General features: G+C 40.9%; 50 protein-coding genes (2 of these 50 running past the window's edge). 21 read left to right on the top strand and 29 right to left on the bottom strand.

The annotated features are described in order from the left end of the window. The 4 genes from sufD to IPP86_02075 form a co-directional block, all read right to left on the bottom strand. Window positions 1-679, bottom strand: partial view of a Fe-S cluster assembly protein SufD gene (gene sufD / locus IPP86_02090; GenBank protein MBL0137305.1) — the 5' portion only. The gene continues 635 nt to the left of window position 1, outside the view; 679 of the gene's 1,314 nt are visible here — the first part of the coding sequence; the start codon lies at window positions 677-679; the stop codon falls past the left edge of the window. A 15-nt stretch (window positions 680-694) separates the two neighbouring features. Next, complete coding sequence (sufC, locus tag IPP86_02085; protein MBL0137304.1) at window positions 695-1,453, bottom strand: Fe-S cluster assembly ATPase SufC; 759 nt, start codon at window positions 1,451-1,453, stop codon at window positions 695-697. Window positions 1,454-1,467: 14 nt separating this feature from the next. Further along, window positions 1,468-2,913 (bottom strand): Fe-S cluster assembly protein SufB, encoded by a 1,446-nt coding sequence (gene sufB, locus IPP86_02080; protein MBL0137303.1) that lies wholly within the window; start codon window positions 2,911-2,913, stop codon window positions 1,468-1,470. A gap of 85 nt (window positions 2,914-2,998) precedes the next feature. Beyond that, complete coding sequence (locus tag IPP86_02075) at window positions 2,999-3,325, bottom strand: iron-sulfur cluster assembly accessory protein (protein ID MBL0137302.1); 327 nt, start codon at window positions 3,323-3,325, stop codon at window positions 2,999-3,001. A gap of 541 nt (window positions 3,326-3,866) precedes the next feature. Here IPP86_02075 and IPP86_02070 point away from each other — a divergent pair. The 5 genes from IPP86_02070 to IPP86_02050 all read left to right on the top strand — a co-directional run bounded on the left by IPP86_02070 (window position 3,867) and on the right by IPP86_02050 (window position 8,306). After that, entirely contained in the window at window positions 3,867-4,547 is a 681-nt protein-coding gene (locus IPP86_02070) for a transposase (GenBank protein ID MBL0137301.1), read from the top strand. A 22-nt stretch (window positions 4,548-4,569) separates the two neighbouring features. After that, complete coding sequence (locus IPP86_02065) at window positions 4,570-4,908, top strand: transposase (GenBank protein MBL0137300.1); 339 nt, start codon at window positions 4,570-4,572, stop codon at window positions 4,906-4,908. A gap of 309 nt (window positions 4,909-5,217) precedes the next feature. Next, the gene (locus tag IPP86_02060; GenBank protein MBL0137299.1) at window positions 5,218-6,396 is read left to right on the top strand and encodes an ImmA/IrrE family metallo-endopeptidase; all 1,179 of its coding nucleotides are present in this window, start codon (window positions 5,218-5,220) and stop codon (window positions 6,394-6,396) included. A gap of 114 nt (window positions 6,397-6,510) precedes the next feature. Beyond that, complete coding sequence (thiL, locus tag IPP86_02055) at window positions 6,511-7,560, top strand: thiamine-phosphate kinase (protein MBL0137298.1); 1,050 nt, start codon at window positions 6,511-6,513, stop codon at window positions 7,558-7,560. Window positions 7,561-7,640: 80 nt separating this feature from the next. Further along, the gene (locus IPP86_02050) at window positions 7,641-8,306 is read left to right on the top strand and encodes a GNAT family N-acetyltransferase (protein ID MBL0137297.1); all 666 of its coding nucleotides are present in this window, start codon (window positions 7,641-7,643) and stop codon (window positions 8,304-8,306) included. 54 nt (window positions 8,307-8,360) lie between these two features. On the opposite strand, the gene IPP86_02045 is transcribed toward IPP86_02050, so the two are convergent. The 9 genes from IPP86_02045 to IPP86_02005 form a co-directional block, all read right to left on the bottom strand. Then, entirely contained in the window at window positions 8,361-8,852 is a 492-nt protein-coding gene (locus IPP86_02045; protein MBL0137296.1) for a DinB family protein, read from the bottom strand. A gap of 30 nt (window positions 8,853-8,882) precedes the next feature. Next, entirely contained in the window at window positions 8,883-9,458 is a 576-nt protein-coding gene (locus tag IPP86_02040) for a TetR/AcrR family transcriptional regulator (GenBank protein ID MBL0137295.1), read from the bottom strand. Window positions 9,459-9,723: 265 nt separating this feature from the next. Continuing rightward, window positions 9,724-11,031 (bottom strand): aminopeptidase P N-terminal domain-containing protein, encoded by a 1,308-nt coding sequence (locus IPP86_02035; GenBank protein MBL0137294.1) that lies wholly within the window; start codon window positions 11,029-11,031, stop codon window positions 9,724-9,726. Between the two features lie 132 nt (window positions 11,032-11,163). After that, entirely contained in the window at window positions 11,164-15,069 is a 3,906-nt protein-coding gene (locus tag IPP86_02030; protein ID MBL0137293.1) for a lamin tail domain-containing protein, read from the bottom strand. 128 nt (window positions 15,070-15,197) lie between these two features. Continuing rightward, entirely contained in the window at window positions 15,198-15,854 is a 657-nt protein-coding gene (locus IPP86_02025; GenBank protein ID MBL0137292.1) for a hypothetical protein, read from the bottom strand. A gap of 7 nt (window positions 15,855-15,861) precedes the next feature. Continuing rightward, window positions 15,862-16,926 carry a T9SS type A sorting domain-containing protein gene (locus IPP86_02020; GenBank protein ID MBL0137291.1) on the bottom strand — a complete coding sequence of 355 codons (1,065 nt, stop codon included), beginning with the start codon at window positions 16,924-16,926 and terminating at the stop codon, window positions 15,862-15,864. Between the two features lie 139 nt (window positions 16,927-17,065). Further along, window positions 17,066-17,479: a YeeE/YedE family protein gene (locus IPP86_02015; GenBank protein MBL0137290.1), complete on the bottom strand. Its 414-nt coding sequence runs from the start codon at window positions 17,477-17,479 to the stop codon at window positions 17,066-17,068. Between the two features lie 12 nt (window positions 17,480-17,491). Next, on the bottom strand, window positions 17,492-18,097 hold the full coding sequence (locus IPP86_02010) for a YeeE/YedE family protein (protein MBL0137289.1): 606 nt from the start codon (window positions 18,095-18,097) through the stop codon (window positions 17,492-17,494). Window positions 18,098-18,324: 227 nt separating this feature from the next. Continuing rightward, window positions 18,325-19,590, bottom strand: a complete 1,266-nt coding sequence (locus IPP86_02005) for an NAD(P)/FAD-dependent oxidoreductase (GenBank protein MBL0137288.1) — start codon at window positions 19,588-19,590, stop codon at window positions 18,325-18,327. A gap of 206 nt (window positions 19,591-19,796) precedes the next feature. Here IPP86_02005 and IPP86_02000 point away from each other — a divergent pair, with 206 nt between their 5' ends. From IPP86_02000 to IPP86_01965, 8 genes are all read left to right on the top strand, one after another. After that, window positions 19,797-20,090: a helix-turn-helix transcriptional regulator gene (locus tag IPP86_02000; GenBank protein ID MBL0137287.1), complete on the top strand. Its 294-nt coding sequence runs from the start codon at window positions 19,797-19,799 to the stop codon at window positions 20,088-20,090. A 167-nt stretch (window positions 20,091-20,257) separates the two neighbouring features. After that, window positions 20,258-21,052 carry a sulfite exporter TauE/SafE family protein gene (locus tag IPP86_01995; GenBank protein ID MBL0137286.1) on the top strand — a complete coding sequence of 265 codons (795 nt, stop codon included), beginning with the start codon at window positions 20,258-20,260 and terminating at the stop codon, window positions 21,050-21,052. Window positions 21,053-21,200: 148 nt separating this feature from the next. After that, entirely contained in the window at window positions 21,201-22,592 is a 1,392-nt protein-coding gene (locus IPP86_01990) for an MBL fold metallo-hydrolase (protein MBL0137285.1), read from the top strand. A 163-nt stretch (window positions 22,593-22,755) separates the two neighbouring features. After that, window positions 22,756-23,163, top strand: coding sequence for a rhodanese-like domain-containing protein (locus tag IPP86_01985; protein ID MBL0137284.1), 408 nt, complete (start codon window positions 22,756-22,758; stop codon window positions 23,161-23,163). Then, window positions 23,160-23,363: a hypothetical protein gene (locus tag IPP86_01980; protein MBL0137283.1), complete on the top strand. Its 204-nt coding sequence runs from the start codon at window positions 23,160-23,162 to the stop codon at window positions 23,361-23,363. The genes IPP86_01985 and IPP86_01980 overlap by 4 nt, the downstream gene beginning before the upstream one ends. A 44-nt stretch (window positions 23,364-23,407) precedes the next feature. Beyond that, window positions 23,408-25,006, top strand: coding sequence for a T9SS type A sorting domain-containing protein (locus tag IPP86_01975; GenBank protein ID MBL0137282.1), 1,599 nt, complete (start codon window positions 23,408-23,410; stop codon window positions 25,004-25,006). Window positions 25,007-25,008: 2 nt separating this feature from the next. Then, window positions 25,009-25,305 (top strand): thioredoxin, encoded by a 297-nt coding sequence (trxA, locus tag IPP86_01970; protein ID MBL0137281.1) that lies wholly within the window; start codon window positions 25,009-25,011, stop codon window positions 25,303-25,305. Window positions 25,306-25,370: 65 nt separating this feature from the next. Continuing rightward, window positions 25,371-25,994, top strand: coding sequence for a peroxiredoxin (locus IPP86_01965; protein ID MBL0137280.1), 624 nt, complete (start codon window positions 25,371-25,373; stop codon window positions 25,992-25,994). Window positions 25,995-26,102: 108 nt separating this feature from the next. Here IPP86_01965 and IPP86_01960 read toward each other — a convergent pair whose 3' ends face one another. After that, window positions 26,103-26,312: a DUF2132 domain-containing protein gene (locus IPP86_01960; protein ID MBL0137279.1), complete on the bottom strand. Its 210-nt coding sequence runs from the start codon at window positions 26,310-26,312 to the stop codon at window positions 26,103-26,105. A 319-nt stretch (window positions 26,313-26,631) separates the two neighbouring features. Between IPP86_01960 and IPP86_01955 the strand changes: the two genes are divergently transcribed. From IPP86_01955 to IPP86_01945, 3 genes are all read left to right on the top strand, one after another. Further along, the gene (locus tag IPP86_01955) at window positions 26,632-27,015 is read left to right on the top strand and encodes a VOC family protein (GenBank protein MBL0137278.1); all 384 of its coding nucleotides are present in this window, start codon (window positions 26,632-26,634) and stop codon (window positions 27,013-27,015) included. Between the two features lie 133 nt (window positions 27,016-27,148). Then, window positions 27,149-27,505, top strand: a complete 357-nt coding sequence (locus tag IPP86_01950; GenBank protein ID MBL0137277.1) for a transcription initiation protein — start codon at window positions 27,149-27,151, stop codon at window positions 27,503-27,505. Window positions 27,506-27,546: 41 nt separating this feature from the next. After that, window positions 27,547-28,779: an RNA polymerase subunit sigma gene (locus IPP86_01945; GenBank protein ID MBL0137276.1), complete on the top strand. Its 1,233-nt coding sequence runs from the start codon at window positions 27,547-27,549 to the stop codon at window positions 28,777-28,779. Between the two features lie 10 nt (window positions 28,780-28,789). Here the strand turns inward: IPP86_01945 and IPP86_01940 are convergent, their stop codons facing one another. The 5 genes from IPP86_01940 to preA form a co-directional block, all read right to left on the bottom strand. Then, entirely contained in the window at window positions 28,790-31,114 is a 2,325-nt protein-coding gene (locus IPP86_01940; GenBank protein MBL0137275.1) for a T9SS type A sorting domain-containing protein, read from the bottom strand. A gap of 1,075 nt (window positions 31,115-32,189) precedes the next feature. Beyond that, entirely contained in the window at window positions 32,190-33,017 is an 828-nt protein-coding gene (locus IPP86_01935; protein ID MBL0137274.1) for a hypothetical protein, read from the bottom strand. Between the two features lie 153 nt (window positions 33,018-33,170). Beyond that, window positions 33,171-33,395: a hypothetical protein gene (locus tag IPP86_01930; GenBank protein ID MBL0137273.1), complete on the bottom strand. Its 225-nt coding sequence runs from the start codon at window positions 33,393-33,395 to the stop codon at window positions 33,171-33,173. Window positions 33,396-33,425: 30 nt separating this feature from the next. Then, window positions 33,426-33,914 (bottom strand): hypothetical protein, encoded by a 489-nt coding sequence (locus IPP86_01925; GenBank protein MBL0137272.1) that lies wholly within the window; start codon window positions 33,912-33,914, stop codon window positions 33,426-33,428. Window positions 33,915-34,425: 511 nt separating this feature from the next. Further along, entirely contained in the window at window positions 34,426-35,775 is a 1,350-nt protein-coding gene (gene preA, locus IPP86_01920; protein ID MBL0137271.1) for an NAD-dependent dihydropyrimidine dehydrogenase subunit PreA, read from the bottom strand. Window positions 35,776-35,974: 199 nt separating this feature from the next. Between preA and IPP86_01915 the strand changes: the two genes are divergently transcribed. Then, window positions 35,975-41,776, top strand: coding sequence for a T9SS type A sorting domain-containing protein (locus tag IPP86_01915; protein MBL0137270.1), 5,802 nt, complete (start codon window positions 35,975-35,977; stop codon window positions 41,774-41,776). A gap of 194 nt (window positions 41,777-41,970) precedes the next feature. Here IPP86_01915 and IPP86_01910 read toward each other — a convergent pair whose 3' ends face one another. From IPP86_01910 to IPP86_01865, 10 genes are all read right to left on the bottom strand, one after another. Continuing rightward, the gene (locus tag IPP86_01910) at window positions 41,971-43,296 is read right to left on the bottom strand and encodes an FAD-dependent oxidoreductase (GenBank protein MBL0137269.1); all 1,326 of its coding nucleotides are present in this window, start codon (window positions 43,294-43,296) and stop codon (window positions 41,971-41,973) included. 131 nt (window positions 43,297-43,427) lie between these two features. Next, window positions 43,428-44,294, bottom strand: coding sequence for an acyltransferase (locus IPP86_01905; GenBank protein MBL0137268.1), 867 nt, complete (start codon window positions 44,292-44,294; stop codon window positions 43,428-43,430). Between the two features lie 164 nt (window positions 44,295-44,458). Beyond that, the gene (locus tag IPP86_01900) at window positions 44,459-44,881 is read right to left on the bottom strand and encodes a four helix bundle protein (GenBank protein ID MBL0137267.1); all 423 of its coding nucleotides are present in this window, start codon (window positions 44,879-44,881) and stop codon (window positions 44,459-44,461) included. A gap of 66 nt (window positions 44,882-44,947) precedes the next feature. Next, window positions 44,948-46,330, bottom strand: coding sequence for a dihydropyrimidinase (gene hydA, locus IPP86_01895; GenBank protein ID MBL0137266.1), 1,383 nt, complete (start codon window positions 46,328-46,330; stop codon window positions 44,948-44,950). Between the two features lie 141 nt (window positions 46,331-46,471). After that, window positions 46,472-47,947 (bottom strand): NCS1 family nucleobase:cation symporter-1, encoded by a 1,476-nt coding sequence (locus tag IPP86_01890; GenBank protein MBL0137265.1) that lies wholly within the window; start codon window positions 47,945-47,947, stop codon window positions 46,472-46,474. A 43-nt stretch (window positions 47,948-47,990) separates the two neighbouring features. Next, window positions 47,991-49,340, bottom strand: a complete 1,350-nt coding sequence (locus tag IPP86_01885; protein MBL0137264.1) for an aminotransferase class III-fold pyridoxal phosphate-dependent enzyme — start codon at window positions 49,338-49,340, stop codon at window positions 47,991-47,993. A gap of 221 nt (window positions 49,341-49,561) precedes the next feature. After that, entirely contained in the window at window positions 49,562-49,984 is a 423-nt protein-coding gene (locus tag IPP86_01880) for a four helix bundle protein (protein MBL0137263.1), read from the bottom strand. 216 nt (window positions 49,985-50,200) lie between these two features. Next, on the bottom strand, window positions 50,201-51,670 hold the full coding sequence (locus tag IPP86_01875; protein MBL0137262.1) for a CoA-acylating methylmalonate-semialdehyde dehydrogenase: 1,470 nt from the start codon (window positions 51,668-51,670) through the stop codon (window positions 50,201-50,203). A 289-nt stretch (window positions 51,671-51,959) separates the two neighbouring features. Continuing rightward, a complete protein-coding gene (locus IPP86_01870) occupies window positions 51,960-52,397 on the bottom strand; it encodes a nucleoside deaminase (protein ID MBL0137261.1) in 438 nt (145 codons plus the stop codon). A gap of 308 nt (window positions 52,398-52,705) precedes the next feature. Then, a complete protein-coding gene (locus IPP86_01865) occupies window positions 52,706-54,532 on the bottom strand; it encodes an ABC transporter ATP-binding protein (GenBank protein ID MBL0137260.1) in 1,827 nt (608 codons plus the stop codon). A gap of 376 nt (window positions 54,533-54,908) precedes the next feature. Between IPP86_01865 and IPP86_01860 the strand changes: the two genes are divergently transcribed. The 4 genes from IPP86_01860 to IPP86_01845 form a co-directional block, all read left to right on the top strand. Continuing rightward, window positions 54,909-55,565: a transposase gene (locus IPP86_01860; GenBank protein MBL0137259.1), complete on the top strand. Its 657-nt coding sequence runs from the start codon at window positions 54,909-54,911 to the stop codon at window positions 55,563-55,565. A gap of 192 nt (window positions 55,566-55,757) precedes the next feature. After that, window positions 55,758-56,138, top strand: a complete 381-nt coding sequence (rbfA, locus tag IPP86_01855; protein MBL0137258.1) for a 30S ribosome-binding factor RbfA — start codon at window positions 55,758-55,760, stop codon at window positions 56,136-56,138. A gap of 46 nt (window positions 56,139-56,184) precedes the next feature. Then, on the top strand, window positions 56,185-56,991 hold the full coding sequence (locus tag IPP86_01850; GenBank protein ID MBL0137257.1) for a class I SAM-dependent methyltransferase: 807 nt from the start codon (window positions 56,185-56,187) through the stop codon (window positions 56,989-56,991). Between the two features lie 105 nt (window positions 56,992-57,096). Next, window positions 57,097-57,671: the 5' end (the start) of an ABC transporter permease gene (locus tag IPP86_01845; GenBank protein MBL0137256.1), read on the top strand. Its footprint extends 664 nt past the window's final position; 575 of the gene's 1,239 nt are visible here — the first part of the coding sequence; it begins with the start codon at window positions 57,097-57,099; the stop codon falls past the right edge of the window.

Below are 57,671 nucleotides of genomic sequence, written 5' to 3'. Positions count from 1 at the left end.
TTGCATTTGTTCCGGTAATAATTTCTGATACACTGTTCGTGAATGCCGCATTTACCGATCCCAAAGTATGGTAACTGGTTGCAATTTTTACTGACGAGCTTTTCTCTGCAATGATCAGGTTTCGGGGATACACAACGGTTGATTGAGCCCTGGAATCATTGATATACAACAGATGAATTGGTTTTTCTACTACTGTATCCGCAGGGACAAAAATAAATGCGCCATCCAGTACAAAAGCAGTATTCAGAGCCACAAAACTTTCCTGCTTCATGGGTGCATAGCGACCCAGATGTTTTTTTACCTGTTCATGATTTCTGTTTGCGGCCAGTGAGTCAATAATCACTCCCTGAGGAATTCCATCCAGTACGGAAAGTTCCTTGTTCAGATATCCATTTTCAAATACAACAACAAAAGAATCTTTTCCAGTCAGAAGGCATGCCTGGATATCCTCTTTCGTCAAACGAAAAACCGGCGATGAAAATGAAAATGTATTTTTCAGAATGGGAGCCACATTAGTGTATTTCCATTCTTCGTGTTTTGTTGTTGGAAATCCCAATTCTTTAAAACGACCCATGGCCATTTCATTAAGATCGGAATTACCCTTCCTATGTGCTATCGAAAATGCATCAAATGCTTCGATAAATTTTTCTGTCCCTGTATTTTGGTAGCCCGGATTCATCTTCGCGATTTCCTCTTAAATGTGAACATTGTTCTCTTCCTTGATCCAGTCGTATCCCTTTTCTTCGAGCTCGAAGGCAAGTTCTTTTGTGCCTGATTTCACAATACGTCCTTTGTACAATACGTGAACGAAATCAGGAACGATATAATCCAGCAAACGCTGATAGTGGGTGATCACAATAAACGAACGGTTTTCGTTACGCAGAGCATTAACTCCATTGGCGACAATTCGCAATGCATCGATATCCAGACCGGAATCCGTTTCATCCAACACGGCTAAACTCGGTTCCAGCATAGCCATCTGAAAAACTTCATTGCGTTTCTTCTCTCCTCCGCTGAATCCTTCATTGACTGAACGCTGCGTCATTGCTTTATCCATTTCAACGAGTTTCATCTTCTCCTTCATCACTTGCAAAAATTCTTTCGAATCCATTGCAGCAAGTCCGTTCGCTTTGCGGATTTCGTTGAGGGCGGTTTTCAGGAAATTCGCATTTGTCACGCCCGGAATTTCAACAGGATACTGAAATGCGAGAAATAATCCTTTGCGTGCTCGATCTTCAGGACTCATGTCCAGAAGATTTTCTCCACGGAACAGAACTTCTCCTCCTGTGACTTCATACTCATCACGACCGGCAAGTACGGATGCAAGTGTGCTTTTTCCGGAACCATTCGGTCCCATGATCGCATGAACTTCTCCTGGTTTGACGTTCAGATTAATTCCATTGAGAATTTGCTTCTCCTCTACTTTCGCCTGTAAATTCTTTATTTCTAACATTGCTTTTGCTTTGCTTATCCTACACTTCCTTCCAGCGAAATTGCGAGAAGTTTTTGGGCTTCTACCGCGAATTCCATCGGAAGTTGATTAAATACTTCTTTACAATATCCATTCACAATCAGTCCTACAGCATCTTCTGTTGAAATACCGCGCTGATTGCAATAAAAGATCTGATCTTCTCCTACTTTTGATGTCGTTGCTTCGTGTTCAACAATCGCGCTCTTGTTGTTGACTTCGAGGTATGGAAAAGTATGCGCACCACATTTATCGCCAAGCAGTAGTGAGTCGCACTGTGAAAAATTTCGTGCATTGTCTGCTTTTCTGCTGATACGGACCAGTCCGCGATAACTATTCTGACTTTTTCCTCCAGAAATTCCTTTTGAGATAATGGTACTCTTCGTATTTTTTCCCAGGTGGATCATCTTTGTTCCTGTATCCGCCTGTTGATAGTTATTGGTCACGGCAACACTGTAAAATTCACCGATAGAATGATCACCCTTGAGAATGACACTCGGATATTTCCAGGTAATTGCCGATCCTGTTTCAACCTGCGTCCATGAAATTCTGGAATGAGTTCCTGCACAAAGTCCGCGCTTGGTAACGAAATTATAAATGCCGCCCTTCCCCTCTTTATCACCCGGATACCAGTTTTGAACCGTTGAATATTTCACTTGCGCATCTTTGTGCGAATAGATTTCCACTACAGCGGCATGCAACTGATTTTCATCACGCATCGGAGCGGTACAACCTTCCAGATAACTGACATATGAACCTTCCTCCGCGACAATCAATGTTCGTTCAAACTGTCCTGTTCCTGCTGAATTGATTCGAAAGTAAGTAGACAGCTCCATCGGGCAACGCACGCCTTTCGGGATGTAACAAAATGAACCGTCACTGAAAACAGCGGAGTTCAGGGCCGCATAAAAATTATCCGTTGGCGGAACTACAGAACCCAGGTATTCTTTTATCAACTCAGGATAATCATGTACCGCTTCACTGAAAGAACAAAAAATAATTCCAAGCTCAGCAAGTGATTCGCGAAAAGTAGTTTTTACGGATACACTGTCAATCACTGCATCCACAGCGACACCTGAAAGTCGCTTTTGTTCTTCGAGTGAAATTCCAAGTTTATCAAATGTCGCTTTGATTTCCGGATCCAGTTCGTCCAGACTATTCAAAGACGGTTTTGGTTTGGGAGCTGAGTAATATATGATATCGTTAAAATCAATTTTGGGATAATGAACATTCGGCCACACAGGCTCCTCCATGGTCAGCCAATGACGGTAAGCTTTCAGCCTCCACTCAAGCAACCATGCCGGTTCTTTTTTCTTCAATGAAATAAACCGAACGACTTCTTCATTCAAACCTTTGGGTGCCTGATCTGATTCGATATCAGAAATGAATCCCCACTTGTAATCGCTTTCGGTTACTTCTGAAATTATTTTTTGATCTTCTGACATTATTGGGTTATTGAGTTATTGAGTAACAGGGATTAAAGAATGTAATTCAATATTCCTTTCTATTTACTCTTCACCATTCACTTAATTAAACTGAAAACGATTCCCCGCATCCACATGTTCTTGATGCATTGGGATTATGGAAAGCGAAACCTTTTCCATTCAGTCCATCACTGAAATCAAGTTCGGTTCCGATGAGATATAAAAAACTCTTTTTATCACATACGATTTTGATCCCTTTATCCTCGAAGACTTTATCATCAGGGCGGATTTGCGTATCAAATTCCAATTTGTAAGTAAGACCTGAACATCCCCCACCCTCAACTCCAACCCTGATAAAGGCCTCTCCTGGTTTATTTTCGGCTGTCATGAGCTCAATTGCCTTAGCCTTAGCCTTTTCTGTTACCGTTATCATGATGTTTTAGCTTAATAATCAGGTACAAAGGTACTATTTAGATAGGTTCTAAACAAGGCGAAAGCCGCCTTTTGAATGCCTGATTAACAATGAATTGGGACTTTTGTTCATTCCTTGATTTTAAGTTATTGGGTTATTAGGTTATTAGGTTATTAGGTTATTAGGTTATTAGGTTATTGGGTTATTTTGCAACTTGCTTGGTTATTTTTCAATAACTCAATAACTCAATAACTCAATAACTCAATAACTCAATAACTCAATAACTCAATAACTCAATAACTCAATAACTCAATAACTCAATAACTCAATAACTCAATAACTCAATAACTCAATAACTCAATAACTCAATAACTCAATAACTCAATAACTCAATAACTCAATAACTCAATAACCTAATAACCTAATAACCCAATAACTCAATAACCGGTGTAGTCCCAAAGTTAGTTGAAAAAAACTTAGCAGCTACCGAAGTCGCTGCTAAGTAAGTGGTTTGATAATGAGTATTTTTGATTTGCGACCTAAAATCTAAAATCAAACTACCATGAGCAAATCTACAAAAGTTCAACGAGAAAACATTGCTTGGTTTTACGACCAACCAGTCGACATTAAATTTGAAATGGTGATGAATCATTTTGAGATGTGTCGAATCATGATTAATCAGATTTTTGAAGAAATTATCAGAGAAAAGACAGGTGAACGTTATGAGCATTCACTTTCGGGCCCAAAAAAATTCTATCGCCACGGTTTCAATCCGGGGAGCATCAAAATGGGAGATCATCGATTGCCGGTGGAAATTCCAAGAATCAGGGAATCTTCAAGTGGAAAATGTGTACCGCTTCCAGGTCTGGAAAACTTAAGAAACCTAGCCGAGCCAACCGAAGAAGTTCTCAAAAAGGTTCTTCATGGAATCAGCACCCGTGATTATAAAAAAGTAACTAACCATTTAGCCGAAAGTTTCGGACTCAGTTCAAGTCAGGTCAGTCGTGAGTTTAAAGAACAAAGCGAAGAAGCATTCAAGCATTTTTGTGAACGAACCTATGAAGATCACAATTTTGTTGTACTGTTAATTGACGGAAAATATCTGGCCAGTGAACAGATGGTAGTCGCCTTGGGTGTGACGGATAAAGGGATCAAAATTCCGGTAGGTTTTATTCAAACATCAAATGAAAATAGCCAGGCCATAAGCCAGTTGCTTAAACAAATACTCGCAAAGAAAATTTAGTTTTACTGACGGCTTACTTGTCGTGATCGATGGTAGCAAGGGGGCTTCACAAGGCGGTGGTCGATGTGTTTGGAAAAAAGCAATTATTCAGCGTTGTCAGTGGCACAAACGTGAAAATGTACTGAGCTATTTAAGTGATCGGGACAAATCGAATTTTAAAACAAAAATACAGAATGCATACCGGGAACCTGATTACAATAAAGCTAAACTGGTATTGCTAAACATCCACAAAGAGCTCTTAAAAAATCAATCAAAATGCAGCGAACTCTCTACTGGAAGGCTTGGAAGAAACGCTTACACTCCACAAATTGAAAGTTGCGCAAATATTTTCCAGAAGTTTGGCTACGACAAATTGTATTGAAAACCTGAACTCCCAAATGGCGAAATATGTACGAAATGTTAAGCATTGGACCAACAGTAATCAACGACAAAGATGGGTTGCTGCAGCCTTATTGGAATTAGAAAATAATTTGAATAAAATTCATAACTTTAAACATCTAAATAAATTACAGGAAGCAATCAAAAATCACGTCATCAGGAAACCACGATGCAATTTTTCAACTAAGAATTAGACATCACCCAATAACCCAATAAACAATAACCCAATAAACAATAACTCAATAAACAATAACTCAATAAACAATAACTCAATAAACAATAACTCAATAAATTGAAATCAAAAGCCAACATCAATCGGGAAGTTCTGAAGTGGGCCAGGAAAACTGCGAAGATTTCATTGGAAAAAGCGGCAGCGACCATTTCAAAAACATGCAAGGTGGATCGAATCAAGGATTGGGAATCGCCGGAAGGAACTGATTTGCCAAGTGTGAAGCAGATGGAAAAACTTGCCCGCTTGTACAGAAGGCCTGTGGATGTTTTTTATCTGAAATATATTCCAAAAGATTTTCCTGCTTTAAAGGATTTCCGGAGTAACAAGGATGTGGAACTCAGCACAGCTGTCATTTTCATGATGCGAGAAGTCCAGGAAAAACAGGAATGGTTGAGTAAATTTCTTGCCGGCAGAAGAGAGAAAAAAATTGAGTTCATTGGAAAATATACGATCAAAAGCCCGGTTGAAACTGTTGCCCGGGACATTCGCAAAACACTTAACATCCAACCGGGAAAAGCAGACCTGAAACCACTGAAACACTGGATAGAACAGGCAGAAAACAAAAGAATTTTTGTCACGCTTAGTAGCAATTTTCACACCCGCCTAAAACTGGATAGTGATAACTTTAAAGCCTTTGCGATTGCAGACAAATTCGCCCCGTTTATTTTTATCAATGCCGATGACTGGGAGCACGGACAATTATTTTCCCTGGTGCATGAACTGGCACATCTTTGGATCGGTGTATCAGGCATATCAAGTGATACCGGTATCGGTCTGACTGATCCGCAAGGCATGCATGTAGTAGAAAAATTTTGCAGGGCAGTCGCTGAAGAAGCCCTTCTGCCGCAATCTGAGATCCAATCCTTCCTCGAAGTCAAGGGCCCTCTTACGCTTAGACATGTTGCCAAAGGTGCCCGAAGAATGGGAATCAGCAATCAGGCATTTTTATTACGCGTAAAAAAATTGAACTTAATAAGTGAAGAAATATTCAGGAATCTTACAAAAGAGGCTGATCAAGTCTGGAAAGAATTTTTGATTAAAGAAGCCAGTAAACCCAAATCCTCCGGAGGACCCAATTACTATGTGATGCAAATGAGGCGAGGAAGTAAGACATTTTCTACGCTGGTCATGGATGTTTACAAGAGCGGTAAATTGAGTGGGGATATGGCTAGCCGATTACTTAGTGTCAGGGAAGGAAACTTTATGAAGTACGAGAAATACCTGTACAAGAAAGCCTGAAGAATTTTTATCGTACAGCTCCTGCTGAAATTTATTTCTCTTAAAATAATTTGCTTCAATCCGATGGAAGGAATTTATCATGATTCCTGTACCTTCGCGAATCAATTGAAACTTATGTTCGAAAATTCAGCAAAAAGGACGGAATTAGGAGAATTGGGCGAATTTGGCCTCATTGAAATGATTCAGAAAAGTATTCACCTGCGAAACCCTGAATCATTGAAAGGGATTGGTGATGACGCCGCGGTTATCGATTCCCAAGGACTCACAACTGTTGTCACCTGCGATATGCTGGTTGAAGGAGTTCATTTTGACCTGATGTTTCATCCTTTAAAACATCTTGGTTACAAAGCTGTGGTTGTTAACCTGAGCGATGTTTACGCGATGAATGCAACGCCAAAGCAAATCCTTGTAAGTATTGCCATTTCCAACCGGTTCTCACTCGAAGCAGTGGAAGAACTTTACCAGGGTATGGAACTGGCATGTGAAAACTACAAAGTTGATCTTGTTGGTGGAGATACTACAACTTCTACATCCGGACTCATCCTTTCGATCACTGCTATTGGTACTGTTGAAAAAGATCAAATCGTTTATCGAAACGGAGCCAAAGAGCACGACCTGCTTTGTGTGTCCGGGGACCTGGGTGGAGCATACATGGGTTTACAGATCCTCGAACGTGAAAAGAAAATTTTCCTGGAAAACCCGAAAATACAACCCGATCTGAGTGGTAATGATTACATACTTGAACGTCAGCTCAAGCCTGAAGCAAGAAGAGAAATCACAGAAAAACTCCGGGAGTTAGGTGTGAAACCTACGTCTATGATCGATATCTCAGACGGACTTTCCTCTGAGGTTTTGCACTTGTGCCGACAGTCAAATGTGGGCTGCGCGATTTACGAAGACAAAATTCCAATCGATCCGCAAACATATGATCGTGCCCGCGAATTCGGACTTGATCCTACTGTTTGCGCACTTAGTGGTGGTGAGGATTATGAATTATTATTCACTATTCGTCAGGAAGACTACGAAAAGCTTCGTATGCACATGGACATTTCCATCATCGGTCATATCACCGATGCGGCAAGTGGCGCTCACCTTGTGGATAAATCCGGAAACCAGGTTGCATTAACTGCACAGGGCTGGGACGCTTTACTAAAGCGAAATTGATTTCTTCCTTCATGCTCTTATTTGTCTTCTTCATTTGCTGAACCGAGCTGAATCAAATTCAGGATCAAAATATTTCTCTCATGGAACAAAACCCATTAGTATTCCGACAGGCTGAAGAGAAAGATATTCCTTTCTTAATTGAAACAATTGTCGCGGCGGAGAAAAGCGGAACGGATGTATTCAGTTACAGCCGGATTTTTGAACTTCCGGAATCAGAGATCAGAAAAATCCTGGCAAACATTTTAGCTGAAGATGCAACCGGACAGGAGCTTTGTTTTTCCGATTACCTGATGGCGGAATATGAAGGTAAAGTTGCAGGAGCGGTTGCAGGTTGGATTGAAGGCGAAAGCGGGCAACCCGGAACAATCATTAAGGGAACACTTTTCAAATATTTCATTCCTGAAAAAAATCTTGAATTAGCAGCGGCAAAAATGTCCTATATCAATGAAGTTCATCATCATTGGAAACAAGATGCTTTGATTATTGATATTGGCCTCACTCTTCCAGAATTCCGGGGAAAAGGAATCCTTGCAGCATTGATGAAAGAAAAAGAACGTCAGTTGCGCGAACGTCGTCCGGATATTAAATATTCCCAGATCCATGTATTGAAATCAAATGCTGTCGCTTTTAAAATTTACAGCGGATTGGGATATAAAGTACTCATGGAAAAAGCGAGTACTCATCCTGAAATTGTATTGCAATGGTTGCCTTGCGATAAAAATATCGTGATGGAAAAATTTTTCTAATTATTATTGCCACGAATGCACGAATGTTATTCGTGCATTCGCGGCAATAATTCATCAAAGCCTGCAATACGCAATAAAGTCAGTTGCCGGCAACTTAGTGGCTCCCACCTGCCGTAACAAGGTCACCAATTGCCCCCGATGAAATGTGCTGTGGTTCATACAATGCTGAATGGCTTCCATCCTTCCACTTGAGTAAGAAGTACCATCCAGAGTTTTAAAATCAAAATTGTCTTCAAAATACTTTTCGTCTTTCGCTTCCACAAAATCTATCCAAGCCTGATCATTTTCCAGAATGACCGAACGCAATTCTGCTTGTGTACCCTGAAAATCCATCCAGGTCCAGATTGTAGGAGATGTTCCGTTCAAACGTATCAACCAAATGGATTCTGCACCCCAAATATGAAGCAGGGTTTTTCTGATCGTTGGAAAACTGCTCGTGATTTCCTGGTTTAATTGCTCATCTGTACAAAACTCCTGAATAAAATCCAGCATGCGCTGATTGGCCCACAGGTTATATTTTACATACTTAAGCAGTAAGTTTTTCATAGATTAATACACTTTTAAAAATAGGATTGATTACCGCTTGATACCTTCCCAGATCTGATCAAATGTCGTATCAATTACAGCGGGAGAAATTTTCAAAGACCCAGTCTGCTGCATACGAACCATTTCATGAACAGGCCCCACCAACATCGCCAGAATAATTTGCTTTTCCATCTTGATCAGCTTTTTCTCATCCTGTCCGCGTTCCAGCAAACTCAAGAAAGGCTGAAAAAAGGTGTTGCCTTCTTTTTTCGAATTACTTTTCAAAAAAGGAGATCGGAAATATTGTTCAAGAAACGCAACTTCAGCACTGCGTTCCAGATTGTAATTAAAAAATTGCTTCCACAAACGACGCAGTGATTTCTTGAATGAATCTTCATCATCTAAACCGCCGGAATAAGCATCCACACCTTTTTGCTTGAGGTATGCATAGAGCTGGTTGATTAATTCATCTTTATCCTTGAAATAAATATAGACAGTCCCTGTTGCCAATCCGGCCTGAGCAGCGACATCCGCCATTTTCAAACCACTAAACCCTTGTTTTAAAACCAGCTCCAGTGTAGCTTGATAAATCTGCTCTGTTTTTTGAGCGTCTCGTATTCTTGCCATAGCGGTAAAGATAATGAATATTTATTCATTCATCGCTGGCAGCGTCAATATTAGGGGTGGTTAGGGATTAGTGCTTAGTGCTTGGTGCTCGGTGCATGGAAACCACTCAGGTTAATCAATTGCCCAATTATGAATATGGCATGATTATAGAAGCGTTTTAAAACAACTTCAAATCACAAAAAGACTCTATGCTATCGCTTAAAATCCTCTAAGCACTAAGCACCATGCACCAAGCACCAAGCACCAAGCACTAAGCACCAAAAAACTACCCAACAACAACCCGTTGCTTTGCCATCAGATCTTCAATTTCGTCAGCTTCGATAGGGATATTGGCCATGAGATCAACCGGACCATTGGCTGTAAGAAGGATATCATTTTCAATACGGATACCGAGGTTTTCTTCAGGAATGTAGATCCCGGGTTCACAGGTAAACACCATACCGGCCTGCATTGGTTCATAACGGTTGCCTATATCGTGAACGTCCAGACCAAGAAAATGGCTGGTCCCGTGCATAAAATATTTCTTGTACAAAGGTTGTTTTGGATCTTGTTTCTTCACGTCTTCCGCTTTCAACAATCCCAATCCAATCAGTTCCTGCTCCATCAATTTACCAACTTCTTCGTGGTACTTCGGGATAACATTTCCAACAACAAGCATCTGAGTTGCCGCACGCATGACACGTAAGACTGCATTGTAAACATCTTTCTGACGTTTAGTAAATTTTCCACTCACTGGAATACAGCGTGTGAGGTCGGCAGCGTAATTCGCGTATTCAGCACCGAAATCCATCAGGATCACATCTCCCTCTTTACACTCGCGGTTATTCTCTGTATAGTGTAAAACACAAGCACTTGCTCCGCTGGCAATGATTGGAGAATAAGCATGACCGGTGGCTCTGTTCCATAAAAATTCATGGGTGATTTCCGCTTCAATCTGGTATTCCATAACACCGGGGCGAACAAAACCCAGGACACGGCGGAAAGCTTTTTCAGTAATATCCGCAGCGATTTGCATTTGTTTCACTTCCGGATCCGATTTAATGGCGCGCAATTTTGCCATGATCGGGCCGGAACGTTCATATTGATGATTTGGATATTTACTTCTCAGTTCACGTGAGAATCTTTCATCACGATAAACAACCTCGGTAACAAAACGATCATTCTCATTCAGGTTGACATATACATTCTTTGAATGATGCATCATCACCGGCAACATTGCCTGAAAATCTTCTGTCCAGAAAATATGCTGAATTCCGGAAGCTTCACGTGCTTCTTCTTTGGTGTATTTATGTCCTTCCCAGACAGCAATATGTTCATTCGTTTTTCTCAGAAAAAGTACTTCCCGGTATTCCGGCAAAGGATGCTCAGGCGAAAGAACAAGAATCGTTTGCTCCTGATCAATTCCGCTCAACCAAAATAAATCAGACTGCTGACGAAAAGGAAAAGCTCCGTCACCATTTCTTGGCATTTCATCATTGCTGTGAAAAACAGCAATGGATTTAGGCTGAAGTTGCGCGATGAATTTTTTTCTGTTTTCGATAAACAGGTTTTTCTCGATGGCAGTATATTTCATAGGATCAAATTTGTGAAGTAAAAATAGAAGTTTGGGGTGATTTATGGAAATAATTAACAGGCTTTCACATTCCGGTTTCCCGGAGTAAATAAATGCTGTTTAAGGTACCTTTTTAAGGAAAATTTCAGCTTTTTATTGTACGATCAATTTAAGATGCTTCCTGTCGTCTGTATTTAATATATAAACACCTGAAGCAAATCCACTGATATCAAAGCGATCTTCATTCATTAACCTGTGCATTTCACGACCCTGAGAATCAGTTAGAACTCCATTGATAGCATGATTCAAATAGACCTTCCCACTTTTGGCAGGATTTGGAAACAAAAACAAGGTATCAGAATTGAGATTTATATCAAAGCCAGTAAACAAATCCACATTATTCGAATCCGGTGTCGGGATTACAAAATTCATCCAGCTTGCATTTCCATCATTGATTCTTCCATAAGAATAGTCAGCAGGAATATTTGCATAACAAACGGAATCAGAGAGGGAAGAATTGGGTTTTGAAAGTATCACACATTCACCACTGTTGATCAGTTGAAAATTCAAATGACGAATTCCCTGTTGTGATTGTCCATCGCCCCAAAGCAGCATAAATCCATGTGGTGAAATTTTTGTCGAATCATTATCATAGGGGAAACGGAAATAATTTACATCTCCCGGATCATTGCTCATGTACCAACCTTCCAGGTTCAAGGTATCGGAGTTTGGATTATAAAGTTCAATCCAGGGAGCGAACTCTCCATAATTGTCTTGTTGTGTGGAGATATTGATTGTCTGCACTTCATTGATCAGCACAAACTCAGCCGGAGAAGTTTGATTTGTCGCGTTTGGTGTTGACACAAAGAAATCGATCCAGGTTGGTGATGCATCGTATTTTCTGCCTCGCGAAACATTCTGGGACAAACTGCCAATGCATACAAAATCCGACAGGCTTGTATCATTCGGTTTGTATAACAATACACAATCTCCCTGATTGGTCAGTCTGAAATTCAGATGTAAAGCTCCCTGTTCTGTTGTTGCATCCGCCCAGAGTAATTTGAAACCATAGGGTGGAATTTTCGTGGAGTCGTTATTAAAAGCAAATCTGAACTTCTGCGGTATTCCTCCGTCATTGGTCATGTACCAGCCTGCAAGATCCAGCGTATCTGAATTGGGATTATATATTTCAATCCATGGATCAAACTGACCATGATTATCAGCAATCACCGATGTGTTCAGTGGCATTAATTCGTTGATCACAAGATTTTGAGCGGGAGTGTTCACATTTGTTGCTCCGGGAGTAGGGACGGAAAAATTGATCCAGTCCGGAGATGCGTCATATGCCCGGCCGTAGGAAACATCTGTGTTCAGTGTTCCGAAAGAAATAGAGTCGAGAAGACTTTCTCCATCGGGAGCGTATAAATAGACATGATCCCCGGTACTGTTGAATTTAAAATTAGTATGCAATAAACCTTGCTCCATATCATCATCCGCCCAGATCAATAAAAAACCATAGGGTGGGATCTTTGTAGAATCTGTTCCTGATAAAATTTTAAACCGCGTTGGCAGGATCAAATTATCACTTAGATAATAGTCGCCGATATCGATTGTATCCGGATTTGGATTATAGATTTCCAGCCAGTCATCATATTCACCATAATTATCCGCGACGGCGGAAAGATTGGAAGACATTACTTCATTAATTACCGGCTGCATCTGAGGAACATATGTAGTATCTACATCAAACATGGCGGTGAAAACTGTGTCGTTCAACAAACTAATTCGTATCGTTGAACTGGTATCATTTGTTTCCAGCCATCGGATAAACTTATAACCGGGTCTTGCAATTGCTGTAACAGGAACCGGTACATCCTGAAAATAAACACCAGTCCAGGGGAAGGTATGAGCACTTGCTCTCGCGGTATTTTCATCGAGCAGTACTGTGCTGACTTGAATTTTCCCTTTAATTGTATCAGAAATATTCAGGTGTAAAGCATAATAATTTGGCAAGGTGAATGTGGAAAGTATTTGAGACTTGCAAAATTGTGATCTTAAACTCACCCACCATTTCATGCTGTCAGTCTGTGCCTGGAAATTATAATTTGTTTGCCAGCGATTCTGATATTCTGTCATATAGGGCAATAACTCATTGCGCATCACATTTACCTTATTTTGCATAAGAGAAGACAGAAACTCCGTATTCATAAAATCCGCGAAAAGATTCACCCAATCATTTCGAAATTCTGTATTGGTAAGAAAGGAATTGAGCAGATCAGAAGGTCCATATCCTCTGCTGCCAATAATTGCCTGTGTAAACATGTCGTACCATGGATTCAGATAATAGGCCACAGTAGCATCCATGTCCCACATGATCCATTTCCATTTTCCATCCGGTGCTCTGGATCTCCACTTCGCTTCATTCTGATCCGGCCAGTCGGAACGCGACATATAGATGCTGAACAAATAATGCAGCATGAAACTCCTGATGTCCACCTGTGTTTTTACATATGCATAATTCGCGGAATCAGAAAGCGGATGTGTATTGATAAAATCCATCAGGTTAGTCCAGTTGACGGAATCTCCTTCCAGTACATTCGCTCCCGCTCCTTCCAAAATGTCCACTCCCGGATTTTTACCATCGATCAAATAATGGGCAGTATAATAGGTATGGTCACGATCACGTTCTCTTAATTCCTGTAAGCCCCAGTATTCTCCATCGATAAAAACCACAACCGGACGGTAGGCTTCATAATCAAGATTTGTCCGGTGCATAAATTGTGTACTGAAAGCATCACGAAAAAGTGCCTTGTCACGATCGCTTCCCCATGCACGCAATTTTATTTTGTCAAACTTATCGATAAGTCTTGCAGGACCGACGGTATTGGCAAACAAAGGGTAATTAATTTTACTGTCGCCATAATCACTGGTGGCATTTACATTCAATCCCTTCTGTGGACTTGAAGGAGAGCTTTGTCCGTTTACATTGATCCTGAAATTACTATTGAATGCAGAGCTTCCATCCGGCATATACATTTCAATATTTGCCGGTCTGTCCCAGGGTAAATAATAATTCGCGTTGAATGTACTCGGCTGGTAATTGATTCCCGGAACATAGATACCAGTCGTATCATTAAACAAATTCCGCGGATCAGAAACAACAGAAACGATGGGTAAATTTCCATATCGTCCAAAAATGCTGTCGTCTACAAAATAAGTATACGTTTGAATCGGACCGGGTAAATATCCGTTTCTGAAAAGCCTTGCTCTCACAACTGTCGCCTTAAAAACATTTCCAAGAGGCGGATGCCAGTCGGGAAGCCAGAAGTGTACATTGTAACAGGTACGGATCATCGAATAAAAATTCGTATCGGCATCTCTGTTTTTAATGAGCAATGGTGCTGAAAACACGGATGAGGAATTCGACGGATCAGAACCATCAAGAGTATAACGGACTTCCAGATTTACATCAGGTGAAGTAAGTGTGAGATATAACGAATCTGCAAACAATCCTCCGGGTTGGCTAAACAAAGGCTTTTGTGTAATTACTCCCTGCAGTGTAGTTACAGTATTGTTACTTGCAGCAGGAGTAGGACCACTCAGATAAGCAAGCGTAGCAGAGCCATTGGGAAAACGTCCGTATGTCTTGTCAGCAGGAAGAAAAACACCCGGGACATTATCCAAAACCGTTCCTGCCGGATCACTCAGGTAAATATTCTCTCCCTGTGAACTCAATGAAAAATTTGTTTGTGCTGCGACTCCTGTTATGGATACATTTTTACCGGAACACCAAACCCTCAGAAAACCGCCTGCAGCAATGGTTTTGGAAGGGAAGACATATTTGAGCAAACTATCCGGATTATCGGATAAGCCATATCCTTGCAGGTTTACGGCACTGGCACCGGCATTGTAGAGTTCTATCCAATCAGAATAATCTCCATCATTGTCCTGGATGGTATTCTGGTTATTACTCATGATTTCGTTGATGAAAAGCTGCGCATCCGCTCTGAAGGCGGCCGACAGAAGTACAAACCACAGAATAACTTTTTTATTAAGCATCTTTAAATTATAAAACCGGTAGACTACGAAGGTCGGGTTTATTAGCTGACTGGCAATGAAGTCGAAATTAAATACGGATCAAGGGGCTGATGAGATTCAACAAAAGTTAAAATTTATTAGCCCGTTCATCAATTATCCTTCTTAAGAACCCTATTAGAAGTAACCAGGCATCGTGATTTACACCAATTCTCCATCCTGATTTGATCATCTGATAAAATTCCATCGCAATCAAGGAATTTTCCCTCTTTATTTTTCCAAAGAATACTCAGTTTCCCTTCCAGAATTGCATTTATGATCATTGTTTTCAATGTGTCCCCGTCAATTTTACCGTATTGTCTGCTAATTTGAATGCCATAGGAATTATTCGTCAAATCCATCACAGAAGCCATGGAATCAGGTAATGCCTTATCTTCCAGTTTGTGCTTTTTCCAGTTTATGTAATTGCCCTTTTCATGAGCAATACCCAGACTTCTGGCTTTACGCCAGCACATGTGCTGGGACAGTAGCGCCATCCAGTAAGCGTGTCGGAATGCATCCACCTGCCCGCCATTATCATCCCCATCCAGTCCAGGGTCAGACATGAGAGTTTTACTTTCGGCTCGTGCCAGCTCGGAAAGTTTCAGTGCTTTCTTTGCCACAAAAGGATGAAGTAGAACCCAGGTTTTTTCGGGAGAACTAAGTGCCTTGAATTTTTGTCTTGCTGTATGTTGGGCTAAAGCCGGGGTTGCTGAAAAAAGAACAACAGCCAGCAAAATTAATTTACTAACATGTTTTCTGTTTGCCATTGAATTTTTAATCAATCATCACCACTTTAACATTTTGCATATTTTCTGAAATCATCCTGAGAAAATACAATCCGGGTTTTAGTCCTGTTGTTTCTAACTTGAAAAGTTTACTCAAAGAGAAATCATGGGATACATGTGAAACAACAATTTGTCCCTGGTTGTTAAGAAGCTCCATTCTGACCAGCTTACTATTCTTCATCGCGATATTTAACGAAGCTCCTGCTTTTAACGGATTTGGATAAAGATCAATGTTTGAATTCAGATCTTGTTCATGAACATCTACTGTAGAGGGAAAATAAACAAATGTTACTGTATTATTGCCGGAATTAGGAATAGCAAGGGTATCACCCATTACATTATAATAAATATCAGCAGGACTGCTAAGGTTCGTTGCCACAGTGGTGGGAGGCCCTGCAAAAGAGCTGTCGAATCGAACAACACTTTGTGTTCCCCATGTACTTACATAATATCTGCCGGACCCATCGCGTGTCACGCCGTCGCAACTGCTCAATGTTGTGGGTGTAAGTGTGGTGATGGCATTTGTGATCATGTCAATTGCGCAAATTGGTGCATTGCTTCCCCAATTCACATAAACACAGCGGTTATTCAGGGAATCAAAAACAATTCCATTGGGAGTGGTTGTCAATACACCGGTAATCGCGGAAAAAGTCTGAGCGGCAATATTTATTTTGAAAATTTTCTTTGATGAAAAATCAGTTGCAATCAGATTTCCTGAATTGTCGTGTGTCATCCCGTTTAGAAAGGACGCTCCTAAATTCAGATTAAATACGGAAGCTCCGGTTGAAAGTAAGTATCCTTTAATGCTTCCTCCGGAGCAACAAAAAAGTGTATCTCCTACAATTTCGATTCCATACGGACCGCTTCCGAGTCCGGATACAAAAATACTCAGTGTTCCGCTACTATCTCTTGACAAAACCTGGTGACTGCTTGTATTCGCGATCAACCATCTTCTTGCGGCATAATCGTACTCTACGCTTTCGGGGCCACTGTACGTTTGTGCATGGGTAAAAACAGATGATAACAATAAAACAAATACCAGGATTGATTTCATAGCAGGGGATTATAGAATGGCGAAGATATTATTTCTATCCAGATAATTGAATAAATCCATTTAAGTGAAATCAAAAAAGAAAGCCGTAAATCCTGTCAGATTTACGGCCCACACAATTATTCATTATGAAAAAAGCAAACTAATGCGGCAAACGTTTGCGAAGCATTCCGTAAACAAATGTGCCGGTCATTGCAGCAAGAAGATAAACGACAAAAACAGTATATCCGGCACCCAGAAGGATGAACATCGGTGCAGGGCAAGCTCCTGCAATTGCCCAACCCAATCCGAAGATAAAACCTCCGATGAGATAGCGTGGTATAGTTTTGTTTTTATCGCGAATGACTATTTTATTTCCTTCAACAGTTTTCATTTCCATCATCTTGATCATTTGAACAAGAAGAATTCCAACAGCGATAGCCGAACCGATGATTCCGAACATGTGGAAATTCTGGAAGTGAAACATTTCATAAATGCGGAACCAGGAAACTGCTTCACTCTTGTATAAAGTGAAACCGAGCAGCATTCCAATAAATATATAACGGGACATTTTCATATGCAGAGAGGTTTAGTGTATCCAGGGAAAAATAAGAGGGAAGATCAGCCAGGTCATTACAAGTCCGCCCATGAAGAAGCCGACTACAGCAATGAGAGATGGTAATTGAAGAGCGGACAAACCACTGATTGCGTGGCCGGAAGTACATCCACCTGCGTAACGTGCACCAAAGCCGACAAGGAATCCGCCACCGGCGATGATGAGCAGTCCGCGCCAGGTGAACAGGTATTGCCAGTCATAGAAGTAAGGAACCAATGGAACTTTTCCATTTTCGACATTAAAACCCATTTCGTTGAGGCTGTTTACTGTTGCCTGGGAAACGTGCGCTATATTTCCGCCAACGGGAACAAAATAATGTGCCGCCAGGTAACCGCCAAAGACGGCACCAAGAGCTACCATCAGGTTCCATCCACCGGAGACCCAATCGAATTTAAAAAACTCATTGATTTCTCCCGCGCCATCTGCGGCACACATAATGCGGAAGTTTTCAGATATCCCAAACTCGTGTCCGAGGTATAGTAAGAGGAACATGAGTATCGCCAGTAAAGGACCAGAAACATACCAGGGCCATGGCTGGGAGATGATTTCTTTTAGATGAAGGAGGAATTCGGGGACCATATGATTGGTGATTGTTGATTGTTGATTGTTGATTGGTGATTGGTGATTGCAGATTGGTGATTGTAGATTGGTGATTGTAGATTGGTGATTGTAGATTGGTGATTGCAGATTGGTGATCTACTATTTAACTGAATTAATTATTAACTTGTTTCGTCTTAAAATTATTAAGAATTAAGAATTAAGAACTAGGAACTCATAATTCTTAATTCATAACTCATAATTCAATCTCACATCCTCCCTTTCATCATCATATTCCAGTACAGCCAGGGGAGGCCGTATTTTTTAAGTATCCACATACTCCATTTTGATTTTGTGGTATCCACAAATCGTTTGAGTAATGGATCGCTGTCGCGGATGTTATCGTATTTGAATTCGCACAATAGCATTTCTCCATAGCCTGTGACAATCGGGCAGGAAGAGTAGCCGCTGTATTGATGTTCGCCAAATGATTGATTGTTCATCAGGCGTAGGATATTTTCAACGACAACAGGGGCTTGCTTGCGGATAGCTGCACCGGTTTTGGCAGTAGGCAATGCAGCAGAATCACCGATACCAAATACGTTCTTATACTTCGGATGTTGCAAAGTATGAATGTCCACTTCGAGCCAGCCTTTATTCACTCCATCAGCATAAGCAAAAGGAGATTGTTTGATAAAGTCCGGAGCGGATTGTGGGGGTGCGAGGTGCAACATTTCGTAAGGAATCGTAATCAGATCCGGAGCTGTGGCCACTTCAGAAATTTTTGCATTCATTTCAATCGCTGTTGGGCCCGGATTAGGATTCACATAACGAAAAGTGATTTCTTTTTTCTTTGAGTCAATAAGTACAGGTGCATAGAACGGTTTGAAAACGATCTGACGCTTTTTGATAATTTCAGTAAGTGTATCAGCGAATACTTTAACGCCGAAAATTACTGAGCCCGGTGTAGCGAAGATGACATTGGATTTATCGCGCAGGTGATGCTTCCGCAAATAATCTTCTGTCAGATACATGATTTTCTGAGGGGCACCTCCGCAGCGGATTGGAGTAGTCGGTTGTGTAAAGACAGCATTTCCGCCTTTGAAGTTTTTAAGAACGCGAAATGTTTTTTCAGGATCAAGATAATTGCTACAGACAAAATCTGTTTCCAAAGCTTCCTTTAGTCCTGGCAATGCTTCTAAATCATTTTGTATTCCCGGGCTCAACACGAGATAATCGTACCCGATTTGTCCGCTCGCTTTAGTATTGACAATATTTTTTTCCGGTTCAAAAGTGGTAGCGAAATCGCGGATCCATTCAACTCCGGGGGGGATCAGTTTTGCTTCATCTCGACGGGTAGATCGGAAATTAAAAGTACCCGCTCCAACCAATGTCCATGCGGGCTGATACCAATGGTCTGTTCTTGGTTCCAGAATTGCAATGGACAATTTGTTGTTTTTTCTTTTGAGTTGAGCTGCTGTCATAATTCCACCGGTTCCGCCGCCGATGATCACTACGTTGAATTGCTTTTTCATAATGTTGAATTTACGCTTCAAAAGTACTCCGGCCAGAAAAGAAGCACTGTGACTGCAGTCATGTGTTGCACTGCATTTACTCAGTATTCAAAGATATAAATATAAATTTCATTACTTTATATTATTGAATTACAGCTATTTACATAGCATTTGATTAAGATCATATTGACATATGAAAATATGTTCATATATTTGCATTGTCAATTATGAAACTCACAAAAAATAAATTGGAAAAGGCTGCCTACATCCTTAAAACCATTGCCCACCCGACACGTTTATCGATTATTCATTTATTGGAAGAAAATGATCGTTTGTCGGTGAATGAGCTGTGTTCAGTATTAGGCTGTGAACAATCGCTTGTTTCGCATCATTTATCCAATATGCGTATCAAGGGTCTGCTAAAATCCGAAAGAGAAGGAATTAATATTTATTATTCCCTGAAAGAAAAGGAGCTGGCAAAGATTGTTTCAGTGATTGAACATTGTCATTGCAATATGTAAGAAGGGACAGGGGACGAGGGACGTTGGCATATACATCGGTCTAATATATGAATATATGTTCATGTGCTTGTATGATAAAGGGGGCGACGGGGATCGGGACGAGGGACGCAACGGAGTAAGTAAATAAATAACGAATAACGAACAACCAAAAACGAACAACGAATAGCATGCTTGTAATCCTTGGATACATCCTTGCAGTACTGATCGGACTCAGTCTTGGCCTTATTGGCGGGGGTGGTTCTATCCTTACCGTACCGGTTCTGGTGTATTGCACGGGGATTGCAGCTGTGCCGGCTACCTCCTATTCTCTTTTCGTTGTAGGAGTGACCAGTGCTGTAGGTGCCGCGAATTATGCGCGTAAAGATTTGATACATATCCGTACTGCCTTGTTATTTGGGATCCCTTCCATCATTGTCGTGTACATCATGCGGCATTTTATAGTTCCGCTATTACCGGAAACGTTTTTTACTCTGGGTAACTGGATCTTTACCAAGAATATTTTCATCCTGATATTGTTTGCTATCCTGATGATTGTTGCCTCCATTTCAATGATCAGAAAAAAGGTCATTCATGAACAGGAAAACACAACACATACTTCGAAAGATTCCTTTCGGATCTTTCTTCAGGGAATTGGAGTTGGAATTATCACAGGACTTGTGGGAGCAGGAGGAGGTTTTCTGATTGTTCCTGCGCTGGTATTTCTGGCACGTTTACCGATAAAAATTGCGATTGGCACTTCCCTGCTGATCATTGCATCCAATGCTCTGATTGGCTTTATCGGGGATTACGGTCATCAGATCATCGACTGGCGTTTTCTTGCAATTTTCTCCGGGCTTGCCATCGCGGGAATGTTCATTGGCACGTCTCTTTCCAGAAAAATTGATAATCGTCTGTTAAGGCCGCTTTTCGGGTGGTTTGTACTGGCAATGGGAATTTACATTTTAATCAGAGAAACACTCTAAAAATCGATCATTTCAACTCAAATAATTTAAGTATCGGAATGCCAGATTCATTCAAATTAGCAGATTTAAAACTGATAAATGTCATCGGTAAAATCATCAGAATTCTCTACTATTATTCGTTAAATCTAACCTTAAAAATCATATGACCATGTACGTACAACAATTGTATACAAGTTGTCTCGCTGAGGCAGCATATTACATTGAATCCAATGGCGAAGCGGCAATCATTGATCCTTTGCGTGAAACTGAACCGTATATTAAGTTAGCAAAGGAACGTGGCGCAACCATTAAATATGTTTTTGAAACACACTTTCACGCTGACTTTGTATCCGGGCATATTGACCTGGCAAAAAAGACAGGAGCGAAAATTGTTTATGGTCCTTCGGCAAAAGCTGAATATGATATCACTGTCGCCACAGACGGACAATTTTTCCCATTGGGGGATATAAAAATTGAAGTCTTGCATACTCCCGGACACACACTGGAATCTTCCTGTTTCCTGATGTATGATGATCACAATGTTCCATATGCTTGTTTCACCGGTGATACTTTGTTTGTGGGAGAAGTAGGTCGTCCTGATCTTGCCGTAAAGAGTGATTTATCAAGAGAGGATCTGGCAGGGTTGCTGTTTGAATCCATTCAGAAGAAAATAAACACACTTCCTGATGATGTGATCGTATATCCCGGACATGGTGCGGGATCAGCCTGTGGTAAAAACATCGGCACAGAAACCTGGAGTACAATCGGAATGCAGAAGAAATTAAACTACGCAATGCAACCAATGAGTAAGCAGGAATTCATTCATGTAGTAACCGATGGTTTGACAGAGCCTCCAAAGTATTTCTTTGTTGATGCTGCGATTAATAAAAAAGGATATGAGCCTATTGACGAAGTAATGAAAAGAAATGTCCATAAGCTTTCTCTCGAGGAATTTGAAACTGTAGTGAGCACCGGGGTTACTATCCTGGATGCAAGGGAAGCGGATGTATTTGAAAAAGGGTTTATTCCTGATTCTATTAACATAGGATTAAATGGACAATATGCAGTTTGGGTAGGCTCCCTCATTGATTCTAAGGATCCACTGGTACTTGTTACAGATGAAGGAAAAGAGGAAGAAGCGGTGCTTCGTCTAGCACGTGTTGGTTATGAAAATGTAAAAGGATATCTGAAAGGCGGATTTAAAGCCTGGAAAGATTCCGGAAGAAAAGTTGATCATATTGAAGTAATGCATCCGATCACTTTTGAAAAGCAATATTCGCCGGAAGAGCATGTTATTGATGTTCGTAATGAAGGTGAATGGGCCGGTGGTGTGATCGAAGGAGCACAACTCATTCCATTGACACGATTGACTAAAGAATTTGGTATTCTGGATAAGAACAAGAAATATTATGTGCATTGTGCCGGGGGTTACCGTAGTATGATGGCTTGTTCTATCCTGAGAAAAAACGGATACAGGAACGTCGTGAATATCACCGGTGGAATTAACCTGATGAAGGAGACAAATTACAAGCTGGTCATTCCTCCAAACGTATTTGCTTAAGAAGTCAAAATGAACATGCTGCGAATGTTCGCATTCCACGGGGGTAACAGGTTCAATTATATACAACTTTCATTGTACTTTTGAACCTGTTCTTTCCCGGACTATCAATGACAAAATAATTTCTCCATAATATTCAATCATCATTTTTATTTACCCTCTCAAAATGAAAAAAATAAAATTGTTATCCCTCTTCCTTGTATTGAGTTTAGCCGGTGGAACAATCGCCTGTCAGCAAGGAACTAAATCAAACAATGAAATTAATACTGTATCAGCAACAGATTTTAAAAGTCTCGTTGATCAGCAAAGCGGCATTATCCTCGATGTTCGAACACCTGAAGAATTTGCTGAAGGTCATATACCCGGCGCAATTAACATGGATGTAAATGGACCAAATTTTAAAGACGAAGTTGGAAAACTCGATAAAGGGAAAGCTTATGAAGTTTATTGCCGCTCTGGTAAACGAAGCCTCAAAGCATCTGAGATGATGCAGTCCGAAGGATTTACAAAAGTAACCAATCTGGACGGCGGAATTATGGGCTGGCAGGAGAAAGGATACCCGGTAGAGAAATGACTTTGTTTCTAAAATACAAATGGACACTGGCAGGTGTACTCCTCGGATCAATAGCAGGTTATCTTTACTGGAATTATGTCGGTTGCGCCAATGGCACCTGCATGATCACTTCAGTATGGTACAGAAGCACTTTGTATGGTGCATTATTAGGCGGTTTATTCGCAAATACCTTTTCTACTCCGAAGGAAACTAAAAGTTGAAACTACTACAGTTAACAATATTTTCTTCTTCAATTTAATACGAAATGAAAAATTTCCTTTTGGCAATTTTCATTATGCTTCAGACCGTTGGAATTTTTGCCACCGCACCGGAAATCTTCCGAATAGAACTTGAAGAAGATACAATACCGGGGATGCCCGGACTGCAGTCCTTTGTGCATGCACAATTTGATGGCAAGTGGTTATTCATTGGTGGCCGGACAGACGGTTTACATCGAAGACAACCTTTTGCTTCATTTGATCCCGTTGCAAACAATACAAATATTTATGTAATTGATCCTGTTCAAAAACAAGTTTGGTCAACAACACTTGCAGGATTATCCGATGGACTGATTGAACAATTACAAAGTACGAACATGGAGTTCATCCAGCATGATGATAATTTGTATGTCATAGGGGGATATGGTTATAGTACAATTTCTGCTGATCATATTACTTTTCCGAATCTGACTATCATCGATGTACCCAATACTATTGATGCAATTATTAATGGGAATACAATCGTACCCTATTTTCGTCAGATAACGGACCAGAGGATGGCCGTTACCGGAGGATATCTGGGCAGATTAGATACAGTGATGTACCTTGTTTGTGGACAGCGTTTTGACGGCCGGTACAATCCAATGGGTATGGCAACCTATACACAGGTTTACACGAGTGAAATCCGTAAATTCACAATTAGTGAAATTGGAGGTAACTTGTCTGTTCAAAATTATACAGCTATTCAGGATACAGCGAATCTGCATCGCCGGGATTATAACATGCTGCCTCAGGTATTTCCAAATGGAGAAAAAGGATTTACCATTTTCAGCGGGGTGTTTCAGCCCAATCAGGATTTACCCTGGTTAAATACAATAGACCTTACCGCAAATGGATACAATGTACGTCCGGATTTCAATCAATATCTGAATCAATACCACACTGCAAAAGCCGCACTTTGGGATTCCGCCGCCAATACAATGCATTCCATTTTCTTTGGTGGAATGAGCCGATATACATTAGACACAACAACAAACACACTGGTTGATGATATCAATGTCCCGTTTGTGAAAACAATTAGTTTGATTACGCGATTCGAAAATGATTCTGCAGTTGAATACAAATTGCCCGTGGAGATGCCTGCATTGCTTGGAAGCAGCGCAGAATTCATCCCGGTAATTCAAACAGATGATGAAATCATCCGTCTGAACTCTCTACCCTTCTCAAGAATTCAAATAGGAACAATCGCCGGAGGCATCGAAAGTTCTCTGCCCAATATTTTCTTCATTAATACCGGAGCAGAAAGTGTCGCTTCTTCAAGAGTTTTTAAAGTTTTCTTAATCAAGGAGAGTACTACAGGATCAGGAAGCATTGCAACTCCTGAAGATGCATTTCAGGTACAGATTTTTCCGAACCCTTCAGAATCAGACGTAACAATCGCCATTAATACAAGGATCAGGGGTAATTTATCTGTATTGATTTATAATGAAAACGGGAAGTTACTCGAAACCCTGCAGAATGGATTGGTACAACCCGGACAATTACGTTATACATGGAAATCTCTCGACTATCCAACAGGGAAGTATTTATGTAAGATCCGGTCAGGATTGATTACACAGACTGAATATATTCTTCTAAACAAATAATCATGGCAAAATTTTCAGAAATAATAAACTCGGGAAAGCCTGTACTCGTTGATTTTAGCGCATCATGGTGCGGGCCCTGCAAGATGATGAATCCTATTCTGCTTGAATTAGCAAACAAGCTTGGTGAAAAAGCGATTATTTTGAAAATTGATGTTGATGAGCAACCTCAGGCTGCGGCACATTATGAAGTACAAAGCGTACCAACTTTGCTATTATTTAAAGATGGTCAAATTAAATGGAGACAGTCAGGAGTGATTCCTTCAAACATTCTTGAACAAATTATTCTTCAGAATAGCTAATTTACATTATTATTTTAACCCCATTTAAACTTCATCCTATGGAATTCAATGAACCCCTGAACACCATGCCACGTATTGGTGACAAGGCGCCGGATTTTTCAGCAACGACCACACAAGGTCCTCTAAAGTTTTCAGAATATAATAAAGGTAGCTGGGTGATTTTTTTCAGCCATCCTGCTGACTTTACACCTGTTTGTACTACTGAGCTGACACTTTTCGCTCAGGAGGAAGAAAATTTTAAAAAGATGAATACGAAATTACTCGGTTTGAGTATTGACAGTATTCATTCACACATTGCCTGGATCAACAATGTGAAAAAAAACATGGGAGTAACCATGCGTTTCCCGTTGATTGCAGATATTGACATGAAAATTTCCAAATTGTACGGAATGCTTCAGCCGGGAGAAAGTGAAACTGCTGCCGTACGCGCCGTATTTTATATTGATCCAACGGGAAAAATCAGACTGATCATGTATTACCCTTTGAATGTTGGGCGAAACATGGACGAAATTATTCGTGTACTGAACGCGCTACAGGCAACTGATGTTCACAAACTCGCTTGTCCTGTGAACTGGAAACCGGGAGCTAAATTTATTGTTCCTCCACCAAAAACTGTAAAGGACATGGAAGAGCGCGAGAAGAGCAATTACGAAATGGTTGATTTTTATCTGGCGAAGACTTCAGTTTAGAAAATCAGGTTTTCCCGCAAAGACTCAAAAGGCGCAAAGATTATTTACTTTGCGCCTTTCCCTTTTAAGCAATTGATTTAACAGATTAATTTCAGGTCTGGTTTAAAATCAGGAAATCAGGCTGACGTATAGCTCTTCAACTTTTTTTCTTGCCCATGGTGTTTTACGAAGAAAAGTCAGACTTGATTTTATACTTGGATTGACGCGAAAACAATTGATGGGAATGATTGATCCTAATTCATCCCAGCCGAAGTGTTCAACGAGGTGATTTAAAATTGCTTCCAACGTTTTTCCGTGGAGTGGATCATTGCTTGTCATTTTATTGATGATTGTAGATTGAGGATTGTAGATTGGGGATTGTTGATTGTAGATTGCTGATTTTAGATTGCAGATTTGATAATCAGGGGGCAATGTAGTAATTAGGTTGTTCCGGTGGGCGCCGGGATTATCCTTAAAAGAATCAAATCTATTAACAAATTTTAACCCGGCGACTAGAGTAAAAACATCTTTAAATTTTTTCGTTTAGGATGATATAGGTTAATTTTAAAAAATAATTTATCATTGATGTCCAATGGTTGCATCCCTGATCGTCATAGACATATAATCTCAACTATTAACCTTAAAATTTTACAAAATCATGGATTCTACAACAAATGCACTGAATTGGTTTGAAATTTCCGTTTCGGATATCAAACGCGCCAGGAAATTTTACGAAACTGTTTTTGAAATTGAAATGCCTGTGCAGGAAATGATGGGAATGCAAATGGCCTTTTTTCCTGCTGAGGACATGAATGGAAAAGTTTCCGGCGGGCTGGTTCAGGGTCCAATGCATAAGCCGAGTGCGGATGGGGCGAAAATTTACCTAAATGGAAACCCGGATCTTTCGAATGCTTTGGGAAAAATTGAAAAAGCGGGTGGGAAAGTCATGATGCCGAAAACAAAAATCAGCGACGATATTGGTTACATGGCTTTTTTCACGGACTCTGAAGGTAATGCACTTGCCCTGCATTCCAATAAATAAGTCATTCGCCAAAAAGGATTTGGCATCTAAATCCGTTTCAAAAAACACGAGGAATTTGATCTTTCAATCTGCAGATTCCTTCGTGTTTTTTTTATCAGGAATTTCTAATTAAACTTATAATCAAAATACAGTCATGAAAGAATTTCTATTGATATTCAGAAGAGAAAACCCTACACGTGAGACTCAGCCTTCACCGGAACAAATGCAGGCCATGATGAAACCCTGGCAAGACTGGATTGGTAGCATTGCTGCGCAAAACAAATTATCCAGTCCGGGCAACCGGTTGGACAGTGATGGCCGCGTAGTGAAACCAAACAATGTAATTACGAACGGCCCTTACGCTGAAATTAAAGAGGCTATTGGTGGATACATTGTTGTGAAAGCCAATAATCTCGACGAAGCCACACAATTGGCCAGTGGTTGTCCGATATTTTCAGTTGGTGGAAATGTCGAAGTAAGGACGATAGTCCCCATGGATGAAAACAATTGACCTAATTAAACCTCCTGAAATATCGGGAGGTTTGCTTTTTTATGCAGGACCAGGATCACATACCACATTTATTCAGAACTGAATACAGAAAGATTATCTCTGTATTGTGTAAGCATTTTGGTTTTGAGCACCTTGAAACAGCGGAAGATCTGGTGAGCGACACTTTTTTATTAGCGGCAGAAACCTGGGGATTGAAAGGATTGCCAAAAAATCCAACAGGCTGGCTCTATACTGTTGCAAGAAATAAAATGCTGGATGTGATCCGTCGTGAAAAATTATTCAATGAAAAAATTGCTCCCACGATTAAACAGGAGCAAGCTTCTTTTCAGGAAACAGCGATTGACTGGTCGGCACAAAATATCAATGACAGCCAATTGCAAATGATGTTCGCGATCTGTACGCCGGCAATTTCCGCAGAGTCACAGATTGGCTTGGCACTGAGTATCCTTTGCGGATTTGGCACAGAAGAAATCGCGGATGCATTTTTAAGTGGCAAAGACACTATTTACAAAAGGCTTTCACGGGCTAAAGAGAAATTACGAGCTGAAAAAATCAAAATTGAATTTCCATCCAATACAGAAATTCATTTGCGTCTGGAGAATGTACTTACTACCCTTTACCTGCTTTTCAGCGAAGGGTATTATTCTACTTCTCAAAATACCATTTTACGTAAAGAGTTATGCGTTGAGGCCATGCGTCTGACATTAATGTTGACTGAAAATGAATTCACCAATATGCCGTCAGTTAATGCTTTGCTTTCTCTCATGTGTTTTCATGCATCTCGTTTTGACGCGCGAATCAATCCCAACGGGGAAATTGTCTTGTACGAGGAACAGGATGAAAAATTGTGGAACCAGGAATTGATTGCTAAAGGTGAAATGTATCTCACACGTGCTTCTAAGGGAAAACGATTGTCAAAATATCATCTTGAAGCTGCAATTGCTTATTGGCACACACAGAAAACCGATTCGGTTGAAAAGTGGGAAAACATTCTCCAGTTGTATAACCGATTGTTGCAGCTTGAATATTCTCCGATGGCTGCATTGAATAGAACTTACGCTTTATCTAAAGCGAATGGAAAAACAGAAGCTATTAAAGAAGCAGAAAAACTGAATTTAGACGATAATCATTTGTACCACACTTTGCTTGGAAACCTTTACCAGGCAATCGATATTCAAAAAGCATTGGACCATTTGCGCAGAGCTTTATCACTTGCAAAAACGGCTGCAGACAAAGCAATTATTTCTTCGAGTATTTCACGTCTCAGCAATTAATCAAATCAGATTATCGGGTGTGGTTTACCAATAAGGATATCCTTCTTATTGTCTGAGAATCTTCACCAACCAGTTGAAGCATATAAACTCCATTAGCTATGTCAGACAAGTTGATATGGAATTCAGCGCCTTTAAACTTTTCATAAATGAGTTGTTGGCCGGTTAATGTAAACAGTGTGTAATGGATTGGTTCAGTTGATGCCCATGTGTTAAGAACAGTAACCACGTTGACAATTGGATTGGGGTACGCCATAACATCCGGTTCATTTAAAATTGTCTGAACACTTGTAGGCTGATCTACAACACTAAATGTATCACACAAATTACAGTTGTTGGCATCGGTAACACAAACACTATATGTACCTGAAATCAAATTTTGAAGATCCTGAGTCATCATTGAGTCTGACCATGCATATTGAAATGCAGGAGTTCCTCCTGTAACAGTCAGATCGATGCTTCCATTGGCACATGCAATACAAGTGGTGTTTACAACACTGCCGGAAATTGAAATTGGCAAAGGGTCAACCAATGAAAAAGAGATTGTATCTGTGCATGTCATACTATCGGTCGCCACAACAGTGTATGTTCCCATACACAAACCCGTAATGAGCGGGCCTGACTGGGTTGGATTTGTAAGCCATGAATAATTTATCGGTCCTTGACCTGTAGCCGTTGAGAGTGCAATACCATCACAAGATCCGGCACATTTTGGATTTGTTGGAGTAACAGTATTCAGCAGTTGGATTGGATTTGTAATTGTAATTGCAGCGGTTGATTGACAGCTTCTTGAATCTGTAACTGTGACAATATAGGAACCCGCGCACAAACCTGATGCGGTTGCCTGTGATTGAACAGGGTTTGTTGACCAGGAATAAGTAAAGGGTCCATGACCGGTTACAACAGCATTTGCGGTTGCGTTGCACTCACCAAAACAGTTTATTGGTGTGGCAACAAAAAGCTGACTTGCACAAAAATTTCCCGGGACAATTTTTGCGACAAAAATATCCAGAAGGGTATCTCCTATTAGATTAATTGAGTCAAAAACGCAGGAATCAACAAATTCACCACAAACATTAATATTTCCGGTCATATCAGTTCCTACACCTCTGCCTCTATCGTTTCCAAGTCCACCGAACGATCGCACCCAGTTCAGGTTTGATCCGTCCGCAGTGTAGCTGGCGATAAATACATCCGCGAAACCATTTGATACTACGCTATCAGCTCCAAATATTCCGGTAGTAGCGTAATCACCGATTACAAAAACATTTCCGGAAGTGTCGTGGGAAATTCCTCTGCCAATATCGTTTTCTTCTCCACCGCCGGATACAACCCACAAATTATTTCCGGAACTATCGTATGCAGCAAGGAACATGTCTAAATTTCCTTTTGAATAAGCCATGTTGTTACCAAAGTGTCCGGATTGAAATTCGCCGGTGATTAGTATTTGACCATTTACGTTCTTAGTGATATCCCATGCCCTGTCAAAACCTGTATCTCCGGCCTGAATAGCCCAACTCAACGTTCCGTTGACATCAAATTTGGAAAGAAATATATCAGTATGTCCATTTCCATGAAGTGTAACAGAAGGAGAAAACTGAGCAGTTCCGGCAAAATATCCGGTAAGATAGACAGCTCCATTGTGATCGCTGACAACACCATAAGCTTTGTCGCTATCTGTTCCACCTATTCGTCTTGCCCATTGAAAATTTCCGAGAGGATCAAATTTGACTAACATACCGTCATAGTCACCTGCTGTTGTGAAAAGAAAAGTAGAATCGTAGTATGTGTCCCCTTTAGTTGCTCCACATGCATACACATTGCCCATCTCATCACAAGTCACTCCGTAGCCTCTGGTTTGTAAAAAGCCTCCGACACTGATATTGCGAACCCAGGCGATAGTTCCTGCAGTATCGTATTTAGCGATGAACATATTGTTGACACCGGGACCATTTGTTACTTTCATAATACCATCCCAATAACATGTATCGTCAAATTCACCAACGACAAACAAATTCCCCAATCCGTCCAGGGTGATGGATTGGATTTTATCTCCTCCTTTACCTCCTGCCACTTTGGCCCAGATCAAATTTCCATTCGGATTATATTTTGCAAGAAAAATATCATGTATTCCTGCGGAACTCAGGATTATTCCATTTCCAAAATTCGCGTCAAATTCTATCTGCCCTGCGACATATGTATTTCCAGCGGAATCTGCGACCAGATCGTAACCTTCGTCAAACCCTTCACTTTGTATACTTTTTGACCATTGAAAAGTTTGCGCCAGTAATAAACCCGGAGCAAGAAGAAAGGCGGCAATCATCAATTTTCTAAACATCAATTAAATACAATTAAATATATTATTATAAATTCAAACGAGGTTGCTATCAGCGAAAATGGCAGCGTAAATTTTATTTCTCTAAATCAAAAAGAACCTATAAGGTTGATTTCAGATAAATCAAAGTATTTGCGTACTTCAATTGAAAATAACTTTTTCTCAGTTTTGTAAGTTTATCTTCCAGGAGATTAATTCTTTTTGTCTGATTCTTTATCAGCTCGTTTTTTAAACGCATGGCATTAATAACCTCCTCGCTATTCATCTTTCTTTTTATTAAACTGATTACACAAAACTTATTTTACCAATTGCATAAAGTGTATTGTATTAACCAATTTTGAGCGATACAAAATATCTATAAAACTCTGTGTCTGAATTTACAATCAAGGGAATATTTACTTTCAAATCTTTGAAGCAAATAAGGAAAATTCATTTCGGGAATTTTATTCAAGCATTGAGGAAACAAACTTGGAAAGAACACTTGTTTGTTATCGCTCAAAACGGGCTAATTTCATTTATGATTTTCAGGCAATTATTTTTGCTTGTGGGTATATTTTTTTCCAGACATCCAGTGAGGAAAGCTTATTGATTACAATCATTGTTTTGTGATCAAGTCTGACTTTAATTCGTTCAGTGAATTTGTCAATGTTTTGCGGAATAATCTTTTTTTGTTTCATACTTCAGAATATTGATACTATTTCAAAATTAAAAATGCTGATTTCAATTTCATTTGCCCGGTAGATGACACCATTTTCATATCCGGTATAAATTGAATTATTCATCAAATGTGAGGACAATGGAGTTGAAATGTGTTACATAATTTCACCGGATTGTTACATAATTCACATTCATTTTCATCAATTTCTTTCAAGGAAAAGCACAGAAAACACCTGAATATTCGTCAAAAAGGCAGTTTAACTTAATATTCCAGGAATCTGATTACAGTTATAATAGAAGAATTTTCGCGCTTCAATACATGAAGCAGACTTTAAATTCCGAATGAGGTTCGCTTTTTGAAAATAAAAAAAACATACATGCGAATCAATCACATGTATGTTCATTTATAAACCCTATTCACTTATCTTACTGCTATATTGGTTTTAAGGCCCCACATTTCAACCATTGCTTTTTCTTCTTTTTGATTAGGAATAGTTTTGTATTCAAAAACGATTTTCTTCAAACTTCTTTCACCGCCATTCAGATCGATAATCTTACTTGCTGTACCATTGAGAACAGGAGAATTCACGGCTATTTTTTGGTTATCACCTGATTCATAGAAAACTTCGAGACTGATCAACTGAATTGAAGCTTCGGAAACTCTGAATTGGATGGATGCGAAACGATCAGCTCCGACAACTACAAATTCGTCATGATCCCTGACAAAATCAACAGATCTTGATCCTATTTTGTGCCAGCCTTTTTTATCGCTTAAAACAACACTAGGAGCTTGCATAGATGAAGCTTCCGCTTTTCCCTGTTTGTCAAGATTTGTTTTTTGTCCCCAAATTTCAACATGAGCCTTTTCATCCTTTGCATTTGCAAGTGTTTTGTATACAAAGACAACTTTTTTAAGGTTTCGTTCTCCACCATTGAGGTCAATTACTCGGCTTGATTCACCTGCATTCAACCGGGTACGCAACGCGAGATCTTGTTTATCACCACTTTCGTAATACACTTCAATTGAAACCAATTCAATAGCTGCTTCATCTACTTTAAATTGTAAGGCTGAAAATCGATCCGCTACCATGACCATAACTTCATCACGATCTTTTTTAAAATCGACTGTTCTCTCTCCGATTTTATGCCATCCTGTTTTATCACTTAGTACAACAGCGGGTGTTTGGGCACTTGCGATTGAAATTCCTCCCCACAAAGTAAGGAATGCCAACTGGATTAGTTTTTTCATTTTTAAAAATATTAGTTTGTTAAATTTATTGTTGATTATGATGGCAAAGGTCCTCAGGATTGATGGGAAGATCGTTACACAATTAAATTTTTTCCTTACACCATTCACACATTTTCTTCTTAAAAATCGGGTTTCAGGAGTACCGGAATTTATTTAAAATCCCGATTTAGCCACTTTTGTCCCGAATTTCTCGTGAGCATTAAGATCCTGCTTGCTATGAGCTGTTTCATATTCGTAAATTAGTTCTCCAGGAATAAAATACTGCTCCAGACAAGCTGCTACAATATTGTAGCGACGAATCACCTTACCGGGTTTCAACTGAGCCTTACGGGACATCAGTTCTCTGAACTTCTTATAACCTTCGTATGTAGTGTCCATAATTATTATTTTTTTAAGTAATCACTTCTCTTATTTAACCCGGACTCTGTTCTCAGTTCGGGATACATCTTCGCACGCCAATTCAAGCTTGTCAAGATTTTTATACAATTCGGTTCTAAAATTATTCCAATTACCTTCTCCAACCATTACATATGTCTCAAGGGACTGGTTTAATTGTTTATTTTCCTTTTCCAGCAGATAAAATTTACCAGAAATGCTTTCATCCAGACTTGAATCCTTTAGAAATATTTTTTCTTTTAAAGTCAGAATGGTTACTTCGTTGGCTTTAATTTTCAACTGCGCTTCACGAACAAATTTTCGAAACTCGCTATTTACTTCATTTTGCGTTGAGGATATTTCAGATGACGTGATGCCGGATTTCTGAACCTTCTCCTGAACAGGTTCTGCTTTGGAAATATCATTATTCGCCCTTGAATCACAAGCAACAATAAATATTGCAACGAGTGAACTACATATTAATACCGCTAATTTTTGTGTCAAAAATTTATTAAATTCCATTTCCTGCCTTTCTCTTATCCTTATTATTTCTCACTAAAAGTTTTTACCTATATATAAAGAACATCTCTTTGACTTTAATTACGAAGATTCTGATTATAGTAAATGAATGAAGAACTGTGATACTTACTTTATGCTGAAGAGCTTTCCTGTCTGACATGATTTCAATCAATTAATACTGATTTTTCTGGCAAAAAAAGCGACACTGGCTTTTCTATGCAGAAATTTTATTTTTACCAACAAAGGGTTTCGTTAAACAGTATTTTCTTGTACAAAGATCGTTGCTGCTACAGGCCTGCCTGTTACATAATATCTTTTTTATCTTACACAATTCACGTATTCAAATTCCCGGAGAAAGAATTGGTAATTAGATGATTTGAATCATGTATTTCGAGGAATACATCAAAAAAAATGACCAATCAGAATAAAATTATCAATTGCGAAAAAATAAAAAAGGCACAGGGGTGGTAATCCCTGCGCCTTTCAAAATTGAAAATAAAATCACTTCAGTGGTTTACGCTTTATAATGTAATGGTTTCTTTTTAGAAAGCGCTGCTGCCGGTTCCGGAACCCAGTGGTGAAGGCCTCCAGCTAGTTCATCATTGAAAGTCGTCGGGATGTCGCCGGCCAGTGTACGGTCTTTCCAGGTCAGCGTCTGTTTACCATCGTCTCGTCTTTGCATTTCAATACAATTTTCTACCGGGCAAACCAATGAGCACAAGTTACAGCCTACACAATTCTCTTCGATAATAGTTGGTTTACGATTCAACGGATCATCGCTCAATGCGATTGCCTGATGAGCACCGTCTTCGCATGCTGTATAACAAAGCTGGCATCCGATACATTTATCTTCGTTGATATTGGCGACGATTTTATATTTCAGATTGAGGTCTTCCCAGTGCATTACATTCTTCAATGCACGTCCTCTCATTTGTTCTATCGTTTCAAATCCTTTTTCGTCCATGTAACGTTCGAGACCGGCGACCATTTCGCGGATAATTCCGAAACCATAATGCATCACTGCTGTGCAAACCTGAACTGAAGTAGCGCCGAGCAAGATAAATTCAACTGCATCTCTCCAGTTTTCGATTCCACCAATGCCGGAAATCGGGATGGTAACATCGGGATGTTGAGCGCAGTTCTTCAGCATGTTCATCGCGATGGGTTTTACAGCGGGGCCGCAATAACCTCCATTTGTACTTTTTCCATCGACAACCGGATACGTTACAAAGTTGTCGATATCCACACCAACAAGACTTTGAATTGTATTGATCAAAGAAATTGCATCTCCTCCACCTTCCTGTGCTGCGCGTGCAGGTCGGGTAATATCAGTGATATTGGGAGTTAGTTTTACGATTACCGGAACTTTAGCTACTTCTTTCACCCAGGATACGATCGTCTTGAGGACTTTCGGTTCCTGACCAACTGCAGAACCCATTCCGCGTTCACACATTCCGTGCGGGCAACCGAAATTCAATTCCAGTCCGTCAGCTCCAGCGTTTTCAGCATCCTTAACAATCTGATGCCATTGTTCACGTGTTTCTACCATAAGTGAGGCGATCACGGCATGATCCGGAAATCGCTTTTTCACTTCTTCAATTTCACGAAGGTTGTCTGCAAGCGGACGATCGGTGATCAGTTCGATATTGTTGAAACCAACCATTCTGTTATCGCGGTAATTCAATGCGCCATAACGGCTCGAGACATTTACAACGGGAACACCGAGAGTTTTCCAAACCGCCCCGCCCCAACCGGCATCGAACGCTTTCATGATCTGGTAACCACTATTTGTGGGTGGTGCAGAAGCCAGCCAGAATGGATTGGGGGATTTGATTCCGGCGAGATTGGTATGAAGATTAGCCATAGAGAATTTTGGATTGAGCTTAATGTCTCAAATATCGTTAAAAAACAATATAAAACACAAGAATTCCAAAATCTGTAAAGATTCCAAAAATGGCATTGGCCTCCTATGTTCGGAAATTGTAAGATCCGGTGTTCTTCTGAAAAACGAGAAGCGGAATGTGTGGTTAAAAATGGTAAAGACAATCGATTCATAAAAAAGTATGCCACCAAAAAAAGTAAACAGACTTCGTAGAAGAACCCGTCAACGTCAAAGGAGCACATTACAAATGCGAATTGCAGTTGTGAGTGCATTTTTGTTTTTTCTTGTCGCTGGAGTAATTTTCATTTATTCCAATTTCGGAAACAGTGAAGATGCAAAAGCCGGTACGACATATACATGGAATGGAAGCCTGGGTTCTGAATGGGGACTTACCGGTAATTGGACACCTTCGGGAACCCCGGGGGCATCAGACATAATTATCATTGGTTCAACTGCGCATTCTCCTGTGCTTGCTGAAGCCACTACCATTGCTTCACTCACTCTTAATAATGGAGCGGTACTGAGTACAAACGGAAATCCGCTTTCGTTGAGTGGAAATTTTACGATGAACACTGGGGCTACACTCGATATCAGCACAGGAAATTTTTCGGTGAATGGAAATTGCACTATCAACGGAGGAACAATTTCCGGTAATGGAACATTTACCGCTTCAGGAACAAATACTGTCTTTGGTTCATCTGCCGGAAGTCCGGTGATTCAGCCGCCGGTTGTCGCGACAACAAATTCTGTTACTTTCAGAAATACTACATTTCAAAACTCAGTTACCATTACCAAGACAGGAAATGGAAACGACCATAGTTATGGCGGCAATACTTTTAACAATGCTGCCGCATTTATCAATAATGGTTCAGGAAATTTTCTTTTTTCAAATACTACGAAAGATATTTTTAACGGCGATGTGTATTTCACAAATACAGGCAACGGCATTATTTATCCGGCATACAATGATGCAAGCGGAACGCAATTCAATGGAAATATAACTGTAAGCTCTACGAATGGTAGTGGAATTCAATTTGGTTCCGGCACAGGAAGTGCCACAGTCGCTAATGGAAAAACGATCTCCATTAGCGCCGGTGGATTTACAAAAGGAACTTTGCTTTTAAAAAGATTTACTCAATCAGGAAATGCGGCGGTAAATTTATCCATGGGAGCTAACAGTACCCTGATCTTAGGACCGGGATCAACATTGAATGGTGATGTGACAAGTAGTTCAGGAGTACTTCAATTGAATGGCTGCACTTTTGGTGGCTTGAGTGATCTTACCAAAACCGGTAATTCAAATGATCAGAGTACGGGCGCGAATACATTCAATGGAAATAGCACTATCACGAATTCGGGTAATGGTTACTTGCTTTTAGGTAATACAAATGCAGATGTGTGGAATGGAGATGCTTCATTCATAAACAATGGCAGCGGACATTTCTTTATTGCGTACAACTCAGCCGGTAACAGAGTCAGCGGAAGCGCAAGCATTCAGAATACCGGAACAGGCGGCGGTTCAACTAATTTTTATGTATGTGAATCAGGAGCTTCTTCTTCTATACAGTTTGATGGTCCGGTTGAAATTGTCAACGGAGGAACATCTACTAATGCCGTTGTCCGGTTTGGAAATAAAGGCGCAACAACTTTTAATGACGACCTGACATTGAATTGTACATCGGGCAGTAACAGTAGTTACGGAATTCATTTGGGAGTTTCCGGAGGAACAGGAAATACAACCCTGGCTACAGGAAAAACCATCAGGATAGGTGCGTCGGGATTCAGTAAAGGGGCTTTGCAGTTCAATAATTTTACGCAAGTCGGAAACGCTGCAATTGATCTTCCTTTATCCGGAATAGCGACATTGCTATTTGGACCATCTACTTTCATTGGAGGAAATATTGAAAGTACTTGTCCAGGTGTAACTTTCAATGGGGGAACCTTCAATGGCACAGCATCCTTCACAAAAACAGGAAGCAGCAATGAAACATCGAATGGCGGAAATAAATTCCGTTCTACTCTTGAACTTCAAAATACAGGCAGCGGAAATATTCTTATGGGGAATTCAAATCCGGACAGTATTACCGGGAATCTTTCCGTAATTAATTCCGGCAGCGGATATGTTTACCTTGCACATAACAGTGTCGGGAATAATTATGCAGGAGATTGCAGCTTGTTGAATTCCGGTTCAGGTTCTGACAATAGGATTCAGATCTGTGAAAGTACAGGTTCATCAGCTGTGTTTGGCGGGAATGTATCGGCTCTGAATACAAGTTCTGCAAACACTGCTCTTATTCGTTTTAATATACGTGGCAATTGTACCTTCAATGGCAATATCAATATAGGAAATACAACATCCGGCGCAGGAACGACGGGTATTTACTTCTGTTATCCAGGATATACAGGTGCCGCAACACAAGCGGCAGGAAAAATTTTTACGATCGATAGTATTGGCTTTACCAAAGGAAGTTTGTTCCTGGGTTATTTCACACAGAATGCAAATACAGATGTGAACCTCACTCTGAGTGGTACATCTACACTTACATTCAGCACAGGAACTACTTTCAACGGTAACATGAGCTGTACGGCACCATCGTTATATCTGAATGGAAGTACTTTCAATGGAACCTTTACAGGTACGAAAACAGGTAGTTCTTCCAACAATTCGAATGGAGGAAATATTTTCGGTTCGACATTTACGCTTACAAATTCAGGAAGTGGAAATTTTCTGACCGGGAATACACTACCGGATCAGTTTGGAGGTGATGCTACTTTCACAAATTCAGGAACTGCTTATATCCAGCTGGCACACAATGTGGCTGGAACGATATTCAATGGAAATACAACTTTCAACAATACAGGTAGCGGGTCAGATGCAAGGATACTGGTATGTGATGGAGCTGCTGCGGCATCAGCAGTGTTCAATGGCGATGTTACAGCCAACAATACCGGAACCGCGAATACATGTCTGATACGATTTAATCTAAGAGGTACATGCACATTCAATGGAAATATTGTTGTGCATTCTACTGCAGGTTCCGGAAACAACAGTTACGGGATTTATTTTGGCTGGAACACCTATACAGGTTCTGCGGTATTGGCGGATTCAAAAACAATTACAGTAGGTGGAACAGGGTTTACAAAAGGTGTTTTGAATCTAATCAATTTTACTCAGAGCGGATCGACGGCACAAACACTTAACCTTACCGGAAGTAGTCAGACTGTCATTGGACCTGCGAGTTCATTTGGCGGTAACTTAACACTGACTTCACCCGGTGTATTACTGAATGGGGCAACTTTCAGTGGCACTACCACTGTGATCAAGACAGGAAGTACAAATGATGATGGCCGGGGTGGAAATACTTTTCAGGGAATAACAAACATCACGAATAGTGGCAGCGGATATCTGAAAATGGGGAATAACAATCCTGATGTTTTTAATTCCGATGCCAATTTCAACAATACGTCTTCCGGTAATTTTTACATCGCCGATAATTCATCCGGCAATCAATTCAATAGGAATACGACCTTCAACAATTCCGGTACAGGAGCAGATGTCAGGATGATGATTGCAGAAAGTACAGGTTCAGGATGTACATTTAACGGTGATGTTACCATTTTAAATGCAGGAAGTACGGATGGATTTGTCCGGTTCAATCTTCGAGGATCATCCGTGTTCAATGGAAATATCCTTCTAAGCAGCAGTTGCGGTACTTCAAGTAATTATGGAATCTGCTTCAGCTGGCCGGGGTATTCAGGAACAAGCAGTCTGGCCAGTGGAAAAACAATCAGCGCTCCAACAGGCACATTTACAAAAGGAAATCTCTTCCTGGCGAATTTTACACAAAATGGAAACACCCCTCAGAATATCCGGTTGAATGGAAACGCTTTATTGAATATTTATTCAGGAACAACATTTAATGGTCCATTGAATGCTGCATCTCCGGGAATTCAGTTAAATGGAGGAATTTTCAACGGAGTAAGTGCGTTTGTAAAAACAGGAACTTCGAATGATAACTGGAGTGGAAATAATAAATTCAATTCGACATTCTCGTTGACAGACAGCGCCAATGCGACGATCACGCTTGCACAATCAACTGCTGATGATTTTAATGGTGACGCGACATTTACAAATACAGGTACAGGTATTCTCTATATCGCGCACAACGATGCATCGGGAACTGATTTCAATGGGAACATTATCCTGAACAATACAAGCACAGGGGGGATTCGATTCTGTCAAAGCAATGGAACAGCAGCTCTGGCATCCGGCAAAACAATTTCGGTCGGAGCTTCCGGTTATAATGCGGGGGATTTGTATTTAAGAAAATTCACTCAAAATGGTTCCTCATCTGTAAACCTCACCGGTACCGGAACAGCTGCAATTTATTTTCAATCAGGATCCACATTTAACGGCACACTTGTTACAGCCTTTCCGCAGGTATATTTAAATGGCTCCACCTTTAACGGAACATCACAATTCGAGAAAACCGGAATTACAGACAATTCCTCTTCTGGAGGAAACACATTCAACGGACCCGTACTGATTAAAAACAGCAGTACTGCAATCATGTATCTTTCCAACAGTACAGCAGACGACTATAATAGTTCTGCAACATTCCAGCAGACGGGAACAGGAGTTTTATATCCTGCATATAACAATAACAATACATTTGCAGGAGATATTTCATCCATTGGCACCAACGCAAATCTAACGTTGGGGGCCGGAGGTGGTACAGTCACTATCAATGGATCTTCCGCGCAAACCATAACGGGAAACAATGCATTCGCATTTAACATCCGTCGTTTCGTGATGAACAATGGAACAGCAGGATTAACTTTGAATGTTCCCGTTACGATTACGAATTCCATCACCCTTACAACAGGAATGATTTATACAACTGTTACGAATCCGCTCATCATTGACAATGGAATCAATACAGTGTCGGGTGTAAGCAATTCCAGTTTTGTAAACGGGCCTGTAAAAAAAGTAGGAAATCAGTCCTTCACATTTCCGGTTGGAAGGAACAATATGTATCGTCCGGTATCCATGACAGGACCCTCCTCTTCCACTGACCAGTTCATGGCAGAGTACCAACATATTGATCCGATATCCATAGGTAATGTAAACAATCTGGATCCCGGACTGAATCATGTGAGTCGCTGTGAATACTGGGTACTGAACAGAATGAACGGCGTTTCAAAGGTAACTGTCACCATCAGCTGGAACACGAATAGTTGTGGTGTAACTACTATCGGGGATTTGCGTGTCGCAAGATGGGATGTGGCCAGTAACAAATGGAAAGATCATGGGAACAACGGAACAACCGGAAACTCGACAAGCGGCACTTTGCAATCCAGTTCACAACCTACAGTTTATGGAACGTTTACACTTGGCTCATCTACAAACAACAATCCACTTCCTGTGGAGTTGTCTGAATTTACTGCTCAGCTGATCAGTTCAACAGTTGTCATTAACTGGAAAACGATGAGTGAAATAAACAATTCATATTTCGATATCGAAAGAAGTAGTGATGGACAAAATTTCACGTCCATCGCAAAAGTACCGGGTAGTGGCAACAGTACTGAAATGCATAGTTATATGTATGAAGATTTTGCACCATTGGATGGTGTTTCATTCTATCGTTTAAGACAAACCGATTTCGATGGAAAATATGAAATCTTCGATCCTGTTTCCATTAATAGCAAAGGCGATGATGGAGAATTTAAAATTCTGTCCATATCACCAAATCCATTCAGCACATCTGTCAAAATCGATTATTTCAGTCCTGCGCAGGGTGAAATGGATTTTCAGCTGATGGATATCGGCGGGAATGTAGTTGCGTCCTCACACCGATCTTCGGATCATGGTGTGGAAGTGGAAGCAATACAAAACCTTGAGGGTTTGCAGACCGGTGTTTACTTTTTAAAAATCACCAGAGACGGAAAGGATGCAGGGACTACGAAATTGTTGAAGAATTAAAAATATAGTTTCGGAATTTCGTATTCAATCAGGATGAAATTATTGGTGCTTTAATTCCGCGGACACTTTAATCCAATGTATCCCCGATTTGTAATTGGGGCTTTAAAATGAATATAGCGACTTGCTTTTTTTAGACACAGAGTTACGCGGAGTGCTTCACAGAGTTACACAGAGAAGTAAAGTGAATTATTGAATTACAATCCAAGGTAGGATTTGATTCCATGAGCGGCTTTGCGTCCATCGGCGGCAGCATTGACAACTTCCTGGCCTCCGCTCACTGCATCACCGGCAGCGAAATATTTCGGATTATTTGTCTGGCCATTTTCTTTGTTCACGACAATACATCCTTTTTTGTCCATTTCCAATCCATTGATGTTTTTCAAAAACTCAAGTTGTTTAGACTGGCCGGTTGCTTTGATCACCCAATCACATTCTACAAAAAATTCTGATCCCGGGATATTTTCCACTTTGCCATTTTCAGTTTTTGTACGGATAAACTGAACTCCGTTCACTTTGCCATCACCACGAATTTCGAGAGGGGCGACATTGAACATGCCTTTCACTCCGGTACCTTTGGCAAGATCGTATTCAAATTCATAGGCACCCATTTCTTCTTTGCTGCGACGATAAGCGAGAATGACAAGTTCCGCGCCCATACGTGCACTTTCAGAAGCGGCATCCATGGCAGTATTTCCTCCGCCGAGAACAATTACTTTTTTCGGAACATTTATGGCATGATGTTTCTTCCTGAGCTCTTCAACAAACTCAACAGCGCCAAAACAATTCTCCTGATCTTCGCCTTTAATTTTCAGACCTGAAGTTAGTCCAAGTCCGATTCCAAGAAAAACAGCGTCATAAGACTTTTCAAGTGATGCAACATCTTCTTTAGTAAGGATCGAACTATCGTATTTCACAGTGTATCCAAATTGCATTTCAAGATAAGCCATTTCTTCAAGGGCTTCTTTATTTGAAATTTTATACGGTGCAACACCGTGAACTGTAAGTCCAGATGATTGTTTTTTTGCTTCGAATATATCCACAGCAAATCCGAGCATTCTTAATTCACATGCGCAAGATATCCCTGCCGGTCCGGCACCAACGATAGCGACTTTTTTTCCGTTTGATTTTCCCGGAGTGAACAGTTGTTTCTTTGTACGGATAGCCTGGCGTGTCGCGTAACTTTGCAAACGACCGATTTCAATTGGTTTCACATCCTGATGATTGTAAACACAAGCGCCTTCACAAAGAACTTCTGTCGGACACACTTTTCCACAAGCGTAACCAAAGTAATTCGAATCGTAGATTGTCTTCGCAGCACCGATAGCATTGGCGGAATTAATTTGCCGGATGAACAGCGGAATATCAATACCGGTCGGACAGGCATTCACGCAGGGAGCATCGTAGCAAAAAAGACAACGTGAGCTTTCGTAATATGCTTCCGTTGAATTCATCAATGGCTTCAGCGGTGCAAAATTTTCTTCGAATTCTTTTTCGGTGGAGGGCGCTTTGTATTCGGACATGTTGAATTGTAGATTGTTGATTTTTGAATGTTGATTTACATTGGAGTTATTAAGTTATTAGGTTATTGAGTTATTGGAACCTGATTAATGAAGTCATAATAACTTAACAGCTTAATAACCTAATAAAGCATTCAAAGTTCTGTCATGCGGCCATAAGTCTCCGGGCGGCGGTCGCGATAGAATTGCCAGGTGGAACGGACTTCTTCTATCATATCGAGATCAAAGTCGGCGATCAAGAGTTCGTCTTTATCTTCAGATGCCTGCGAAAATATTTGTCCGCGCGGATCCACGAAATACGAAGAACCGTAGAACTTGCCAAGATTCCATGGCTTCTCCTCACCTACTCTGTTGATACAGCCCATAAAATAACCATTGGCTGCGGCATGTGCAGGTTGTTCTAGTTTCCAGAGGTACTGTGAGAGTCCGGCAACAGTAGCTGAAGGATTGTAAACGATTTCTGCGCCATTCAATCCAAGAATGCGTGCGCCTTCAGGGAAGTGACGGTCGTAACAAATATATACACCAATCTTTGCATACTTTGTCTGGAACACCGGATAACCAAGGTTCCCTGGTTTGAAGAAGAATTTTTCCCAAAATCCGGATGTATGAGGAATGTGGTTCTTGCGGTATTTGCCGAGGTATTTTCCATCGGCATCAATTACAGCAGCTGTATTGTAAAGTACGCCGGCTTGTTCCTTTTCATAAATCGGAACGATGATGACCATGTTGTACTTTTTTGCATACTCTGCCATTCGATCTGTTGTTGGCCCCGGAACCGTTTCGGCTGATTCATACCAGGCTTTATCTTGTCCCGGACAGAAATAAGGTGTATTGAAAATTTCCTGGAGGCAAAGAATTTGTACTCCTTTTTTTCCCGCTTCTTCGATGAGAGGAATGTGCTTTTGCACCATTGCTTCCACGATTTCAGGAATTGTTCCTTCGCCTTCTGTTTTGGGGAGGGACATTTGGATTAATCCGGATTTAATTTTACGAGGCATGAAATGAGTTATTAATTTAGAATTATGAATTTAGAATTATGAATGTGGTCACGAGATTTGATAGAAGGAGGAAATTCGGGAGCTTTAATATTAATAATTATGAATGAGTGAATACGATATTTCAAGTGTTATGTAATAGGGTTTTACCTCACAGAATAGAATGATCAAATTTGTGAATCATATATACTCATGTCGGGTAGATTGTAATCACTCTCTTCTTCCTGTAAATATCTGGATTTAGTAGTTAGAATAATACTACTTATTATTTTTACAACTTCATTACATTCTGCATTAACTTTTAGGAAAACTTCGTTGCCAATGTATTCACTGTCTTTTAATAATTCCAACCAATAGCCCGCCTCTCTTGCTTCCTTTAATGCAATACTCAACTTGTGAACAAAGTCCCTTTTTGATTCGGCACTTGTTGCCTCCCGTACATTAGATCCAACAGAAGTTCCAGATCGAACAAGTTGTTTCGAAAGCACAAACTCCTTTTTCTCTTGTGTTAATTGCTTATACACCATGATAATTGACAAAGCAAATTGATATGATTTAGCTTCTACAACATTATCTGATTTATCTCTCATTTTAGTTTAATTCAGCACATTCAATAATAATTACAACACCACATTCATAAATCTAAATTCATCATTCTAAATTATCCCCGAGACTTTGTTACGCTTTACAAATTGTCCGTAGCCTTTGTTGATACGGACTTTTCCGTTGTCGACGGCTACTTGTCCGCGCAAGATAGTTGTTTTGCATTTACCGGTGAGCTCCCATCCTTCGTAAGCGCTGTAGTCAACATTCATGTGATGCGAATTCACGGAAATTTTGTGTTTTTGATTTGGATCAAAGATGATAAGGTCTGCATCCGAGCCGATTCCAATGGTTCCTTTCTTTGGATACATGCCAAAGAGTTTCGCGGAATTGGTTGAACTCACTTCAACGTATCTATTCAGGCTGATTCTGCCTTTGTTTACACCTTCAGAGAATAACAATTCCATGCGGTGTTCAATAGCGGGGTGACCATTTGGAATTTTAGAGAAATCTTTTTCTCCCATTTTCTTTTGTTCCCATTTAAACGGACAATGGTCCGTCGCGACCACCAGAACAGTGCCCTGGTTGATTCCTGCCCACAATGCAGCCTGATCTTTTTTCTCACGCAGAGGCGGACTCATTACATATTTGGCGCCGTCAAAATCTTTTTCATAAAGAGTCGCGTCCAGGACAAGATATTGAATACATGTCTCGACAAAAACCTGTTGGTTTCTTCTTGCTGCATCACGAACATGATTCAAAGCTCCCTCGCAGGTCATGTGTACAATGTATGCGGGCACTCCGGTATAATTGGCCATGTCGGCAAAACGGCCGCTGGCTTCGGCTTCGGTGATTTCTGGTTGGGAGAGATAGTGATACAATGGCGCGAGCTTTCCTTCCGATCTGTGTTTCGCCACTAGGTAATCAATCATATCGCCGTTGGTTGCGTGAACAGTAACCATCCCGCCTTGTTTTTTCACTTCCTGCATCAAACCAACCATCTGGCGATCGTCAATCATCAAAGCCCCTTTGTAAGCCATGAAGGTTTTAAAGGATGATATTCCTTCTTTCTCGATCATTTCTTTTACTTCCGCTTTTGTCTGATCATTAAAATCAGTCACAGCCATGTGAAATGAATAATCACCATAACAATTTCCATTCGATCGGCCCTGCCATTGTTCAAGCGCATGGCGTAAAGATTTCCCCTGTGTCTGAAGGATAAAATCAATCACCATGGTAGTTCCGCCGTGGAGAGCAGCCAGTGTTCCTGTTTCGTAATTATCGCTAGAAAATGTGCCCATGAAAGGCATATCGAGATGCACGTGAGGATCGATGCCTCCCGGGAAAATCATTTTTCCTGATGCATCGATTTCTTCATCAGCTTTCATGGAAAGATTTTTCCCGATCGCTTTGATGGTTTCTCCTTCGGTGTATATATCCGCGATGTAATCTTCAGATGAAGTGATGATTCGGCCGTTTCTGATAAGTAGTGACATCTATTTTGAGTTATTGTATTAGTGGGTTATTAGGTTATTGAGTTGTTGAGTTGTTGAGTTGTTGAGTTATTGAGTTATTGGGAATGAAACTTTTAGTCTAAATAACCTAATATCTAAATAACCTACGAGTTGTGACCTTAATTAATTTCGTCTGCTGCCAGCCACAGTCTTTGCCATCCCAAGATAATACACGATTCCCGAAACTAAAAATCCGACGAACCATGCATAATTGTAGAGATGAGCGATCCAGGGCCATACTGTCCCAACATCCATCACCTTTATTGTTGTAAAGAAGCCGGGAACATTCGGGAGAATTCCACAAAGGAGTGCGATGATGGCGATTCTGTTATAACCTTTGTTGAATGAATATTCTCCAACGGATTTATACAAATCAATCAGGTTTAGCTTTTGTTTTCGGATAAAATAATAATCCGCTATCATGATTCCGCCGATAGGTCCGAGCAAACTGGAATACGCGATGAGCCAGGTGAAAATATATCCGTTTGGATCCGCGATGAGTTTCCAGGGAAAAATGAGGATACCGATTACACCTGTGATGTATCCTCCCGTTCGGAAATTAATTTTTGATGGGGATAGGTTGGAAAAATCATTCGCCGGACTCACAATGTTCGCGGCGATATTAGTAGCAAGAGTTGAAATGGTCACGGATATCATCGCGATGCTCACAAGCAATTTACTGGAAAATTTTCCTGCAAGTACCAGCGGATCCCAAATTGTTTCTCCATAAATAATAAAGGTAGCCGAAGTAACCACCACACCAATAAAAGAAAATAATGTCATGGAAGGTGGCAATCCGATTGCTTGTCCCATGATCTGGGCTTTCTGACTTTTAGCATAACGAGTAAAATCAGGAATATTCAATGACAATGTGGCCCAGAATCCTACCATACCTGTGAGTCCGGGGAAAAAATAATTCCAGAACTCAGCACTCGTTTGAAATTTCGAAGGCTGGGCGAGAATAGGGCCGAGACCATGTCCTGCTGAAATCGCCCAGAATAAAAGTGCAAGTGCCGCAAGCGGGAGAAAAAATGCTTTGAAGACAAGTAATTTTTTTATGCTGTCGACGCCGAGGTAAACAACCCACATGTTCAGAAACCAGAATAAAAAGAATGTGATAGCGGGTCCGGTTTGCAAACCGAAGGAAGTAGGAAATATCTGAGGAAGATTTTCAATGCCGGGATACCAGCATTTGATCATCAGATAAATCGCGTAACCACCGATCCATGTCTGTATTCCAAACCAACCACATGCAACTATTGCCCGAAGCATAGCTGGAATATTCGCTCCGGTCACCCCGAAGCTCGCTCTGGCAAAAACAGGGAATGGAATTCCATACTTTGCTCCGGCATGACCGTTGAGAATCATCGGAATCAGAACAATTGTATTGCCAAGAAAAATTGTGAGGATGGCTTGCCACCAGTTCATCCCTCCTTCGATCAATGAACTGGCGAGCATGTATGTTGGAATACACAGGCTCATGCTGATCCACAGTGCGGCGTAGTTCCATGTGTTCCAGGTTCTCTTTTCCTGGGGAACAGGTGCGAGATCTTCGCTGTAGAGGGAGGAGTTACGTTGTTCTGTTTCCGATGAAGACATGGACCGTTTATTTCTCACAAAGACGCCGAGGGCGCAAAGTTTTTTAGTTTACATGTTCGTCGGCGATGGAGATAGCCTGTGAGATGATGGCAAGACCTTCGTCGATTTGTTCTTTTGTAATGCACAATGGCGGAGCGATAAAGATATAGTTCCAGCGCACAAACGTGTACATGCCGAGTTCTTTGATCTTCGCTGCAACCTTGTTCATCACAACCATTTCATCCGGTTTTGCATTGAAAGGAGCCATGGGTTCTTTTGTCTTGCGATTTTTCACCAGTTCGATACAGCCCAATAATCCTGTTGTACGGAAATCACCGATGCTTGGGTGTTTTTGTTTGAGAGCTTCTACTCTGCTTTCAACATATTTCCCCATCTCGGCTGCATTTTCAATCATGTTTTCGTCTTCGTAGATTTTCAAGACTTCCAATCCGGCTGCACAACAAACAGCGTGAGCGGAATAAGTTAATCCAAGCATGAGCGGACGATCATTGAAATGATCCGCAATTTTATCCGAAACAATTAATGCTCCCAAAGGCAGATAGCCGGCAGTGATTCCTTTCGCGGTTGCGATCATATCCGGAACGACACCGTGCACATCCACACCAAACCATTTACCGGTACGGCCAAAACCACTCATCACTTCATCCGCAATAAGCAGAATACCATATTTATCACAAAGTGCCCGCACTTTTTTCAAATAATCCGGTGGATATTTAATACAACCGGAAGAACCACTTTCTCCTTCCATGAGTATCGCCGCGACATTCTCCGGCCCTTCGAACTGAATGACTCTTTCGATGTGACTCACACATTCACGTTCGCAGGAGTTAATTTCTTTTCCCCATGGACAACGATAACAATAAGGATCCTCGACGTGCACAATATTCGGGATCTGCTGGGAGTCGGCAGCCAATTTGCGTGGATCTCCACCGGCTGTCATCGCTCCATAAGATGCACCATGAAATGCACGGTAACGAGCAATGATTTTGTGTTTTCCTGTATATAAGCGAGCCAGCTTAATCGCGTTTTCAATCGCGGTGGCACCACAAACGGTGAACAATGTTTTGGTCAGATTACCCGGAGAAATTTCCGCAAGCTTTTTACCCAGCTCTCCACGAACTTCTGTAACACAGCTTGGTGTTACATAACTCACTTGCTGCATTTGATCAGTAACAGCTTTGGTAACGCGTTGATTGGCGTGACCAATATTGACATTCATCAAACCTGAAGAAAAGTCGATGTACCTTTTTCCGTCATAATCGTACAGATACACACCTTCCCCGCGCTGGATAGCAAGCGGAGAAATACCTTTTTGTTTACTCCAGGAGAAGAGCGTGTAATCGAGGTTATTATTTAAAATTTCGTCTTTCTTGGTGATCGTAGCTGTTGACATTGAAATACAGGGTTATTGGGTTATTAGGTTATTAAGCTGACGGGATGCGTAATAAATTGAGATGTACCTTTTGGTTATTGAGTTATTGAGTTATTAGGTTATTAAGCTGATGGGATGCGTAATAAATTGAGATGTACCTTTTGGTTACTGAGTTATTGGGTTATTAACTACTGCCTCAAATAACTTAATAACTTAATAACCTATTAACTTAATAGCTCTAGTTAGTTTTTCAAACCATATTCGATATCGAGATCGGTTAAATAATTTTTAGCCCCTGAACTTTGAGATTTAGCTTTTTGAAGGTAGTTAATATATCCATTCAGAATCTTCAGATTTTTTGCAAATAATAATTTGCTATGATTAAATTTCTCCTGATCAATATATTTTTCATCAAGTGCTATAATCAAATGGTCAAGAGTTTCATGTAAGGAACCTCGCGCTTGTCGACAATATTGAATATTTTCCTGAAAATGATATCTCCCGAAACCCTCTGCTATATTATTTCCAACAGATCGCACAGAACGGGTGATCTGATCGCACAGTTTATATCTTTCGTGAGAAGGGAATGTGACTATCAACTCCGAAATATAAATCCGAAATTCTCTAGCGACTTTCCATGCTTCTAATTCCTCAAAAGTATTCATAGTGAGTGAATGGTGAACAGTGAATGGTGAAGAGTATCCTCCATATATTAACAAGAATTGACAATTAATTAAGCAAAAACGTTGGTGCAATAACTTAATAACTTAATAGTGAATGGTGAAGAGTGAATGGCATCATCCGTAAAGGGTATTAGACAATAAATTAAGTAACCCGTTGGCTCAATAACTTAATAACTAATTAACCTAATAACTAAATTCTCAGCTCATCCAGTTTGTTTTCGCTTCAGCATTCCATTTGACGGAAGTCTTTTTGAGTTTGGTCCAGAATTCGATGGAACTTTTTCCGGTGATGTCGTTAACACCGAATTTACTTTCATTCCATCCACCGAAACTAAAAGGTTCACGCGGAACCGGAACACCGATATTGATACCGATCATTCCCGCGCTGGCACGTTCCATCACCTGACGGGCAAGACCGCCGCTTTGCGTAAAGACGGATGCCGCGTTCCCGTAATTCGAACTGTTCTCAATCGCGATTGCTTCGTCAAGATCTTTCGCGCGGATGATGGCGAGTACCGGTCCGAAGACTTCCTCTTTTGCTATTGCCATATCCGGAGTAACGAAGTCGATGACCGTTGGTCCTACATAGAACCCTTCTTCTTTGCCTTGTACTTTCCAGTTTCTTCCGTCCACAAGAATTTTTGCTCCTGCTTTTTCGGCTTCAGTAATGTATTTTTCAATGCGTTCTTTCGCGGCTTTGCTGATTACTGAACCAAGATTTTTTCCCGGAACAATTTTCTTCGCTTCGTCGCAGATTTTTGCAATGATGGTATCAATATTTCCAACGGCTACCATTGCGGATGCCGCCATACAACGCTGTCCGGCACAACCCGACATGGAAGCCGTAACATTGCTGGCCGTCATTTCCTGGTGAGCATCCGGAAGTACGATGAGATGATTTTTCGCTCCGCCAAGTGCCACACAACGTTTCAGATTGGATGTAGCTCTGCGGTAAACAATTTTTGCCACTTTGGTAGAACCTACAAATGAAACAGCTTCGATATCTGGGTGATCGCAAATCGCTTCGACAATTTCTTTGTCGCCATTTACGACGTTAAAAACTCCATCAGGTAATCCGGCTTCCTTCAACAGTTCCGCGATTCGGTTTGCCGACATGGGAACTTGTTCAGATGGTTTCAGGATCATACAGTTTCCGAGAGCGATAGCATTCGGAATGGTCCAGTGTGGAACCATGTTTGGAAAATTGAATGGAGCGATCGAAGCGACAACCCCGAGTGGTTTGTGCTCAACGCGACATTCCACTCCACGGCTCACTTCGAGTAATTCTCCGGAGATCAATTGTGGTAAAGAACATGCAAATTCCGTAAGCTCAATGCTTTTTTCTACTTCAGCAATTGACTCATCGAGAGTTTTGCCATTTTCTTCCTGCACCATGCGTGCAAGTTCCTGCATGTTTTTTTCCAACAGCGTTTTGTAGCGGTAAAAAACCTGTACGCGTTCTTTTATGGGCATAGCCGACCATGCCGGAAATGCGGCTTTGGCGGCTTTAACTGCTTCGTCAAGATCCTGAGCCGATGAAAGCGGAACACTGGAAATTACTTTTCCTGTAGACGGACTGATAACTTCCATCTGGCTTTTGCCGTTCTGAATGAATTTTCCGGCTACATAATTTTTAACTGCGGGGTACTTTTGGGTAGTGGTTTCCATTTTATTTTGGATGGTGATTAACTGGTAAATATAGGAATTCTTTAGGGACGGGGGACGGGGGACGGGGGACTAGGGACGGGCAGAGTTACTAATTTATGGTTGTTGGTATTTGGGATTGGTATGTGAATGAATCAGGTCTGGCTTTGCACCGAGCAACTTATACAAAGAATTCGTTGTTGGTTCTTCGTTGTTGGGCCGGGCGTGCAATTGAATCGGACACTTTCCTTTTACTTCGTATTCGGCCCATTGTACCTAATACTTTATACTTTATACTTCATACCTGATACCGTCACTCCCCAATATCCTCGTTCCACAATTCTGGTTTGTCGCGGATGAAATTTTCCATTAGCTCAATACATTCAGCATTGTCGAGATTGATGACTTCCACTCCATGATCGCGCATGAATTGTTCGGCTCCGGGAAATGTACGGGATTCGCCGACAATTACTTTTTTTATTCCGAACTGAACAACGGCTCCGGCACAGAGGTAACAAGGCATCAAAGTGCTATACAGAACCGCGCCTTTGTAATTCCCCACTCTTCCCGCATTTCGCAAACAATCAATTTCCGCATGAGTCATCGGATCGTTTTTCTGGACGCGTTGATTGTGTCCACGGCCCAGAATTTTTCCGTCACGAACCATTACTGAACCAATAGGAATACCGCCTTCTTTGAGACCTTGGCGGGCTTCTTCTATAGCGGCATTTATGAAAGGATCTGAGGTCATTGTTATTGAGTTATTAAGTTATTAAGTTATTAAGTTATTAAACAAACGGGTTAGAGGATTGCGGGTGATGTCTGTAAGAAATGTGTTATTGGGTTATTGGGATATTGAGTTATTGAGTTATTGAGTTATTGGGTTATTGAGCTCACGAAGAAATAGGATTTCAAGTGATGTATGTGAAAATTTTGTAGTGAAAAAATAATTTTCTAATTCAAAGAAAAGAAATCGATTACCATGTTTAATGTGTATCGAGATTAATTATTCAACCCATTAGCTCTAATAACTCAATAACCTAATAACCCAATAACAATTTACACAAAAGTCTGCAAATCGTATAGCTTCTTATACACTCCGCCATTCTGGAGAAGTTCAAAGTGCTTGCCTCTTTCCAGGATTTCTCCTTTTTGCATCACAATAATTTCATCTGCATGCTGAATGGTAGATAGTCGATGTGCGATGACCAGAGTTGTTCTGTTTTGCATCAGATGTGTGAGCGCGTCTTGTACGAGACGTTCACTTTCGGTGTCCAATGCTGAGGTAGCTTCATCAAGAATCAGGATTGGAGGATTTTTAAGAACTGCACGCGCGATGCTGATCCGCTGACGCTGTCCTCCACTCATTTTTCCTCCACGGTCACCGATGTTGGTTTGGTAACCATCCGGCATTTGCATGATGAAGTCGTGTGCATTGGCAATTTTCGCTGCAGCGATGACATCTTCCTCCTTCACATTCGGCATTCCAAAAGCGATGTTGTTCAACACTGTATCATTAAACAGAATACTCTCCTGAGTCACGATGCCCATTAGTCCGCGCAGATCGGCAAGTTTGTAGTCTTTGATATTTTCTCCGTCGATCAGGATTTCTCCTTCTTCAAGATCGTAAAAACGTGGCAGTAAATCGGCCAATGTTGTCTTCCCTGATCCGCTTTGTCCGACGAGGGCGATAGTTTTTCCCTTTTCAATTTTGAGATTCACATTGTGCAATACCCAACCGGTACCACCTTTGTGATAAGCGAAAGACACATCGCGGTATTCAACCGAATGATTGAAATCACTGATCTGCAAAGCGTGTTCCTTGTCGCGGATGGTCACTTCCGCATAGAGAATTTTATTGATCCGATCCACTGAAGCCAGACCTCTTTGAACATTGGAATAAGCTTCTGTAAAAGATTTTGCAGGTGGAATGAGTTGTGAAAAGATGACGATGAAGGCGATAAACATGGCAGGTTCCAGTCTGGAGCTTCCGTCGAGAACAAGCTTTCCTCCGAAATAGATCACCACCACCATCACAATTGCCCCGAGGAATTCACTCAGTGGAGAACTCAGATCACGTTTGCGGTAGAGACGCGTCATAAGACGACGGTATTCGTCATTTATTTTCCCGAATTTCTCCATCGAAAAAAGTTCGGATGTAAATGCTTTGATGATACGCATCCCGCTCAGCGTTTCCTCGATTGTCGAAAGGAGAACACCCATTTTTGCCTGAGACTTTGCGGAAGTACGACGCAAACTTTTTCCAATTTGTCCGATGAGCAAACCGGCGATCGGCAGAAGCACGAAAACGAAAATCGAAAGCTGTGGGGAGATCGTAATCATGGTACCGAGGAAGAGCAGAATGGTGAGCGGTTCCCGGAATATTACTTCCAGAGACTGCATGATGCTCCATTCAATTTCCTGCACGTCGCTGGTCATGCGGGAAATGAGGTCGCCTTTTCGTTCGTCAGAGAAATAGCTGAGTGGCAGGTAAAGCACTTTTTCGTACATCCCGTTTCGCAAATCGCGTACGACACCATTACGGATCGGAGCGATAAAATACATAGCGAGGTATCGGAAGAAATTTTTGAGAAAGAAAAGCACGATCACCAGCACACAAATCAGGATGAGTGCTTCCATTTTACCATTGGCGACAATGTATTCACTCAGGTAATAATTGAAATTCGCGAAAAGCACTTTTGGCGAGAGCGACCAGGGTTCCTGGTGAAATTCGGTACTCTGACTAAATAACACATTCAGGAATGGAATCACCATGGTTAGCGAAACCAGCGAAAAAATCACCGAAAGCATGTTAAAAAGGATGTTCAGCAGTGCATATCCCTTGTAGGATTTCACATAGCGGAGCAGGCGGAAATAGTTCTTCACGTTACAAATATACCTTTTTCGGGCAGGAAACGAATGGTTTTGGGAAAGCCTGCGAGGCTCGGGGAGTCGGGCCACGGGAGTCGGGATCAACAATCCAGTCTACCGATTCCAGATTCCAGACTCCAGACTTCAGATTACAAATTCAAAATAACGGTTTCCAATAAAATAAGTATCCCAATTAAAAACACTGCACCTAAGTGTATAGTTAATGTCCAATAGCACTAAACGGTTTGAAAATTATTTCTCAGAAATTTATTTCAATTCCTTTGCGGACATCTTCATTTTAGGATTGAAAACCTGCGTCGTCTCATTCATATTTATTTAATAAAAAATGTAATGGGAGTTTTCATCCAATAGAAATTCAATCGAAATTTTTATGTCCGAAAAATTCCGAAACAAATACCGCAGCGAATCGGCGCGTTTAAAAAATTGGGATTACGGTAGCAATGGTGCATATTTTATCACGATCTGCACGAAGAACAGGGAACATTTTTTTGGTGAAATTGATCCGGAGACCCAAACCATGCAATTAAATCAAATCGGAAAATTGGCGGAACAATTTTGGTTGGAAATTCCGGTTCATTTTCCATTTGTTGAATTGGGGGAATTTGTCGTGATGCCAAATCATACGCATGGGGTTTTGATTATTGATAAAAACGAAACCAATGGTTTTGGTAACGACGGTAAATTGGGATATTCAAATACCGATCGGAATGTTGGGGATGATATTGTAGGGACGCGATTAATCGCGTCCCTACAATATCATCCCCAACATCAAACGAATTCCGAATCAACCAAAAAAATCGGTGGTATCACAGGCGATAAAAATCCAATGATCCACAATAATATTTCCCGAATCATTCGATGGTATAAAGGACGATCCACGTTTGAAATGCGTAAAATCAACCCCCATTTCGCCTGGCAACCCCGATTTCATGATCATATTATCCGGAATCAATTTGCGTTTGACCGCATCCAAAAATACATCGCAAACAATCCGTTGAATTGGAAGGAGGATCGGTTTGGGAAATGATCTGATTTATTGGTTCACTTTGTTATTCCAATCATTTTTGGAACCAGGCCTCTTTTGTATCAGGGAAAAATTAAATGAAGTTCAAGAAAATGCTTCATTTCATCTAAATATCACCTTTTTTCATCCTCACAAGCACATCAGGGCCGACAATTCATGAGGGAATTACGGCAGAAAAACCTACCTTCGCGGACCATGGATTCGACGAGACAACAGAAATATGCCAGGCTGATACAGAAGGAGATCGGGGAGATCTTCCAACGTGATGGCTATAATTTTTATGGTAAGGCATTTGTCACCGTAATGGGGGCAAAAGTGAGTCCGGATCTGAGCGTTGCAAGCATTTACCTCAGCATTTTCGGAGCAAAAGACAACCAGGCAGTAATTGATCAGATCGACAGCCATAACAAGGAAATCCGTAAACGATTGGGAACAAGTATCCGCCATCAGGCCAGGATCATTCCACAACTCCGGTTTTTCCTGGATAGCTCCCTCGATGAAGTAGATAAGATTGAGAAACTGTTGAGAGAAAGCCGTGGCGAAAAACCGGCCGGAGATGAAGGCGAGGCAAAATAAATCAGAGAAAAAAATCAAGCAAAGGCGCTGAGGGCGCTAAGATTCTATGCAATACGATCCGATTAAACGTTCTCTTGGGAACATCTTTAATAAAACCCCTTTTTTAAGAAAAGTTTTTTACGGTCTCCTTGACCTCTTGCTGCTTCGCGCATGGCATGTGCACAAAGAACTTCGCGGATGGATTAAAACAGCAAAGCCCGATTCCAATATTCTTGATGCAGGAGCGGGTTTTGGTCAGTATACTTATTGGCTCAGTCAGAAAAATCCAAACTGGAACATTCTTGCGATGGATGTGAAAGAGGAACAAGTAGCAGACTGCAACAAATTTTTTCAGCAGATCGGTTCTTCAAAAGTAAAATTTGAAGTCGGCGATCTTACCAATTTCACTCACCCCAACAAATATGATCTGGTCGTTTGTGTCGATGTGATGGAACACATTCTCGAAGATGTTCAGGTGTTTAAAAACTATGTTGCTTCTATGAAACCGGGAGCCATGCTGCTCATATCCACTCCTTCTGATCAAGGTGGTAGTGATGTTCATGGTGATGACGAAAGCTCTTTCATCGAAGAACATGTACGCGACGGCTACAACATTCAGGAAATACAGGACAAACTCAAAGGCGCCGGCTTTTCAAAAGTGGAAGCTCGCTATCAGTATGGTGCTCCGGGAAAAATCGCATGGAGACTTTCCATGAAATATCCGATTGTGATGCTGGGCAAAACAAAACTGTTTTTTATCCTGCTGCCTTTCTACTATATCATCGCATACCCGATTTCTTATGTTCTAAACTGGATGGATGTGAATGGAAACCATCCGACAGGAACCGGACTGATAGTGAAGGCCTGGAAGTGATAGGATTGTTGATTGTAGATTTTAGATTGTTGATTGAATAGGCCTGTTTGTTACATCATTTGCAGGCTATGTTTGTGAGAAATCATTTTGTGTACTTTAGCCATCGTGAATCTCCCATTCTTCATCGCCAAACGGTATTTTGTAAGTAAAAAATCACAGCGTGCGATTAATATCATTTCCATGATATCCGCGACGGGTGTGATGATCGGCACCGCCGCATTGATTATTGTTTTGTCGGTGTTCAATGGCTTTGAAACACTGATTCTTCGTCTTTACAATTCTTTTGAACCGGATCTGAAAATTTCCGTCGCACATGGAAAATCATTTTCCCTTGAAAATTTTCCACTGCAAAAACTGGAACAAATCAACGGTGTCGCCTACGTAACCAAAGTCGTCGAAGAAAATGCCCTCGTCAAATACCGCGACAAACAATACATCATCACCATCAAAGGAGTAAGTGATGAATTTCAAAAAATGACCGGTATCGACAGTATGCTTGCTGATGGACAATTCCTCCTGCAACGCGGAGATACCGATTACGCTGTTGTCGGCGGAGGAATCGCGTATAATCTCCAGCTGAATATCCATGACATTTTCTCCCAGCTCGAAATCTATGCTCCACGAAAATCAGCATCGAGCCTGGTTAATCCGGAAGAAGCTTTTAACCGTCGCTATCTGAG

The sequence above is a fragment of the Bacteroidota bacterium genome (assembly GCA_016720935.1).
Taxonomy (GTDB): Bacteria; Bacteroidota; Bacteroidia; order AKYH767-A; family 2013-40CM-41-45; genus JADKJP01.
Note: the sequence above shows the minus strand (reverse complement) of the source record. Positions and strands in the feature narration are given on the sequence as shown.

Coding starts and splice junctions, on each gene's coding strand:
- IPP86_01915 (MBL0137270.1), top strand. CDS start 35,975: ATGCCACCAAAAAAAGTAAACAGACTTCGTAGAAGAACCCGTCAACGT.
- IPP86_02020 (MBL0137291.1), bottom strand. CDS start 16,926: ATGAAATCAATCCTGGTATTTGTTTTATTGTTATCATCTGTTTTTACC.
- IPP86_02025 (MBL0137292.1), bottom strand. CDS start 15,854: ATGGCAAACAGAAAACATGTTAGTAAATTAATTTTGCTGGCTGTTGTT.
- IPP86_02050 (MBL0137297.1), top strand. CDS start 7,641: ATGGAACAAAACCCATTAGTATTCCGACAGGCTGAAGAGAAAGATATT.
- rbfA (MBL0137258.1), top strand. CDS start 55,758: ATGGATTCGACGAGACAACAGAAATATGCCAGGCTGATACAGAAGGAG.
- IPP86_01945 (MBL0137276.1), top strand. CDS start 27,547: ATGCAGGACCAGGATCACATACCACATTTATTCAGAACTGAATACAGA.
- IPP86_01930 (MBL0137273.1), bottom strand. CDS start 33,395: ATGGACACTACATACGAAGGTTATAAGAAGTTCAGAGAACTGATGTCC.
- IPP86_02045 (MBL0137296.1), bottom strand. CDS start 8,852: ATGAAAAACTTACTGCTTAAGTATGTAAAATATAACCTGTGGGCCAAT.
- sufC (MBL0137304.1), bottom strand. CDS start 1,453: ATGTTAGAAATAAAGAATTTACAGGCGAAAGTAGAGGAGAAGCAAATT.
- IPP86_01985 (MBL0137284.1), top strand. CDS start 22,756: ATGAAAAAAATAAAATTGTTATCCCTCTTCCTTGTATTGAGTTTAGCC.
- IPP86_02015 (MBL0137290.1), bottom strand. CDS start 17,479: ATGAAAATGTCCCGTTATATATTTATTGGAATGCTGCTCGGTTTCACT.
- IPP86_01875 (MBL0137262.1), bottom strand. CDS start 51,670: ATGGAAACCACTACCCAAAAGTACCCCGCAGTTAAAAATTATGTAGCC.
- IPP86_02010 (MBL0137289.1), bottom strand. CDS start 18,097: ATGGTCCCCGAATTCCTCCTTCATCTAAAAGAAATCATCTCCCAGCCA.
- IPP86_02070 (MBL0137301.1), top strand. CDS start 3,867: ATGAGCAAATCTACAAAAGTTCAACGAGAAAACATTGCTTGGTTTTAC.
- IPP86_01885 (MBL0137264.1), bottom strand. CDS start 49,340: ATGTCAACAGCTACGATCACCAAGAAAGACGAAATTTTAAATAATAAC.
- IPP86_01910 (MBL0137269.1), bottom strand. CDS start 43,296: ATGTCCGAATACAAAGCGCCCTCCACCGAAAAAGAATTCGAAGAAAAT.
- thiL (MBL0137298.1), top strand. CDS start 6,511: ATGTTCGAAAATTCAGCAAAAAGGACGGAATTAGGAGAATTGGGCGAA.
- IPP86_01850 (MBL0137257.1), top strand. CDS start 56,185: ATGCAATACGATCCGATTAAACGTTCTCTTGGGAACATCTTTAATAAA.
- IPP86_01925 (MBL0137272.1), bottom strand. CDS start 33,914: ATGGAATTTAATAAATTTTTGACACAAAAATTAGCGGTATTAATATGT.
- IPP86_01900 (MBL0137267.1), bottom strand. CDS start 44,881: ATGAGAGATAAATCAGATAATGTTGTAGAAGCTAAATCATATCAATTT.
- IPP86_02075 (MBL0137302.1), bottom strand. CDS start 3,325: ATGATAACGGTAACAGAAAAGGCTAAGGCTAAGGCAATTGAGCTCATG.
- IPP86_01955 (MBL0137278.1), top strand. CDS start 26,632: ATGGATTCTACAACAAATGCACTGAATTGGTTTGAAATTTCCGTTTCG.
- IPP86_02000 (MBL0137287.1), top strand. CDS start 19,797: ATGAAACTCACAAAAAATAAATTGGAAAAGGCTGCCTACATCCTTAAA.
- trxA (MBL0137281.1), top strand. CDS start 25,009: ATGGCAAAATTTTCAGAAATAATAAACTCGGGAAAGCCTGTACTCGTT.
- IPP86_01990 (MBL0137285.1), top strand. CDS start 21,201: ATGTACGTACAACAATTGTATACAAGTTGTCTCGCTGAGGCAGCATAT.
- preA (MBL0137271.1), bottom strand. CDS start 35,775: ATGGCTAATCTTCATACCAATCTCGCCGGAATCAAATCCCCCAATCCA.
- IPP86_01995 (MBL0137286.1), top strand. CDS start 20,258: ATGCTTGTAATCCTTGGATACATCCTTGCAGTACTGATCGGACTCAGT.
- IPP86_01880 (MBL0137263.1), bottom strand. CDS start 49,984: ATGAATACTTTTGAGGAATTAGAAGCATGGAAAGTCGCTAGAGAATTT.
- IPP86_01950 (MBL0137277.1), top strand. CDS start 27,149: ATGAAAGAATTTCTATTGATATTCAGAAGAGAAAACCCTACACGTGAG.
- IPP86_01870 (MBL0137261.1), bottom strand. CDS start 52,397: ATGACCTCAGATCCTTTCATAAATGCCGCTATAGAAGAAGCCCGCCAA.
- IPP86_01975 (MBL0137282.1), top strand. CDS start 23,408: ATGAAAAATTTCCTTTTGGCAATTTTCATTATGCTTCAGACCGTTGGA.
- IPP86_01935 (MBL0137274.1), bottom strand. CDS start 33,017: ATGAAAAAACTAATCCAGTTGGCATTCCTTACTTTGTGGGGAGGAATT.
- IPP86_01905 (MBL0137268.1), bottom strand. CDS start 44,294: ATGCCTCGTAAAATTAAATCCGGATTAATCCAAATGTCCCTCCCCAAA.
- IPP86_01980 (MBL0137283.1), top strand. CDS start 23,160: ATGACTTTGTTTCTAAAATACAAATGGACACTGGCAGGTGTACTCCTC.
- IPP86_02030 (MBL0137293.1), bottom strand. CDS start 15,069: ATGCTTAATAAAAAAGTTATTCTGTGGTTTGTACTTCTGTCGGCCGCC.
- IPP86_01960 (MBL0137279.1), bottom strand. CDS start 26,312: ATGACAAGCAATGATCCACTCCACGGAAAAACGTTGGAAGCAATTTTA.
- IPP86_01940 (MBL0137275.1), bottom strand. CDS start 31,114: ATGTTTAGAAAATTGATGATTGCCGCCTTTCTTCTTGCTCCGGGTTTA.
- IPP86_02040 (MBL0137295.1), bottom strand. CDS start 9,458: ATGGCAAGAATACGAGACGCTCAAAAAACAGAGCAGATTTATCAAGCT.
- IPP86_02035 (MBL0137294.1), bottom strand. CDS start 11,031: ATGAAATATACTGCCATCGAGAAAAACCTGTTTATCGAAAACAGAAAA.
- sufB (MBL0137303.1), bottom strand. CDS start 2,913: ATGTCAGAAGATCAAAAAATAATTTCAGAAGTAACCGAAAGCGATTAC.
- IPP86_01860 (MBL0137259.1), top strand. CDS start 54,909: ATGTCCGAAAAATTCCGAAACAAATACCGCAGCGAATCGGCGCGTTTA.
- IPP86_02005 (MBL0137288.1), bottom strand. CDS start 19,590: ATGAAAAAGCAATTCAACGTAGTGATCATCGGCGGCGGAACCGGTGGA.
- IPP86_01890 (MBL0137265.1), bottom strand. CDS start 47,947: ATGTCTTCATCGGAAACAGAACAACGTAACTCCTCCCTCTACAGCGAA.
- IPP86_01965 (MBL0137280.1), top strand. CDS start 25,371: ATGCCACGTATTGGTGACAAGGCGCCGGATTTTTCAGCAACGACCACA.
- hydA (MBL0137266.1), bottom strand. CDS start 46,330: ATGTCACTACTTATCAGAAACGGCCGAATCATCACTTCATCTGAAGAT.